Source organism: Streptomyces sp. NPDC048496, assembly GCF_043200055.1.
In the GTDB taxonomy this organism is placed as follows: domain Bacteria; phylum Actinomycetota; class Actinomycetes; order Streptomycetales; family Streptomycetaceae; genus Streptomyces.
This window is the reverse complement of record NZ_JBICXB010000020.1, coordinates 1-54,414: the sequence shown is the minus strand read 5'-3', so window position 1 is coordinate 54,414 and position 54,414 is coordinate 1. Positions and strand designations below refer to the sequence as shown.

The following is a 54,414-nucleotide window of genomic DNA, read 5'->3' as shown; positions in this document are numbered from 1 at the left end:
CAGTGGGGCCCTTCGACGTTGTCCGTCTCAGTTTCCGTCTCAGTTCGTTTTCGGGAGCTCCCAGAGCGCATCGCCAACTTGCTGCGCGACTTTGCGGAGCATGGTCCCCGTCACGTGCATGTACCGAGCGCGCATCCGGGCCGCTCCCCCGGGCTCCCAACCCATGATCGAGTCGATCACGACGTCCGGGACGCCGAGGATCAGGAGGACGGTGGCGGCGGTGTGGCGAGCGTCATGGAGACGGCCGTTGCGGACGCCCGCGTCCCGGAGAAGCCGCTTCCAGACATGGAAGTCGGTGTTGGGGCTCAGTGGTCCGCCGACCGGCGAGGCGAACACGTACCCCTTCCCCTCCCAGTCGGCACCGGCCGCGAGCCGCTCTCGCTCCTGGGGCTTCCTGGTGCTGCCGGAGAATCTTGATCAGCGGATCGGGCAGGCCGATGGTTCGCCGGCCCGCGCGGGACTTGGTGGACTTGTGCTCGCGGCGCGTCTGCTCCTTCTGAGAGGTCGTCGGTCAGGGCCCGGGCCGCGTCTTGTTGGACGTCCAGTGCTTCGAGCAGGGGCTGGATGTTCACGTAGTCACCGCCTGAGGGTCGCGCCGGGTGAGGGTGTTCGCGTCGGTGAGGCGGCGGACCATGACGTGGGTCATCGCCCAGTAGACGCGGGAGACGGACGAGGACGGGCGGTGCTCGTAGTCGCGGACCAGGCGCCGGTGCAATATCAAAATTCCGTAGGTCTGCTCGACCCTCCACCGCTTCGGCTGCGGGACGAACCCCTTGTCCTGCGGGTTGCGTTCGACGATCTCGACGTCGACGCCGAGGCGGCTGCCGTGAGCGGCGACCTGGTTCTTGAAGCCCTGGTCGACCAGGGCCTTGCGGACGGTGCCGCCGGCGTTCTCGGCGACCTGGTCCAGCAGGGCGATGCCCGCGGCGTTGTCGTGCGCGCTCGCGGCTGCGGGCGCCAGCAGCCTCCGCCCGCACAAGGAGTGAGTACGCGGGCACGGCAGCAGCTACAAGCACCGGCGGCCGGTGGTCGGGAGTGCTCCCCGCCACCGGCCGCACCCGCCGTCTGGTCGGCCAGCCACAACGCGGCCACCCTCCTCGACCAGGCCCTGTCGGCGACGGCTGATCGCTGGAGATCAGGCCACCTCCCTTGGTCGTAGGCGGCAAGTAGCTGATCACTCGCCCACGCCGGCCGGCGGTCAACCCCAATCCACCCGCGAGCCGACTCCGTCAGAACGAGCCTGGACTCGATCAGTAACCGTCCGCGCCCCGCCCGCCGGCATCAAGCCGCTACGGTGCGCCTCATGCGTAGCGTCGAGCGCAAGAGCCGTGGCGTGCCGCTTGAGGCATACGAGCTCACCCGGCGGGATCATCGCTGGCAGAAGGACCTGGAGAACATCCACCGAGTCGCCCACGAGCAAGCCGCCAGGCATCTGGATTAGGTGTACGCGGACCCCGAACTGACAGCCGCCCACCACGAGCAGCTCAGCAAGGTGTGGGAGTTGATCGAGTCGGCCAAGACTCCACCCCACAAGATCATGCGCTGGCGGGTGCGGCTCTATTGCGGGCACATTGTCACTACCTCGCGTCACGTGGAGAACGCCGAGCCGACCCTCCATGGGTCTTCGGAGCAATGCCCGGAGTGCGGCAAAGACCCTTCCGCGATCGTGGCCTTTGAGCCGATCGGCCTCGCTGGCGAGCCTCCTCAGGCCAGGCCCACGACACCACCGGCGCAGCGGAAGCCCAGCCGAGTGGAGCTGGAGCGACGGATTGCCCTATTGGAAGAGGAAAACCGACGCCTTCGAACCGAACAGTCGACTTGAGGCGCTCACGGACTGCCGGACTGCGTGACGCTCCGTGCGAGTTGGCCCACGATGTTCAAGACGCCCTGCCCGAAGCTGGTCGGAGCGATCAGCACGCCGAACACCAGCACCACGATCACGGTCAGCTTTTCGTCCAACCGGCTTCGGGCCTGTGTGCGTCGGCGTAGTCGCAGGACGATGACGACAGCCAGCAGGACCGCCACGTTGATGGTCAGAATCACCCTGCCAGCCCTCCTGTCAGGCAAGACAACGGACATCCCAGCCTTCCTGCATAGTCCGAACTGGGCGGTGAAATGGTTCGGTCACCAGTGGTTGGCAACAAAGCGCTGGTCTTGGGCTGGATTTGCCAGGCACCTGTCACGTCAGGACAGGGCAGTCGGCCGGCGTGGCGGTGGGATGCGGTCGAGCAGGTCCCACAAGGGGCGGGATCCTGCGGCCCACTCGCCGAGCACACGGCGGTCGACGAGATGGATACGGTTCTGCCTCCCCCAGGGAATGGCCTTGGAGGAGAAACGGCCGTTGGTGAGGACGACAGCGATGTCCGCCCCGTGGATCTGCCGTGCGGTGCCGTTGACCTGTTGCAGCACCCCGACACCGACCGCGGCACCACGGTCCCCATCCCGGCGGTGCTTGCACTGGATCGCCCAGACACGACCGGCGGGGTCGACGGCGCGCACGTCGCAAGCGTTGTCGCCAGCACCTCCGAGCTGCTCTGCCTTGCAGCCGTCGCGGCGCATCAGGTCCCGTACAGCGAACTCGAATGCACGGTGATCCAGTGCGTCGAGCTCGGCAATCCGCAGCCGCAAGGCTTGGGCGCGTACGCGAGCCCAAACTGCCCGCTGCTGCGCCTTCTGGTACCAGAGGCCACCCGCAGCCGAGGCCGCCACGGCGACGATAACGAGGACCCACCAGTGCGTGAGCAGCCACTGCACGACGGCGGCGAGCAGGCCGACCGCCACGACCACACCCACGACCAGGGCGACCTGCTCGTCCTGCTTCTTGGATCGGCGAACCGGTCGGCGTCGGGGAGAGCGCCGTATCGGGTGGCGGCTCATCGAGTCCCGCCCAGCTGCGCCAAGGTGGAGGAAGTGGACAGGTGCGCCGTGCACGTGGCACCGCCTACCGCGGCTGATCCCACATGCCACCGTGTCTGCGCCCACACCGGGACGTCACCCCGAATGTGGTCCGCAAGCTGAACCGCCATGAAGGAATTCCTCCTCTGTCCAAGACCGTTGATGCATCCCCGCGCCGGTCGTATGACAGCACGCACCACCGACAGAATGTAAGAAGTCGATCACCAGGAGTGATGGGTTTTCGGTCAGAAGAACCCCGCACCCCATCCGTCGCTCGCCGTTCGACCTGCGCGTTTAGCGGCTCGACCTACCAGCATCAGCCGTTTCGAGGCTTGGGCCGAGAACGAGCGCTGCACACAACTGCTATGCCGCCAGGGCCGAGCGCGTCGCTTCCCCCTCTCCCTCTCCTGGGCCAGAGCATGGAGGACTTGGGATTCACCCCACCCTGGGGAAATGAGAGCCGCCACGCGGGCTCGACGGTCCGCAACACCCCGCATGTGCCTCTGAAGGGAGCGCGGCTAGCTAACGTCCCCGCCCAGGCCGGCCCCGCAACGCAGCCAGTCACAGTGGACAAGGACTTCGAGGCCGTCACTCGTTCTCACCGGCACCTCTACTGGTCCGTAGCGCCCGCTGTACTGCACCCCGCAGTGCTGGAGCACGCCCGTCTGGGATGCGCTCTCCTGCCGGAGACGGCGAACCCTGTTCGCCAGACCCTGGCCGGCGCCGTTGCCGAGTCCTATCTACTGGCCGGGCGCATCGAGTTCTTCGACCTACGCCAGCCCGACCAAGCCTCGGAAACCCTCTTGCGTGCCCTGCAAGCGGCGGGCGAAGCCGACGACCCCCTCCTGGGATCGGCCATCCTCGCGCACATGGCGTTTATCCCCGGCTGGACCGATGACCGGGAAGCGGCGATCGAACGCATGATGGCTGCCCGCACCTACGCTCGACGCGGAGACGCCTCCGCGGAGCTCTGGGCATGGCTGGATGCAGTCGAGGCGGAATGCGAGACCCGATGCGGCGACCCTCGTGCGGCGCTCCGCCTGATCGGTCACGCCGAGGACACTCTCGCCTCGGGTTCGGAGCATCCCACCCCTGACTGGCTGGACTGGTTCAGCCCAGTACGCCTGTCCGCATTCAAGGGGAACACGCAGCTGAAGGCCGGCCACCTGCCGCAAGCCCGCCAGACTCTTCAGGAGGTTCTCGACGACCTGCCACCCGAGTCGGACAAGCAGCGCACGGTCGTCTTCGGCGATCTCGCCGCGGTCGAAGCTGCGGACAGCAGCCCGGAGGCAGCGTGCCGGTACGCCGTCCAAGCCCTCGACCAGCTCGCCATCACCTGGTACGCCACGGGCATGGAGCGCATCCGCGAGGTCCGACGCACGCTCGCCCCTTGGCAGAACGAGCAGTGCGTCCGAGACCTCGACGATCGTCTCTACGACTGGGGTACGACTGTCAGCGCTCTCCAGCGTTGAACTTGGCGATCTTCTCGGGCAGCTCCGCGAGCGAGTCGATGCGCATCGTGGTGATCGAGTCCGCATCCGGGTCACGCTGCTGAATCGTGCCCCACGGCCCACGCCGAATCAGAGCAGTCAGAAGCCCAGCCTGCACGGCCGGGCGAATGTCGTTGTCGAGCCGGTCGCCGACGTACAGGATCTCGCCCGGCTCGGCAGGCGTCGCCTCGATGACGTGGTCGAAGAACTTCACGTCCGGTTTCGAGGCCCCCCAGTCATCACTGGTGGCGATCAGGTCGGACGGAAGGTCCAGCCCGCGCAGCAGACCGCCGGCCCGCACGGTCTGGTTTCCCGCGATGCCCACCCACAGGCCGGCCCCCCGCAGCGCGGTCAGCGCGGGTCGCACGTCGGAGTAGAGGTCGTCCTCGCCAAACCATTCCGGCTTCCCGGCCGCCGCGCGCTTCTCGCGCTCCTCGGTCAGGTCGAACCCCGGACGGAACTCCTGGAACGTCTCGCGGTAGTCGCGCCCCTGCGCGATGACCGCCCCGAACATCGCCGCGAACGTATGCCTCGGCACCCCCAGCCAGTCCGCCCAGGTCCCGTACTCCCGGGTCTCGTCGACAAGACACTCACCCACGTCGAACACCACCGCACGAATCATGCTCCGCAGGTTAGACGGTGCGGCGCGGTGAGTAGGCCGGCCTGTCGGATTGCGGCTGAATACCTACGTCGCCCGAGCCCAAGTCGACACCAACGCGTGGGGGAGCCGGGGTGGATCACTGGGACGCCGCAAGTGTGACGGCGGGGCGGCACGGTCGACCGAAGCGGGCACATTTCTGCTCGAACCCTGGGGGAAGCCATCCACCGCTCAGCAGACGAGGATGCGCGGGAAACGCGGTGACGGCCCGTACCGGGTGCTGGTGCGTGTCGCGAAGTCGCCGCAGGGCTACCCCGCCGCGTACGCCCTCGGGGCGCGCAGGCTGTCGGACCCGGTCGGCTGCGCCACCGTGCCCGTCAACGTCTACGGTTCCGCTGCGACCGTCGTGGACCCGGCCGTCGACTGCAAGGTCTTCAGGGCCTCGACGGCCGGCCGCTACGACGTGTACCGCGTGGGGCCGAACGGCTACCGGTCCACCACCCTCCTGTACGACAGCGCCGGGCGCACGGTCTGCCGGGGGAACACCTGCACCGTTCCGGCCGACGGTGACTACACGATCCTGACCGACGAGGCGACGCTCGTCCTCGACCGGAGGTCCACCGCCGGCTGCCGGCCCGCGCGCCTCGGCGTCAACGACGGAGCGTGGGCCTCGGGCGCCGCGGTGGACTGCCTGACACTGCCTCTGCCCCAGGGCGCCCGCATGGCCGCTCTCACGGCGTACACCGGTTTCGCGGCGACCCCGGACGTCACCGTCGTCAACGCCGACGGCGACACCCTGTGCTCCGGCTCCAGCCTCGCGGGTGGTTCCTGCGCCCTCACCGGACCGGCGCCGTACCGCGCCCTCGTGTCCCACGACGGCGGCAACGCGGGAAACAAGACGTACCGCGTCGCGTTCCACCGTACGGACCCGGCCGGGAGCGGCTGCCAGGTCTTCCCCGCAGGTGACTTCACCGCCGCGACCGCGTCCGCGCGGCTGCGCACGGGCGCCGGTGCCGACGGGTTCTCGTACTGCCTGGCCATCCCCGCGGACGGGCACAGCGCTGTCGAGAACTTCCAGATGCGGACCGTCGCCGAAACGAACGGCGCCATGTTCTGGGTCCTCGACGCCGCGGGCAAGCAGGCCTGCTCCATGAACGCTTCGGCCGCTTCGGCCCCCGCGACCTGGACCACTTGCCGCCTCACCCCCGGGGCCGCGTACACCGCGCTCTTCCGGGGCCGTGACGCCACCGCCGAACACACCCTGGTCCGCCGTGACGTCACCGGGACCGCCAAGGGCTGCACGCCCACTCCGGCGACCACCGTCAACGGCCCCGCGACGCCGGGCGTCCCCGGGGAGCCGGGCACCCTGGTGTGCCACCAGGTCACCACGGCCGACCCGGCCGACGTCCTGCACCTCGATGTGCGCGACGCGCTCGGCACCACCAACATCCTGGCGCACGGCGCCGACGGCGCCGTCACCACGTGCGCCAACCGGAACAGGAGCTGCGCGGTCACCGGCTCAACCCGGTACCAGGTGCTGCTGACCGTCCCGTCGTCCCTGAAGGCCGCCGACTCGTACCGGCTCGACGCCCTGCGCATCGCCACGGCCGCCGGCCCGTCGCCGGAGTGCGTGAAGATCCCGAACATCACGTACGGATACGGGCCGTTCACCGGCACGCTGAACGAGCAGCACACGGCGTTCTGCGCCCAGCTGCCCACCTCGTACCACGACGCCTTCGCCGTCAAGGTGAGCGACACGAACGGCGCAACCACTACCGCCGTGCCCGCCCTGTACGAGACCGACCTGGACAACACCTGCGCCGCCGCGTCCGGCGGCGAGAGCCGCTGCAGTCTGAACGGGTCGTACAGCACCCAGGTCGTCCCGACCCTCTTCGTCCTCGGCCTGCCCGAGAAGGCGTCCCAGACGTCCTACAAGGCGGAGCTGGTCTGCTCGACGACCTGTGGCACCGAGAAGCACAGCGTCACCGGCGTCACCCCGACCACGGGCGTCACCGGCACCAAGGTGACCGTCAACGTGTCGGGCTCGGCCCTGCACGAGGGCGACAAGGTCCGGATCAGCTCCGGCGGCACGACGATCGAGTCGACCACCGTCTCGGTGGCGCCCGACCGCCGGACCCTCACGGCCACGCTCGACCTGACGAACGCGGCCACGGGCTCGTGGGCGCTCAGCGTCATCACGACCAACGGATGGCAGTACTCCAGCGGTCAGTTCACGGTCACCGCGCCCCAGCCGCCGGCCAACACCGCCGCCCCCACCATCGCGGGCACGGTCCGGGTCGGTACCGGTCTGGTCGCCCGGACCGGCACGTGGACGCCGACGCCGACGTCGTACACCTACCAGTGGAAGCTCGACGGCGTCGCCATCGCGGGCGCCACCGCCTCCTCGTACGTCCCGACGGCCGCCCAGCTCGGCAAGAAGCTGTCGGTCACAGTGAAGGCCAACCGCACCGGCCACGCGAGCGGCGCGGCCGGGACGACGGGGATCGCCGTGGCCCGTGGTGTCGCCCCGAAGGCGACCACACTGCCGTCGGTCTCCGGCACGGCGAAGGTGGGCCGCACGCTCACCGCGAACCGCGGCACGTGGACGCCCACGCCGACGTCGTACGGCTACCAGTGGTACGCCAACGGCAAGGCCGTCACGGGCGCGACGAAGTCCACGTTCGTCCTCACCCGGGCGCAGCGCAGTCTGCGGATCACCGTCAAGGTGACCGCCCTCCGCACGGGCCACTCCAGCGGCTACGCGTACAGCAAAGCGACGGCCGTGGTCGTCGCCTGACGCACGGGCGATGAGCGCGGCCAGGGCCCCGGGCACGGGCGATCGTGCCCGGGGCCTTTCCCGTTCCCGTGTTCACGTAAGTGACGACGGAGCCGTCCGCCGGCTGGAAGAGGTCTTCACGCCGTATAGGGGCTGCGGGGCGTGCGGGGCCGCCGCGAAGCCCGGCGGGGTGTGCGCACACGCCGACATGCGCGCGGTCCAGGGGCCCATACGGTGAGAGGGCAATCCGCCGACGCACTGGGTTCCCCCGTCGAGGGCGACGATGTCGAAGTTCGCCAGGACGGTGACCCTGCCCGTCGGGACGGCCGAGGCGGGAACCTGGGCACCGGCCAGGCGAAGGCGGCGATGGCCTCGTGCGGACAGAAGTCGCCGCCGTCCAGGACGTCGGCGACCGCCGAGACGGTGGCGGCGCTGGGACGGCGGGTCCTTTCGCTGCACCGCAGCTTCCCCGTCATACACAGGCGCAGTACCGTCAGCAGGTTGGCCTGCGCCTCGTGCTCGGTGCGCCGGACCCGTGGAGTGCCGGTCGGCTCCTGCTGCTGTTCGACCGGTATCACTGCTCGTGTTTCCCGCTTCCTGCCGCTCACGTCCCGTTCCTACAGATGGGCAACGTAGTCGTAGTTACCCGGACCGCAGGTGCGATCGAGGATCTGGACCACCTTGCGCGGGTCGTCGTAGGGGCCGGAGAAGTAGAACGGCTTGCCGTCCCTGCCGAAGCCGATGACGGGCCGGTCGCCGGGCGGGGCACCCAGGTGCACTGCTGCGTCGGCGAAGCCGCCCGCGGGCTCGAAGCCAAGACCGCGGGCGTAGGCGACCGCATCGTGCACGATCGTCTGCGCCTGCTCCACGCCGATCGGCAGCGGCCGATGATCGAAGGCCGAGTAGTACATCGGTACGTAGGTGGTCAGGGATCCGGACCCCATCACCTCGGGGTCGGTGACGTTCTTGACTCCCAGGCAGTAGACGTCCACCAGGAACCCGGTGACTGTCACCCTGCTGGCACGTTCCTGGCGGGCCAGGAGAATCTGGGCGAAGCCACCCGTGCCCGGGTCCGGCTCCTGGCCGAGGGGGTCGGCCGCCGCCCAGCCCGGGGCTTTGGCCGTGTCCAGTCCCGCGCTCCAGCCCGCGTTGACCCAGCAGCCCACCACCGGCCGCTCATCCGGCGCGATATTCGCCAGTGCCGCCTCGGCGACCCGTCTCACCAGCGCGGTGGCCTGGGCCGGGCGCAGCCCCAGCGCCTTCGCGATCTGCTTCGGCGCGCTGCCGCGCTCCCTCAACTCCCGGACCCGAGTCAGCATTTCCTCGTCGTGCGTTGTCACCGTCACAGTCTGCCACTTCCGGGCCGCCCCGTGCGAAGCACTGGGTGCGCCGGCGGTGCTGCGCAACCCGGCGGCTCGGTCCACGCGGCCCACCGACCGGCGAGGCGAAGACATACCCGCAAATGAATCCGGCCCAGACGATGGAACGGACCGTTGGCGGTATACCGGTGGGTTGTCCACGCGGACGACGACCGCGAGGACGGCTGAGCAACCACGTGACTCCAAGTGGCCGACGCCGGTGAACTCCACCAGCAGACCATGTGCGCGACGGCTGCGGTCACGGAAGTAGACCTCGCCCAGGCGCTCGGCAGCCATGTCCCACAACTACTGCCCGCTGACGCCGGCGTGTCCGCGCTGGACGCGCTGAAGCTGGTTGCCGGGGTGGGGGATGGGGGCCCGGTGGATGGCGAGGAGGGCGACGTCGTCGCCGAAGCGTCCGCCGGTATGGGCGAGCAGGTCGCGTTCGATGCAGTGGAGCAGCGCCTCTGGAGGGTGGTCGGTCCACTGGGCTGCACGTTCCGCGAGCGGGTAGAAGACGCCGTTGTGGTCACGGGCTTCGATGACACCGTCGGTGTACAGGAGCAGCGTGTCCCCAGGGCCGAAGGGCAGGACATCGACGGCGTGCTTGTCGGGATCCGTGACGCCGACGCCGAGTGGGGGCGCGGGGTGGAGGCGGGGCACGTGGACGGTGTTGTCCGGGCCGAGCAGCAGGGGTGCCGGGTGGCCGCAGCTGGTCATGCGGACCAAGGGCTCGGCGTCCGCGATCTCGACCAGAAGAGCGGTCACGAAGCGTTCTCCCGCCTCGTCCTCCGGTTCGAGGTCGGGGAGGTAGCGGGTCATGCTCCGTTCCAGGGAAGCGGCCAGGTCGGGCAGGGAGGCCTGCTGGTGGGCGGCCTCGCGGAAGGCGCCGAGCAGGAGGGCGGCCTCGCCCAGGGCGGGCAGGCCCTTGCCCCGCACGTCGCCGATCATCACGCGGGCCGCGCTGCCGGTGCGGGCGGCGGCATACAGGTCGCCGCCGACATCGGCCTCCTCCTCGGAAGCCAGATAGACACAGGCGAGCCGCAGCGGGCCGAGCCGGCTCGGCAGCGGCCACATCAGCACCTGCTGGGCGGCCTCGGCGACCGACCGGACCCGGGCCATCTGGCGTGCGTGCCGGTCGCGCACCGCACACAGGAACACGATCAACGAGGTGATCACCGCGATGGCGATCACCTCCACCAGCACGCTCCGTGAAGACAGCGTTCCGGTGCGCCAGCTGCTGACCGCCTCGCCCGCCATGGCCAGGGCCCCGATACCGGCCGTCGTCCAAGGGCCCGCGAACCACGCGGTGAGCGTGGGCGCGACCACCAGCAGGGGGCTGAGAACGATGTTCGGCCCAGTCGCGACGTCCGCGGCAGTGATCACAACGATGAGCGCAACAGGGATCAGTAGCAGCAGTTGGCCCGGCTGCCACGGCTGCCCAAGACTCTCACGTCCCTGCCTGGAGTCCACGCCTTCCACACTGCACCGCTATGGATCGCCCCGCGACCGCAGGAAACCGGTGACAGCAGCAACCACGCAGGGCGCGGCCTTGGGGCGGACCGTCCGCGGTGGCCGTCCCTCGTGCCTCAGAAGACGCACTCACACAGCGCACTTTGCCCGCACCCTCGCACCGCGACACGACCGCTGACCGGCTCCTCAGATCTGCACCGCGTGGACATCCTGGGCGTCCAATGCCTTCAGATAGGCATTGAGGTCGACCGGATCGCTGGTGAAGACCACAGCACTGCCATGTCGGGCCGCCGTCAGAGCCACCAGGGCATCCACCGCGCCCGGCCGCTTCTTCGGTGGCAGCTCTGCCGCACCGAGGGCGCTGCCGATGCGCTGCCATTCGGTGATGTCCGGGCCGGTGGCGCACATGATGCAGGCCGTCTGCCCCATGCTGGTGGGGCGCATGGCCGGGGCCGAACTACGAGCCTGCGGCACCGTGCAGTCCTTCATCACTCCGGCCAGGGCATGCACCGTGGCGGGGCTGGGCCGCCAGACTTGTGCCAGTACCGGTCCGAGCACGAGCGCCCGATGCGGCGTGTCCTGGAGGCCGGCGTGCAGGCGCACGGCCTTCGCCTTGCGATCCGCGAGCGCGATCAGCATGCCGGTGTCGTAGACCGGCACCCGGGCAGTCACGCGGCATTACCTGAGCGGGCAGCAGGACCGTCGGCGCCATAAATGAGCTCCATGGCCTCCCGCACCTCCTGCCGCTCTTGCTCCGTAGGCGTGTCGATCACGGTCAAGGGCAACTCCCGCTACAACTACGACCTCCGCCACGAGGTCGCGGCCAAGGCCGTGCGCGGCACGGCGGTCGGCGACGCCTTCGGGGGCGTGCTCGTCGAGAACGACGACCCCATGCCCACGGTCACCGTGACCCCGGTCGCCGACTCGGTCACCGAGGGCCAGAAGCTCACCTGGAAGGTGGAGCTCTCCCAGCCCGCCGACACCAACATCGAGACGCGGTTCGACCTCCTGCCGGTGCGCGAGGGAACGGAGCTGTCCACGAAGGACGTCGACGAGGAATGGCTCTCCGAACTCGGCGAGGCCGCCGACCCGGAGCGGCCCCTGTCCACGGACAGTCCCTCGCTCTGGGTGTCCGTCCCCAAGGGCGAGACCAGCACCGAAGTGTCCGTGCCCACGGTCACCGATGCGCTGACCGAGTCGGAGGAGTCCCTGCGGATGCAGGTGTACATCCTCAAGGAGGACGAGTGGTTGGAGGGCCCCCTCCTCACGGGGAAGGTCACGGACGCGCGCCAGGGCTGACGCCCGGGGTCCACGTCCCTCGCTGACGGTGCCTGAGCGCACCACCTGGACGATGGCACCGATACGGCCGGAGGTCCGCACCCCAGGGGGACACTTTCTGGATATCTGGATAAGGGTGCGGTCCTTCGGCTTTTGCGGTGGGCGCGACGCTCGTCGCCGGGTGGCACATGCGCGGGAGCCCTGTGGGGAACCTGTGGTGCCGGGCGTGTCCATGGCAGTCTTCTGCTAACTTCCTGACGGTCGTGACCTGGCCCAACTTCCCTGTCCGGAAGGCGTGTCGGGGCGCGGGAAACGGGGGAAGGGCCATGACCTCTGCGGAGGGCTACCAGGTCGGGCACAAGGGCATGTCGGGCCAGGCCGGCGAACTAGACGGTTCCGGCGACGACGTGGGCAAGATCCGCAAGGCCGTCGCCAGCACGATGTGCTACACGCAGGACACCCTCGGCGGCTCCGACACCGGGCCCGCGTTCAACGCGTTCGCGGCCGCCTGGGAGGCCGAGACCAAGGTCCTCGAAGCGGCCCTGCACGAACTCGCGGACAAGGTCCGCCTCTCCAGCCACGCGTACCGCGGTTCCGACATCGACGTCCGTACGGGAGTCCACGCCGTCTCCGTCGGCTCGGCAGCCGACGCGGGCGTCAGCACGATGCCGGCCCACGCCCAGCGCCCGTCCGCGCTGACCGCCTACTGACGGGGCACGCGTCCATGACGGAATCCACGAACGACCGCAGGCAGAAGCTCGACGGCCTGCGCGGGCGCATCTCCTCGGCCGGCAGCAAGAACGACCTGATCGACGCGATCGAGGACGCCCTCGGCGTCTCGGCACCGGTCGGCGACCCGAAGGTGATCGAGGCCCTGGGCAAGCGCTACACCGGCCAGACCGACGAGGCCGACGCGGTGAGCGACCGGATCGACAAGATCGCCCGCACGGGTCTTCCGCAGGTCTGGGTCGGCGACACGAGCGTCCTCGCCTCCGACGTGGTGGGCGCCGCCTCCCGCGACGCCCAGCAGATGATCGAGGCGTTCCAGGGCGGCGGCAAGGCACTGATCGCGTTGTCCGACGCGCTGGAGACCGCGCAGACCAAGGACGGCACCGGCCGCGGCAAGCTGCGCGACGCCCGCACCATGCTCGGCGGCAAGGACGGCTTCTTCGACGACTGGCACGAGGACGACGACGAGGAGGACCTCCGTCTGCGGGCCCGCTCGCTGGCTTCCCACGGCGTCGACGACCTGCACACGGCGGCCGCCGACGCCGACGACGCCGCCCGCGTCGCGGCCCGCGACCTCAACAAGTTCGCCGCCGAGGCCCGCGCAGGCCAGATGGAGACCGACGAACTGACCGCCGCCGACCGCCTCGCCCTCGCCGACACCAGCAACGTCGGCGGCGACGCTGAACTGAACGAGATCCTCACCGCCAACGACCTCGAACGCTCGGGCCGCGCCATGGAGAACCTCTCGCCCGCCGAACGGGCCCGTATGGAACGACTCCTGGCGAACGCGTCGAGCCCGCAGGAGAAGGCGTACCTCGTGAAGGCCCTCGCCTCGGGCTACGACGTCGGCGAGGTCGAGAAGTTCGGCGGGAAGATCCACGGCAAGGACTCGACGTGGCTCCAGGAGCACCTGGCGCCGGTCACCACCGGCTCGGGCACGGGGCAGGAGGAGCAGAAGTTCGGTGACGAGCACTGGTCCCAGGACGACGAGACCTGCGTCCCGTCCTCGACGGTCACCGCGCGCGCCCTGGTCGACCCGGTCTACGCCCTCGAACTCACCGGAGGCCCCGACGGCCAGGACAACGACCCCGACCACTTCCGCAAGCGCCTGCACGACGAGCAGTTCCGGATGAACGACGAGGGCGACGGCGAGTACGACGGCTGGTGGTGGGACCGCCACGCGGCCGGCATGGACTCCGACGGGCAGGAGGAGATCTCCGACAAGGAGCTCGGCCCGCACACCGGCGACAAGTACGACACGCAGGAGATGGACAGCGCCGACGACCGGCGCGGCGTCCTGCCCGACATCGAGAAGTCCGTCGCCGACGGCAAGCCGGTCCCCTTCAACATCTCCCGCAAGGACGAGGACGGCAACATGCACGGCCACAGCCTGATGATCATCGGGCAGGAGGACGGGAAGCTGCAGATCTACAACCCCTGGGGCACCACCACGTGGGTGAGCGAGGACGACTTCATCAACGGCGACCTCAGCGCGGCCACCGACGACCGCTACTCCAAGGCCCATGAGGGCGATGTCAGCCGCGTCTACATCGAGCAGAACTGATGGTGTCCATGCGATCCGCCCTGCGTACGGCGCCCGCCCTGGCCGCCCTGCTCCTCGTCCTCACCGGCTGCCGCGGCTCCGGGCCCACCGCGTACGGCACCGAAGACCGGACCATCACCGTCGACCACGGCGAGAAGTTCACGCTGAAGGTCCCGGCCAACCCCGAGCTCGGCCAGAACTGGTACCTGGCGAGCCCACGCGAAGACGCGGACGTCCTGAAGTACCGGGGCGACCGCGAGGACACCGGCGACAGTGACGGAACCCAGTTCTTCGACTTCACGGCGCTCTCGCCCGGGAAGGCGACGGTGAAGCTGCTGTTCTGCCCCTACGGCCGGTGCCACAGCGCCGACGAGGCCGCGTCGAAGCCGGTCCCGACGGCCACGCGCGCCCCGAAGGACTCGGACCAGGAAGCCGCCTACTACCTCTATGCGATCACCGTCCGCTGAGCCGGACCGGAACGGAACGACGATGGTCCACGACCGCTCCCCACGCACCGACGACGAGGTGCTCGCCGCCACCGACATCGAGGCGCTGCTGCGCCACGGCCTCAGCCGCGACGCCTTCCGCACCGCGCTCTTCGGCGACGGTGCGATCGCCGCCGCCGTCACCCTCGACCGGCTCGGTGTGCTGCCGCGCTCGGTGACGTACGTCGCGAAGATCGTCCGCGTCGGCGGCCTCGCGTACGCGGCCGGGCTGGCCGAGCCCCTGCCGTCGGGTGCCGCGTCCGCATGCCTGCGGGACTGGCTGGAGACCGCCGCGCAGGTCGCCGGCACACCGGATGACGAGGCGCGCGCCGCACGCTGGCTGGACACGGTCGCCGAGCTCATCGGCCTGCGCCGCGGCAGCCGGGCCGCGACGGCGGGCCCGGTCCGGCCTGATCCAAACGAGTAATCGGCACCTCTCGCTGCGCGAAGCACCAAGGTCCCTGGTCGGCCTACGGGGTCGCGCAACACAGGGAAAAGGAAGCCAAGGCAAAGAAGCGCAAGATCCGCAGGCGGTAGGCGCTGCGTCACGCAACCGATGCCAGGACGGGGGCGACAGGAACTGATGGGGCTGACTGCTCGGCCCAGACGATCTTCCCGGTGGGGGTGAAGCGGGTACCCCACCGCTCGGCGAACTGGGCGACGAGGAAGATTCCGCGACCGCCTTCATCCATGGCTGTTGCGTAGCGCAGGTGCGGGGAGGTGCTACTGCCGTCGCTGACCTCCACCACCAGGTTGGTATCAAGCAGAAGGCGCAGGTGGACAGGGGGCGCCGCGTAGCGGATGGCGTTGGTGACCAGTTCGCTGAGGATCAGTTCGGTAGTGAATGCCGTCTCCTCCAGGTTCCAGTCGGCCAGCTTCCCGAACACCTCGGCGCGCAGGGCGGACACCGCGGCGGGAAGGGCCGGGATGTCCCATTCGGCGATACGGTCACGCGGAAACGCGCGGGTGCGGGCGATCAGGAGAGCGACGTCATCGACTGGACGGGCGGGTAGCACCGCCTCCAGGACCGTCTCGCTCGTCTCCTCCGGGTCGGTCCCCGCGCCGGAGAGCGCGTTGCTCAGCAGCTTCAGGCCGGCCCCGATGTCGCGGTGCCGGTTCTCGATGAGCCCGTTGGTGTAGAGCACGAGCTGCGTATCCTCCGGCAGCTGCCGCTCGTCGGACTGAAAGCGCAGGCCGCCTATACCGAGCGGGGGACCTTCAGGCAGGTCGAGAATCTCCACGCGGCCGTCCGGATAGACGATGGCGGGCGGAAAGTGACCGGCTCTTGCCATCGCGCAGTTACAGGAGACCGGGTCGTAGATCGCATACAGGCACGTAGCCGCGGCGGTCCCGTCCTCGTCGGCGCCCGCCTCCGCATCCATCTGATGAACCACGTCGTCAAGGCGGGCCAGCAGCTCGTCGGGCGGCAGGTCAAGGGTGGAGAAATTGCGGACAGCGGTGCGCAGCCGCCCCATGGTGACTGCGGAGCGCAGGCCACGGCCGACCACGTCCCCGACCACCAGGGCGGTGCGGAACCCTGGGAGAGGGATCACGTCGAACCAGTCCCCGCCGACCTCGCCCTCGGCGGGCACGTACCGGCACGCCGCCCGGACGGCGCTGGTGTCCGGCAGCACACGGGGCAGCAGGCTGCGCTGCAGCGTGGTAGCGATGGCGTGCTCGCGGCTGTAGCGGCGAGCCAGCTGAGAGACCGCAAGGCCGACGACGAGCAGCAGCCCGGCGGTGACGACCTCGTCCGGGTTGCTCATTTGGGTGAAGCTCTCGTACGGCGTGGTGAAGAAGAAGACGAACCACACGGCGGCGGACAGGGCCGTGAGGGCCGCGGCCCAACGGTAGCCGAGGGCGGCCACCGCCGCGACGACCAACATCAGGATCAGGGTCACGTTGGTGGGGGACAGGGCGCCTCGGATGGGCAGCAGGAGCGCGCAGACGGCGAGTGGCACTGCCACTGCCGCAAGGAGCGCGGTCAGCCCCTTGGTCAGATCACGAGGCATGCCACACCTCCCTGTCTCTCTGGTGTAGCAGGGCTCACGTGGCGCTGCCAGTCGATACGAAGCCTGCGGCGGTCGCCCCGCACGCGTCCGCCCATCGCCGCCGCCCACCGCTCCTGGCACACCAGCCAGGTCTTCCACGGCAGCCCACGCCCCGCCACGACCGCCTGATCACCGATCTGGCGGTCACGTGAACACACTGGTAAGCAGTGCGATACCACGAGTATGGTCACTTGTATGGCGACGAAGAAGGTAACGGTGACGATTCCCGAGGATCTCCTGGACGAGATCCGTGCGGAGGCGGCGGAGCGGGGCCTGTCGGCGTACGTCGCCGAGGCGCTGCGCTTCAAGCGCGACCGGGACCGGCTGCGGGAACTGGCCGACTGGCTGCAAGAGGAACACGGCCCCCTCGCCGAAGAAGAGCTCACCGCAGCGTTCGAGGAATTGGAGGAGCTCGACGCCGAGCACGAGCGCCGCCGCGCCGCCGGAACGCACGACGCCGGAGAGGCTGCGTGAAGAAGCGGGCCGGTGAGCCCGGGCAGCGACCACTGCGCGTCTTCGTACTCGACTGCGAAGCCCTGTCCCTGGCCGTGCGCGGCGACCGGAAGATGATCGCCTGGCTCGACCTCGCGGCTCGGGGTGAAGCCGAGGTGGTGACGTCTCCGATGACGCTGGTCGAGGCGTACGACGGCAGAACCACCGAGCAGCGCTGGGACTGGGTGCTCTCCCGGCTCAAGGTCGCCGACATCGGGAAGGACGAGGCACGCCAGGCTCGCCGCCTGCTGGCAGACGCCAAGCTGCATGGCCACAAGTACGCGATTGACGCGGTGCTCGCCGTCATCGCGCGCCGGCAGAAGGGGCAGGTCACCGTCTTCACCTCGGACGTGGACGACCTGGAGAAGCTGGTTCCGGAGTCGATCGTCGTCAAGAAGGTATGACCCGGCGTTCCGGTCTCAGTTCCGGTCTCATTCACCCCGTCCAGCGCCGTTCATCAACTGTCCGACGCCCGGCTCCGTCCCAGGTCAGAACGCTATCCCGGCCTGAACTGGGCCGGCGCACGTGAGCCTCCACATCCCGGGCCTGGACTGGGCCGGCGGACGGTGGGCCACGACGCCGGGCGGTCCCGTCAGGACTTGGGCAAGGTATTGACGTAGTGGGTCCCGTCGGGAGCGGTGCTCGCGGGCATAGCCTACGCAGTGACCAAGGTGGCGACCCTCGACGAGATCGTGCTCGGTATCACCCTGACCGTCGTGGCCGTGTCCCTGGCCACGTACATGGCGTCCGTCAGGCGACGTCGCGCGGACCGTCGTGCGGCCAACGGAAGGGTGAGGTCCAGGGGCGTCACTTCCGGGTGACGGACCCCAGTGGGTGCCGTCCGCCATGCCCTTGGCAAGGCACTTCCGGCGGCTCCGCTCCCGGTCTGGCCCGCGTCATCTGCAAGACCGCCGTCGAACGTGTCCTGGACCGCCTGCCGCACATCACTCTCGCCTGCTCACGGGATCAACTGCACCGCTTTCCCGGGACCTTCCGCCCCTGATGGGCGACCACACCCGTCGCCTTCACGACGAACTGAAGCAGCTCCCGTCGAGCGTGATCGAACGTGCACCGGTATGCGGAGGAGGGTTGATCACTTCGCTCTCAAACCCGATAGGCTCCCCTGCGGCGCTACGAGTTGACACGAACACACTCGGTCGCCTCACTCTGCGTGCTCGACGCGTACGGCGCTTGCACACACCCCCTGTTCGATCGTGCGAAGGATGCAGATGGGACTCGCCACTACTCCGCCCCCGGCGGCGCGGGCACCGGTCGCCTGGTACAGCTGGTGGCTGATGCCGCTGGCCTTGGGAGCTGGAACCGTGGCCGCCTCGGCCGCGATAGCCGGCCAGGTCCAGATACCCGCGACGTTCGCCGGTGTCGCGGCCACTGCGGCCAGCGCCGTCTGTGTACGGCTCCTCGTCCGCTCCCAGTCCCAACTGCGCCGTAGCCGGGGCGACGTCAGCAACGCTCAGTCCGAGCACTCCCAGCAATTGCAGCAGTGGCAGCAGCATGTGGCGGACCTGGAGCGGCAGTTCGCGGCCGAGCGCTCAGCCCTGAACGCACGTCAGGACGAGCTGCACAAGACCTTCGAGGCGCGGCTCGCGGAGCAGTCACACGCCTACGAAGCCCGGACCACCGAGCAGAGCAAGGCCTGGGAGGAGCAGCTCACCCTCCAGCAGGCCGTCGTCGCCAGGCTTGGTGACTCGTACCTCCCCGACGCGCTCACCCGCCTGCGCGACGGCGAGGCCATCGACGACATCCTGTCGGAGGTCGGCCAGGAGCCGGATGCCGGCCCGGAGCTGCGCGCCGGGCTGCGCAAGGTGCTCAGGACCGCGCTGATCGGTGTGGAGAAGGAGCTCGACCGCTCCACCTCGGCCGAGCAGGCCGTGATCGCCCTCGGTAGCCGACTTCACGTGTACACCAACAAGCTGCGTGGGCGGCTGCACGAGATGCAGGGCGAACACGGGCGGCATCGTGCGGTGGCCCAGGGCCTCATGGAGCTGGACAAGGAGATCGGCCCTGCCGACTGTCTCGCCGCCAGCATCGGCGTGCTCGGCGGTTCGGACCGGCCCGGACGCCAGTGGCAGGAGCCGCAGCGACTGCTCAGCGTGGTCCGCGGCGGCATCGGCCGCATCAAGGACTTCGACCGCGTCCAGGTCCGTCACCTGCCCGAACTCGGCCTCGACGGCGGTCTGGTGGACCACCTCACGCTCATCTTCGCCCACCTCCTGGACAACGCGGCGCGATACTCGCCGCCCACCGAGCCCGTGGTCGTCTCCGGCAAGGAGGTCCCCAACGGTGTCGGTATCGAGATCCAGGACGCGGGCAAGGGCCTGAGCGAGGAGAGGAAGCGCGAGGCGGAGCAGTCCCTCGCGGGCACCTCGAAGGGCCCCGGCCTCGGCGGTATCTCGGAGGACGCGAACCTGGGCCTGCGCGTGGTGGGCACCCTGGCACGCCGCTACGGCATCCGCGTCACCTTCGCGGACTCACCCTGGCTCGGGACCTCGGTGGTCGTGGTCGTACCGCACAAGTACTTCAGCCCGTTGCCCGCCGCCGTCACCGCCGCGGCCCCGGCCGCCACGGCCGCGGAGACCCCCGAGCCGGTCCAGGCCGTGCCCGTGGAGAGCATCGAGGCGATGGACACCACTGCCGGTGGCCTGCCCCGGCGCCGCAGCAGGCGGAGCGACACCGCGGAACCGCGGCCCAGGGCCGCCGAGCGCACCGTAGCCGCCGTGCCGCCCGACTCGTCCTTCACCGGCCTCACCGCCTTTGCCACCGCCGGACGGGAGAGCGGCCCGCCGCACGAGACGACCGCGGACCGGGCCCCGGCCACGGGTGGCGAGACGACCGCCGAACGCGAATTCAAGCACCGCACTGAAGAGAGCGACGAGTAGGCCATGACGACTCAACAGGGATCCGACGTGAGCTGGGCGCTCCGCGACCTGAAGGAGAGTATTCCGGAGATCCGCTTCGCACTTGTGGCATCGAGCGACGGCAAGGCCATCACCTCCTTCGGGGCCGACGACCCCGACGACGTGGACCGCTTCGCCGCCGTGGTCGCGGGCCTGCAGGCACTGGCCCAGCCCGTGGCCGAGCAGTTCCCCAAGTACGCCGGGCAGCTGCGTCTCGCGATGATCGAGGTCGACGGCGGCCACCTGTTCGTGGTGCGGGCCGGCGTGCAGACGTACCTCGGAGTGCTCGCCAAGGAAGGCCTCGACCAGGGCCTTCTCGGTCATCAGATGAGGGATCTGGCGCGCAGGATGGGTGAGCTTCTCGGCACCACTCCGCGCCTGGAGGAGCACTCTGGATGAGTGGTCCCCGTCGGCCCACGGACCCGTCCGGTCTGGAGCGCTACTACGTCGTCACGGGTGGTCGCAGCGGACCGGGCGGTTCGGCATCGAGCCTTGACGTGGCGACCCTCATCGTCTCCCGTGCCGCAGCCGTCCCGGGCATGCAGCACGAGCACGAGGAGATCATCCGGCGCTGCCGCGATCCGCTGTCGGTAGCCGAACTGGGTGCCCACCTCGGATTGCCCTTCAACATTCTCGCGGTGCTCCTGGCCGATCTGCTGGACGCAGGCCGCGTCGAGGCCCGTGATCCCATCCCGGCGTCAGGCGCCGACCGCGGGCCCGACCTCGCGCTTCTTGAGGAGGTACTCAGTGGACTTCAAAGGCTTTGACCATCCCGACCGGCAGACGGCCGGGGGCACCCGCTCGGTGAAGGTGATGATCGCCGGAGGTTTCGGCACCGGAAAGACCACCATGGTGCGCTCGGTCAGCGACATCAAGCCGCTGACCACCGAGGAGACGCTGACTCAGGCCAGCGTGGGCGTCGACAACTTGATCGGGGTGGCGGACAAGACGCAGACCACCGTCAGCCTGGACTTCGGCAAGATCGGCATCAACGACGAACTAGTGCTCTACCTGTTCGGGACGCCGGGCCAGGAGCGGTTCTGGTTCCTGTGGAACGGTCTGTTCAAGGGCGCGCTCGGGGCGGTGGTCCTGGTGGACACCCGCCGCCTGGCATCCAGCTTCCGGGCCATCGAGGAGATGGAGCGGCAGGACGTCCCCTTCGTCATCGCCCTGAACGTCTTCCCGGACTCGCGGGACTACCCGATCGAGGAGATCCGCGACGCCCTGGACATATCCCCGCACACCCCGATCGTGGCCTGCGACGCCCGGGACCGGGCATCCAGCCGTGACGTCCTCGTCGCGCTGATACATCACCTCAAGGAACGTTCGGCCGTCGCTCTGGAGCTCCGATGAACGACCAGCCCTCGAGCGGCCCTGACGCACCCCGTGGATGCCCCGTCGCGCATGGCGGCGCCGACGGCCTCACCCGGCTGTACGGGCCGGACGCGGCGCTCGACCCGCGCGGCATCTACGCACGGCTGCGCAAGGAACACGGGGCCGTGGCGCCGGTACTCCTTGAGGGCGACATCCCGGCCTGGCTGGTCCTCGGCTACCGAGAGAGCCGGCGCGTGCTCGACAACCCCCGCCAGTTCGGCCGGGACTCGCGCATCTGGCGAGACTGGAACGATGGACGCGTCGAGGCCACCTCCCCGCTGATCCAGATGCTGGGCTGGCGCCCCGACTGCGTGTCCCAGGACGGCGAGCCGCACCGCAGGCTGCGCAGGGCGGTCACCGACAATCTGGAGACCGTCGCGGGGCGCGGCATCCGGCGTCATATCACCCACTTCGCGAACAAGCAGATCGACGCGTTCGCCGATGAGGGCAGCGCCGACCTGGTGGGCGACTACGCCGAATACCTGCCGATGCTCGTACTGACCCGATTGTTCGGGCTCCCGGCGGCCGAGGGGCGCAACCTCGCCGTCTCCTGCGCCCAGGTCATCAAGGGTGGTGCGGACGCTCTCGCCCACAACGACCGCATCATGCAGATCCTCGGGGAACTCGCCGAGCGCAAGCGCGTCGAGCCCGGGCCCGACTTCACCACCGGACTGCTCGGACACCACGCCGACCTCGACGAGGGCGAGATCCTCAGCCATCTGCGTCTGGTGCTGATCACCGCGCACACCACCACCAGCAATCTGCTGGCCCGGGTGCTGCAGCTGATCCTCACCGACACCTCCCGGCTCGCGGGGCTGGTGAGCGGCCAGCTGAGCGTCTCCGCGGTCGTCGAGGAGGTGATGTGGAACACCCCGCCGCTCGCCGTCCTTCCGGGGCGTTTCGCCACCGCCGACCTCGAACTCGGCGGTACCCACATCAAGGAGGGCGACCTGCTGGTGCTCGGGCTCACCGCAGGCAACCTCGACCCGGAGATCCGGCCCGACACCGGTGTCTCCGTCCAGGGCAACCAGTCGCACCTCGCGTTCAGCGGCGGTCCGCACGAGTGCCCCGGGCAGAACATCGGCCAGGCCATCATCGAGACGGCCGTCGACGTCCTGCTCCACCGGCTTCCCGGACTGCGCCTGTCCGTGCCGGCCGACGAGCTCACCTCGACCGCCTCCACCTGGGAGGCACGTCTGGACCGCCTCCCGGTCGAGTTCACCGCGCAGACCGCCGGGGTCTGACCACTCCCGTATCGTTCCCGCCTGATCGTGCCTGCCCGGCCGGACCATCCGGCCGGGCAGGCACGGTGTGTCAGACGGCGAGCAGATCGTCCAGCGAACCCTTGCCCGCCAACTCGGCAGTGGCGGCCGGACCCTCCTTCGCGGCCGCGTACCGGCCCGAGGTCAGCGCCCACTCGTAGTTGCCGTTGATCCAGTGCTGGATGGCCTCCACGCCCATCCGCACCTGGATCCGCTGCTCGGCGGTGAGCCCGAGCTCCTCGCACATCTCCGGGACCTGCGCCTCGAGGTCGAGGTACTCGTCGAGGCAGGCCGTGGTCATCCGGTACGCCTCCGCGGCGGCCTCCTCCCACGTGCCGCCGCGTACCCGGTGCAGTACGGCGATGAGGTTGTGGCCGTCTCCCCGGCGTTTTTCGCGCTCCCAGCTGTGGATGTCGTTCATGAACCCGATGGTGTCCGCGGCCAGGTCCCGCATTCTGACCATCAGCGGATGCGCCTGCACCTGCGGCGGCACCTCGAAGCCGCTGCTGCGCTCGCCCGCGTCGATGCTGTGGTGGATGCCCACCGTACGGCGGCGGAACTCGGCGTACTCCTCCAGGCCGAGCGTTCCCGCCAGGCCCCGGGCCGCCAGGTCGACCTCCTCGGTGTGCGCCACGAGGAACCTCCCCCAGGAGGCAGCGAATCGCGTCCGCCAGGTCAGGGACATGCCGTCCGAGAGGTGGGCCCAGACCTCGGCCCAAGCCATGGTGATCGGGCAGACCACCCGGGGAGGCGTGCCGGCGGGACGCAGGGGCGTGGCTATCAACTCCCGCGCGACTTCCGCTATACGGTCCGCGCGGTCAGGACTCCCGGTGTCGAACTGGTCGTCGAAAAGGAAGGCCAGGGAGAACCAGTTCATCAGGACGACCATGTCGTCGGCCGAGGCGTGAGGGTAGGTTCGCGCCGCCGCCTGGGGGAGGTCCCAGGATTGATACTCCTCGAACCCGGCCTGGCTGAGCACCAGCCCCATCTCCCAAACCCAGCGCAGGTGGCGCTCTCGGGCGTACTCCAGATGCTTACTGACTGGGGTCTTGAAGGGGAGGTCGAACCTGACGTCCTGCATTGGCGTCCTCTCTGGAGACGGTTCGCAGGCCCCCGCCCCTGCGAAAGGGCGACCGGAATGACGCCCACTGACTTGAACTGCACCTTTTGAGTCGGTAGTTGACGACTCAAGTACGCCCGGAGACTGCCCAGAGCCTAAACGATCTATGCCGTGAGGTCCGTAGCGCGTGATGTACCAGTGAGTTCGCGTGGAACGCGGCTCAATTCACTGCACCGCAGGTGAAGCCGGGGGCGGCCGGCCCTGCGGGGTCGACTGTTTGAGCAAGTAGTCGGCACTGCCATGGCGGCCCTGACTAGTGCCGTGACCGGCAATGTTTGCCCCGTGAGGAGCGTCGTCCAGTGCGTGCGATCGCAAGGCGGCCGGACGTCCTTGGATGGGGTCTCCCCTGCTCGAACGAAGCTGAGAGCTTGGGGAAGGAGCCGCCAGGGCTTGTGGCCAACGCGGCGAGCGGGCGTGCTGGACGGCGCGACGGGGCAAAACTTGCCGGGAGGGACTAGCTCCAGAAGTGCCGCCCGCGGGCCCGGAGGGGGCCGGTGGCCTCGTTGAAGACGGCGAGGATGCGGGGGTGCATGGAGGGGCGCCGTTCGCGAGTGCCGGCGGAGTAGTGGCACGCGCGGGCTGGAAAGTGCGGTGGGTTGAGCGAGGAAGGTGAAGCAACCGGCAAGGCGGCGCACGGAACGTGTGGCGAACGGGGTGGCCTGCACCCCGGGCGCGCCCGTCTCATGCTGACGGCCTATCAGGCTGCTTCCCGGCCTGGGTGGAGGCACCAGCTCCGGTCTGAGGGCCGGCTGTCGAAGGCCGCCGGACCCGCCCCGGCAGCGGGGCCGGACATCACGGTTCCGCGGCGTCCGGCCCCGCTCGTATACCTGCTGATGCGGGCGCGACAGTCGACAACCCTTAGTGATGGCCCTCCCCGTGACCTTGCTTCTGCTTCCCGTGCCCCTCCTCCTGCTCGTCCCCCTTCTCCTGCTCGTCGCCCAGGGTGTCGGCCGGGGACGCGGACGGGGTGAACTCGCGGGACGCCGGGACAGGGTCGGTGGTGGAAGTGTCCGCTGACGGGGAAGGCGTGGCGCCTGGGAGTTGGGGCTCTCCCCCGTCCGGGGAGAACAGCCCCATGCCGAGGAGTGTGGAGGCAACGAAGACACCAAGCCCGGCGATCGCGACAGTCAGCCTCCGGTGCTGCCGCATAAGCGCCCGAGCGCGTGCGGGCGTCGATCGGGCCTGAAGCGCCGCGGGCCGCTGCCCCTGCGGGGCTCGGTGTCGTCGATCCGCGGTGATCGGCTGATGCGTGGTGCGGGGCAGCGCGTACTCCGTGGCCGTACCCGCCTCACGGGAAGTTGGCATCCGGTACGCGCCCTCGCGCCAGGCCGGACTGGTGAACCAGTCGGCGACATCCTGTGCGCTGGGGCGGTCCTCAGGCTGCTTGGCCAGCATCCGGAGCAGTTGCTCCTCGAACGCGCCGGGCAGCTCCGGGCGTCGCAGCGACGGAGGCGTCGGCGGAGCGGTGACGTGCAGGTGGAGCAGGGCCGCCGCGTTGCCCGCCTGGAAAGGGGGTTCACCCACCAGCAGTTGATAGAGGACGCAGCCGAGAGCATAGACGTCGGAGGCGGGCCCGGCAGGCCGGCCGAGCGCTCGCTCGGGGGCGAGGTAGAGGCTGGTGCCCACGATCTGACCGGCGCCGGTGAGGGCGGTCGATGCCTCGTCGACGAACCGGGCGATCCCGAAATCACCGATCTTGACCGTCCCATCGGCATCCTGCATCAGGTTGCCGGGTTTGATGTCGCGGTGGATCACACCCTGCCGGTGGGCCGCGGCCAGGCCGGCCGCTATCTGACCGGCGACGTCGGCGACCCGTTGCGGACTCAACGTTCCGGTTGCCGCCAGAACCTGGGCCAGGCTCTCCCCGTCGACCAGTTCCATGACGAGGTACAAACGGTTGTTCCAGAATCCGAAGTCGAACACCGTAACGACGTTCGGATGGTTGAGCTTTGCGGCTGTCTGCGCCTCCAGGCGAAAGCGTGCGGTCGCCTGCTCGTCGGCACCGCCGTCAAGCATCAGCTTCACCGCCACCGGGCGGCCCAGCACGTCGTCCGCAGCCCGCCAGACCTCACCCATCCCGCCACGGCCGATCTCTGCTTCCAACCGGTATCGATCCGCCACCAGCACTCGCAGACCACCCTCAGTTTCGTTCAGTCATCTCGCAGCCGCCCGGACAGGCTCTCCCTGGCTCGGGCCCGAGCCATGCACCAGCGTAATGATCATCGCAGGCCGGACCGCAACGGACCGGCGGCCCGGACGGCCCCCTCGACGGGGAACCGGCGCGCGGGCCAAAGCCCTTGGGAAGACCGGCCGAGGGCGCGGCCGCCGACACCCCGGAGCGGCCGCCCCGGTCACCCCGCCCGGCTCCGTCGGGTGATCGCGCCGTCTCCGCACGGGAAACTCCCCTTGGAGCTTCACCATGCCATCGACACCCGAGGTGAGCATGACGACCGGCGACGCTGCCGCATCCCGCCACGATGCAGCCCACGGGAAGAGTTCTTGATGGCTTCTTCATAGGTCCTTCATAGGAGCGGTCCTACATTCCTTCCCGTCCGGCCACAACGGGGGCCGGACGGCGACCCAAGTGTGAGGAACCCATGAGGACTAGTTCGTGTCGGCGGTTCGGGGGCCGGCTGGTGCTGGCCGGGGTGGCGTCGGTGGTGGCGTTGGTGGTCACCGGCTGCGGAGGCGGCGGGAACGAGGGGGACGGGGTCGCGTCCGCGGGAGGGGACAAGACCGGCGACAAGGCGTCCACCAGCGCTTCGAGCGAGTTGGCCGACTACGTCGAGGCGCAGCGCAAGTGGGTCGGGTGCCTGCGTGGCGAGGGGTTCGACGCTCCTGACCCTGATACCAAGGGCAACGTCGACCTCGGCGACGCGTCCAAGTGGAAGCGCGACCCGAAGGCCCTCAAGGCACAGGAGAAGTGCTCGAACCTCTTGGTGCCCGTCCCGGAGAGCGTCGAGAAGGCGCAGCAGCCCGAGCTCACCAAGGAAGAGATCCGGAAGAACCAGCAGTACGCAAAGTGCATGCAGGAGCATGGCGCCCCCGACTTTCCCGACACCGGTGCGGACGGCCGCATGCTTGACATCACCTGGGATTCGACATCGGCGGGTGCCAAACGGGCCACCCGCACCTGCGGCCCGATCATCGGCATCCCGTCCGACGCGCCCACGCCCCAGGGCTGACGGGACGAGCAACCGTGGACGTCATGAGGGATGCGGGCCAGGGGCGCGCAGAAGGTGAAGACGGGGCGGACGGCCGTGCCGACGGCAGGAGAACGGGGAGGCCCAGGCGTGGCCCGCTCCTCCTCACGGCCGGTTTCATTCTGGTCGCCGCGGTCAGCACGGCCGGGGCCCTGGGGCTCGGCGGAGGCGGTACGGACGACAAGGGCTCCGTGCCGGGCAGAAGCAGCGAAGCGGTGCAGGTGACCCGGGACACGCTGACCGATCAGAGCGAGGTCGATGGCCGGCTCGGCCATGGCCCGGAGGTTCCGTTCCAGATCAAGGCGGAGGGAACGGTGACCTGGCTCCCGGCGACCGGCAGGACGGTGCGGCGCGGGGAGAAAGTACTGCGGGTCAACGACCGCCCGGTGGTCCTGCTCTACGGAAGTCTGCCCATGTACCGCGACTTGGGAGTGACTGAGGCAGAGCCCGAAGGCGGCGCGAACGGTGGCAAGGACGGTCAGGACGACGGCGCCGGGTCCGGCCAGGGCAGCGGGAGCGACAGCGGTGCCACGGGCGACGGCGCCGCGAACGCCGACAGCGCCGGGACGGCTCGAGCAGCCGGGACACCGCGGCAGCCGACACCACTGCACGGCATGGACGTCAAGCAGTTCGAGAGCAACCTCAGCGCCCTCGGCTACTCGGGCTTCACCGTGGACGAGTCGTACACCACGCTGACGGCCAACGCGGTCAAACGCTGGCAGAAGGACCTCGGCCTGCCCCAGACGGGCAAGGTCGATGTCGGCGACATCGTCTATGCGCCCGGCGCTGTCCGGATCGCGGGCACCAGTGCGCTGGTCGGAGCTGAAGCTTCCGGCAACCCGCTCACGTACACCACCACGTCGCGCATGGTCACTGTGAACGTGCCTGCCACGGACACGAATTGGGCTCAGCGGGGCAGCGAGGTCGCGGTGGACCTTCCGGACGGGCGTTCGGTCGAGGGCGAGATCGCGAGCGTGGGCAAGGACGCGTCGTCGTCCGGCGCCTCGGGCGGCGGGGACGCCGCGGGAGGGGGCGGCGCGGACGGTGGTGGCGACGGCGCGGCGGGCAAGGCGGCCACCGTGTCCGTGGTGATCACCTTCGATGACCAGAACGCGCTGGGCAACCTGGAGAGCGGCCCGGTCACGGTCCGCCACGTGGTCAAGGAGCGCAAGGGGGTGCTGACCGTTCCGGTCGCTGCCCTGGTGGCTCTGGCCGAGGGCGGCTATGGCCTGGAACGTGCCGGAGGAAGCGAGGACGGCGGTGGCGGAGACAGCGGATCCAGCCGCTTTGTGCCCGTGAAGACCGGTCTGTACGCGGGAGGCAAGGTCGAGGTGAGCGGCCCCCGGGTCCACGAAGGCATGAAGGTGAGGATCCCCAAGTGACCTCGTCTCCCGGCATGCTCGGCACCCCCGTCGTCGAGTTCACCGCCGGGTACGCATACGTACGTCAATGGCCGACCGAGGTACCGGTGTGGGCGGCGGCAGCCGGCATCGCCGTCACGCTGCTGATCGGGGCGATCGCCGGGCTGTACCCGGCGGTGCGGGCCGGGCGCCTGGCGCCCACCCAGGCGCTCGCGGGTTCCTGACCCCGACCGCAGCGCCCCGGGCCAGCCAGGTCAGTGCGCGTCTGCCGGAGCCGTGGAGAGCACGACGGTGAAGGTCGTCCCGACACCCACCGTGCTCTCCACGTCGATCGTCCCCCGGTGATCGGTCACGATCTGCCGGGCGATGGAGAGCCCCAGGCCACTGCCGCCGGTGGCGCGGCCCCGGGCCGCATCCGCCCGCCAGAATCGGTCGAAGAGATGGGGCAGATGCTCGGCCGGTATCCCCTTGCCGGTGTCCCGCACCTGAAGGACCGCCGAGTCGCCGTGCCGGACCAGAGCCAGCGTCACGGTGCCGCCCGGTGCCGTGGCCCGTAGCGCGTTGCCGACGAGATTGCCGACGACCTGACGCAGCCGGTCCGTGTCGGCGTCCACGAACACCTGCTGCGGCGCCTCCACCTCCAGGACCACGCCGGCTGTTTCGGCCTGGGCCCGATGGGCCGTACGACAGGTTTCCAGGACGTCGCGCAGATCGACAACAGCGTGGTGGTAGGTGAGCGCACCGGCCTCGGCGAGCGCCAGGTCCTGCAGATCGTCCACGATCCGCTGCTGCAGCATCGCCTCTTCGTGGAGGGAGTCGAGCAGTTCGGGGGTCGGCTCGACAAACCCGTCCTGCAGCGCTTCCAGATAGCCGCGCAGGTTGGCCAGTGGGGTACGCAGTTCGTGGGCGATGTCGCCGGTGAGGCGGCGCTGACGCTCCTCGCCGGCCTGGACGGAGTCGGCCATCCTGTTGAAGGCACGCCCGAGTTCGGCGATCTCATCCCGGCCGGAGACCGGAACCCGTCGCTCCAGGTCTCCTTCCCCCAGCCCCCGGGCGGCCAGGGTCAGGGCACGTATCGGGCGCAGCACGGCCCTGCTCAGGAGCAGCCCGCCGAGGATGACGGCAAGGCTGACGCCCACCGCGACGATTACCGTCGGCGCGGCGGCCAAGGTGGGCGGCGACTCGCCCCGTACGCCGAGGCGGACCTGAAGGCGCGACGGCGCGACGGAGAGGGTCCGCTCGTCGAAGACGCGCTGCAGACACGCGGCGAGAAGCTCCTCGGACAGGCATCCGGAGGCGGCGTCGTGATCCTGGGCGGCGTGCGGATCCACATCGGCTGTCGGCTCCTTGCACGGGGGTGACCGACGGTCCGTACTGGTGATCCGGGGGATGCCGATGCTGTTCGGCCGGGCCGTCACCTTGACGCCCGCCCGGGTCAGACAGGCCTGGTAGGTCGCCACGGCACGGTACTCACCGATCGCGGCCACGGTGAGTTTGACCGAGGCCAGCGGCACCTTTCCCTTGGGCAAGCGCAGTTCGGGGCGCGGGTCGACCAGGACCGGGGGCCGACTGCTCACCGCGCGGGGCTCGCGGCCCGCGAGGGCGTCGGAATCGGCCAGCAGTACGTCGGACTCCGTGGTGACCCGGATGCGTTGCCCGGTCTCCCTCTCCAGCTCACCCACCGTCGGCGCGACACCTTCCCAGGTGCCGTGCCCGAACCCGTACGCATGGAGCTCTCCGGTGATCCGGGACACCTCCTGCCGCCCCGCACGGTCGGACTCACGTACCTGACTGGTTATCTGCCGCAAGGTCAGCCATGCCGTGGCCGCCGTGGCGACCACGGCGACCAGGGCTCTTGGCCAACGCGGCGAGCGGGCGTGCCGCACGGTGCGACGGGGCAGAGCCAGCCGGGAGGGGCACTGGCGTCCGGGAGGGAGCGGGGAGCCGACTGCGGTCCCCGCTCTCCTCTCGGCGTGCCGGTGGCGCCCGCGACGAGTCCGTGACGGTTGAGCATCCCCAGCGGGATCCGGATCTGCGCACCGGGCAGGCATGCACCGCCCCAGAGCAGCGCACCCGGATCGAGCGCGGCCGCGCCGACGGCGTACCCGTCGGCGATCTCCCGGGCCTGCTACGGCAGTACGCCGACGCCCTCGCCGGCGCCTGCTCCCGTGCCCGCCTCGGCACCCCCGCCCGCGCTGTCGCTGTCACTCATCGCGACCCCTGTTCCGAAATGCCTGCATTCATGACGTTTTGGCCAGCATCGCAGTACCGCTGCATGGCTGCGCCCGGAGGCTCTTGACCGGTAGGCTTTCCGTGTGATCTTCAAGCGCATCGGAAATGGGCGGCCATATCCCGACCACGGCCGGGAAAGCACCCGACAGTGGGCGGATGTCGCGCCGCGCCCGGTCCGCCTCGACCAGCTGGTGACGACCAAGGGTCAGCTGGACCTCGAAACCCTCCTCGCCGAGGACTCGACGTTCTACGGCGACCTGTTCGCCCACGTCGTGAAGTGGCAGGGTGACCTCTATCTGGAGGACGGGCTGCACCGCGCGGTCCGCGCGGCGCTCCAGCAGCGCCAGGTGCTGCACGCCCGTGTCCTCGAACTCGGCTGACAGTCCAGCAGCTCGGTGAGCCGACGGTCCGCGCACTTCGCCGCGCCGGGTGCTTTCGGGTGCATTCATACCCGGACGGGTGCCATCCGTTGATCATTTAGTACGCATCTTCACCGGGTCGCACTACGCTGCCCCCATGAGCATGCTCACTCCCCCCGGCATGGGTGGAAAGTACCGCATCACGGGCGACAAGTACCCGCGTATGCGCCGCCCCCAGCACCGCCGCACACTGGTCCTCGCGTCCATTGCCTCCGTGGTGGCCCTAGGGCTGGCCGGTTGGGGCACGCTGCAGCTCATCGACGTCTTCACGGGCGGCGACAAGCAGGCCAGCGCCGCGGGCCACGGGGCCGACTGCCCCACACCCAAGCCGTCCACGTCCGCCGGGGCACTGCCGGCACCGGCGAAGATCACCGTCAATGTCTACAACGCGACGCCGCGCGGCGGGCTGGCGAAGGCCGCCGCCGACGAGCTGAAGAAGCGCGGCTTCCGCATCGGCAAGGTGGGCAATGCCTCGGCCGCGTACGACAAGAAGGTCCCCGGGCTCGGGGTACTGCTGGGGGCGCCGACGGCCACGAACGGCACGTTCCCGGTCCTCGGTACGCAGCTGACGGGCGCCACGCCGAAGACCGACGCACGCAGGACGGCGGACGTCGATCTGATCCTCGGTACGGCGTTCAAGAAGCTGAACACACCGCAGGAAGCCGCCGCGGCCCTCGCCGCCCTCAACAAGCCGGCCCCGGCGCCCTCCTCCTGCCGCTGAGGGCTGTCCCGTCGTCACGTCGCGCAACAGACACCGGCTCGACGACAGGACCTCAGGGCGCACGGGCCGAAAGCCCTGGCCGGAACCGGGACTCAGCCGGCGGTTCCGTACATCCGGTCGCCCGCGTCGCCGAGCCCCGGCACGATGTAACCGTTCTCGTTCAGCCGCTCGTCGACCGAGGCGGTGACCACGGTCACCGGCGTACCCGCCAGCTCGCGCTCCATCACCTCGACACCCTCGGGCGCCGCGAGCAGCACGACAGCGGTGACATCGTCCGCACCCCGCTTGATCAGCTCCTGAATCGCGGCGACCAGCGTGCCGCCGGTGGCCAGCATCGGGTCCAGGACGTAGACCTGTCGGCCCGAGAGGTCCTCCGGCATGCGCGTCGCGTACGTGGACGCCTGGAGCGTCTCCTCGTCGCGGATCATGCCCAGGAAGCCCACCTCGGCGGTCGGCAGCAGCCGCACCATGCCGTCGAGCATGCCGAGACCGGCTCGCAGGATCGGCACGACCAGGGGCCGTGGGTGCGACAGCTTGACCCCGGTCGTCGGTGTGACCGGGGTCTCGATGTCGACCTGCTCGGTGCGCACGTCCCGGGTGGCCTCGTACGCGAGCAGGGTGACCAGCTCGTCGGCGAGCCGCCGGAAGGTCGGGGAGTCGGTGCGCTTGTCGCGCAGGGTGGTGAGTTTGTGCGCGACCAGCGGGTGGTCGACGACGTGGATCCGCATGGGTTCAACAGTAACCGGGCTCCCCCGCACGCGTGCGCTGGCATCAACCACACGTTCGGAGGGAAGGTGGGGGCATACGGACCCAGGCTTGGGGTGATGCGCGGATGGCGGACGGGAAGCAGCAGAAGCGGGACCAGCCGGCCCCGCGTGACGCGCAGGACGCGCCGGAGACCGAGACCGAAGCGGAGCGCCGCAGACGGCGCGCCCACTTCCTCCGCGAGCTTCATGAGGCGAAGGCGCTGCGCGACCGGGTCCAGCCGCGCCGCGCCCGGGCCGCCCGAATGCGCCAAGCCATGCGGATGCGGACCTTCCGCTGGTAGCGCTCCGAGCAGCCGGACCGCCCCTTCGGAGCAGTGCCCGCGACAACTGATCCACGACGCAACGGTCGAACTACTCTCGCGAACGCTAGGTTTCTGCCACGATTCCGATGGGCGGGACGCAGGACAGCCGGATCACCGGATGCCCTCCCGCCGGACCGACGCCCCTATGACCAGTGGGAGAGTCACGGTGTACTTCGCCGCACTGCTCGCGCGCACCGAAGACGGGTGGGAAGCGAGCGACACGGAGCTCGACGATGTGGAGACCCTGTCCGATCTGACAGATCTGGCCCGTGAGGCCTCGGTGGACGAGGACACGGTGCTCGTCTTCATCGAACAGGAGGACGCCTGGTTCGGCGTCATCCGGGTGGACGGTGAGGAGGACCCCCGTATCTACATCTCGGACGCGTCCGCCGCCGCCCGCTCCTCCTACGGGGAGATCCTGCTCACCGATGAACTGCTCGGCCGCGAACCCGAGGCCGAGGACTCGATTGCCGCCCTCGAAGAGCTCGTCGGCCTCGACGGTACGGAGGACGGCGAGCCGGATCACGCCACCGACAATCAGACCGACCACGACGACAACGACGACGACGGACTCGACGCCGACGCCGTACCGACGGGTCCGCTCGGAGACACCGGGATCCTGTCCGATCTCGGACTTCCCGAGAAGGATCTGCTGATGCTGCGCACGGACGCCCTGGTGGAGATCGCGGACGCGCTGGGCGCGGCCGAGGTCCTGGAGACCGTCCGTTAGGGTCCGCGGGTGACCGCACCACTGGGCCCGCACGGACCGCAAGAACCCCACGACACGACGGACGATCCCGTACGGGACCCATGGCGGGCGGCCATGCGCCGCGCCCTGGACGAGGCCGCACACGCGGCGCAGGCCGGTGATGTGCCGGTCGGCGCCGTCGTCCTCGGCCCGGACGGCACCCTGCTCGCCACGGGACACAACGAACGCGAGGCGACCGGCGACCCGACCGCGCACGCCGAGATCCTTGCCGTCCGCCGGGCCGCCGAGGCGCTCGGCGCATGGCGGCTGACCGGCTGCACGCTGGTGGTCACCCTGGAGCCGTGCACCATGTGCGCGGGCGCACTCGTGCAGTCCCGGGTGGCCCGGGTCGTCTACGGGGCACGGGACGAGAAGGCGGGCGCGGCCGGTTCGCTCTGGGACCTCGTACGGGACCGGCGGCTCAACCATCGCCCCGAAGTGATCCACGGAGTTCTGGAGGATGCCTGTTCCGCCCAGTTGACGGCCTTCTTCCGCGACCGCTGACCCGGCGGCGCGCCCAGCCTCCGCCCCGGCTTCCGCGCACGCGGGAGAATCGGATTTCAACCCACGGCCTGAATGGTCTAAGCTCTCTCTCGGTAGCGTGTCCGAGCGGCCGAAGGAGCTCGCCTCGAAAGCGAGTGTGGGGAAACTCACCGAGGGTTCAAATCCCTCCGCTACCGCCATAAGAAACCGCCTCTGACCTGCACAAACAGGTCAGAGGCGGTTTTTTGTTCCTCTCGCGTCCACACGGATGTCCGCCCAAAGCCCGCAAGCGGGTGGATGGAGGCGTGACCTTCACCGCCGTTCGGAGCGAGGGGGCATGCGCGGCGCGTGGAGCCACGAGAACTCCGAGGACGAAACGCCGGCGAAACCTCTCCTGCCGGCATGAGGGCAGATGAACGTGGAGCGGACCCCGGCCGGTTGGAGGAGTCCTGCCGGGCGCCGCCCGTTCTCGCCCGTCCTGTACTCCCTCGCACGGTCGAAATGACCGGTGCGCGAATGGGCTTCGGCGCCGACGGGGACAGTCAGGGCGCGTCGGTTCGGCCCACGGCTCCGTCCAGCAGCGGGGCGAGCTCTTGTGCCACCGTCGCCAGGGCGTGCGCGTTGCGCTCGGCCCGGGCGATCAGGATGGCTCCCTCCAGAGCACTGATCATCAAGGTAGCCAGTGCCTCGGCACGTGGCTTCGGCACGCTCATTCCGGTCAGCGCTTGTGCCACCGGCCGCCTCCAGCAAGCGAACGCATCGGCCGCAGCGGCCCTGGTGGACTCGACGGTGTCGGCACAGTCCACCGTGGCGGCGGCGACCGGGCAGCCCGCCAGGGATCCGGTGGCCTCCAGTTCGTCGGCCCACTGGCGGACCATCGCGCTGAACAGTCCACTCGGTGACGGTTCGTCCATCGCGGCGACGAAGCGGGCGACGCGTTTCGCGGCATAGTGGAGGTGCTCGAGGCGGGGCCGATGGCCAGCAGTATTTCCCGAACGAAGGCCTCCAAGCTGCTGGCCCGCGATTTCACTGCCCAGGCCGCGATCCTGGACGTACTCAAGAACAACCGCCTGATCGCCGAGGAGGCCAGAGCAGCCGGCCTGGCCTCACCCCCTGCTCGACGTGTGCCACACCCTGTACGGCGAGACGGCGGTACTCGGGCACAGCGAGTCGGACATGGTAGCCGTACTGCGCGCGATAGAAGCCCGAACCGACAACCCCCAGTGACGGAACGTCATCCATGGCCGCAGCCGCGGCACGGTCCCCATGATGCCGACTCGCCCGCGGCCGGCTCAGAGCCTGTCGGGTGACCTTCGATCGGAGAGCGGACGCGGCGTGGTGCGTGCGATTCCAAGGCGCCGGGATGCCCTCGGATGGGGTCTCCCCTGCTCGAACGAAGCTGAGAGCTTGGGGAAGGAGCTACTAGGGCATTTCGGCAACACCGGAAGCGTGCGTGCCACGCCGTGGCCGCCCGATCAGAGGTCACCCGACAGGCTCTCAGACTGCCTGGCCGAAGCCGGCCCCGGCCAGGTCCTGGTGACGAAGCGGGGGTGAAGGCGACGCCGAGCTTGGATCGGCGATGCTCAGTGGCCGCCGCCGTGGCCGCGTGGCGGGGCTTCCCGTCACTGGCGGTGGGTCCGCCATTCGGGGGCGAGGATCGCCCAGATCTGCTTGTCGTAACGGGCGCCGCCGTAGGGCCAGTGCTCGCGCCGCACGCCCTCAAGTGCCATGCCGAGCCGCTTGGCCACCGCGGAGCTGCGCTCGTTGTCGGCTCGGCAGTGCCACTCGGCGCGATGCATCCCCCGGGAGGTGAACGCCCACTCCAGCAAAGCGCGACACGCCTCCGTGACCAGGCCGCGGCCCTCGGCGGCCGGCTCCACCCAGCAACCGATCTCGCATGAACCCAAGGCGGTGTCGAAGTCCACGAACATCACGCCGCCGACCAGCGCTCCGTCAAGCCAGATGCCATAGAGGCGGCCGCCGTCTGCGGCCTGGCGCTCTGCGTACCGGCGCAGTGTGGCCCGCGCCCCGTCGACGTCGTCAGTGACGAACCCCGCCCCGACCCACGGCCGGATGTGCTCGCGCGCCCGGTCCAGGTGGGCGGCGAACTCCTCGGCATGCCATATCTCGAGCGGACGAAGGCGGGCAGAGTCCCGCAGAGAGAGGCAGAACATGATGACCCCATTCACACAACAATCGTTATGGCTATGTACCGTAGCAGCATGCCACGTATCAAGGGAGACCACGAGGCCCGTCGGCGCGACGTCTCCGAGGCGGTCTGGCGGGTATTGGCCGCGCACGGCTTCGGCGGACTGACCATGCGCGCCGTCGCCGCCGAACTCGGCGCGACCACCGGCCTGCTCACCCACTACTTCCCCACCAAACGCGACCTGGTTGCGCACGCTCTCGACCTGCTCGAACTGCGAACCGCCTCTCGTCCCCGGCTCGCCGCCGGGCAAGGGCTGTCCGGCCTGAGGACCGCGCTGCTGAACATCCTGCCGCTGACCGACGAGGCCACCGACAGCAACCGGATCTGGGTGTCCTCCTGGGACACCGCGCTCGCTGACCCCGAGTTGAGCGGCGACTACGGCCGCAAGTACGCGCGAAGCCGCGACAAGCTGCGCGACCTGGTCGCTGCGGCCCAACAGCTCGGCGAACTGCCTGCCGGAGACCCGGCGCGCATCGCGGCCGGCGCCCAGTCCTTCGTGCTCGGCCTGGTAGTACAGGCCCTGTTCGACCCCCTGGCATTCCCGCCCCACCGCCAAACCGAGCTCCTTGACGACTACCTGGCCACGCTGGCCTCCCCGCCCTCGTCCAAGAGCGATGACGCGGCCCCATCCTGACAACCAAGCGTCCTCGGAAGAGTCGCCCGGGACCCATCACTCCAGTCACGGTTCCGCGCGCCGGCCACATGGGTGCGCGACCGCTCCCCCGATGAGAACAGGCCCCACCGGTCCTCGCCGCAGCCGGGGGATCGACACACGCCGGATCGGCTTCGACGACGCCTACCGGTACGAGGACTTCAAAATGCCACTCGACCAGCGAAGGATCAGGATCGAGCAGGTCCGTCCCGAATCAGCGCTCACCGGCAGCGGCCGCCCGCTGGAGGTGATGGTCCGACAGCCCGGTGGGTTCGGCGCCGCGGCATCGATCACCTGATTGCGGGCAGTCGGCGCCCTGACGCTCGGGGTGGTCCGTGCGCGCGTGGGCGCGGCCGCCGGTAGCGCCATCCTTCGGTCGGGTCACACACACCGAGGCATCAGGTCGGAGTGTGATCTGAACCCCCATCGAAACCCCCCTCGGATACGGCCATTCGTGCGGATAGAATCGCGCGACTGCACTGGTGATCGAGGGGGAGGCAGGGGCTGATGATGCAAGCGAAGAAGATCGCGCTCTACATGATTGTCGTCTTCGTGCTGTACACGATCATCCACTCCCCCAAACGGGCCGCGGATCTTGTCGGGGTAGGGTTCGAGGGCATTGCGAGTGCCGCACAGGGCGTCGGCGATTTCATGACCGAGCTCGTGAAGTAGGAGTACCCCATGATCCGTCATCTGGTCCTGTTCAAGCTGAACGACGGCGTGAAGCGTGACGATCCGCGTGTTGTCGCCGGGGCGAAGGCGTTCCAGGAGCTCGGAGGGCAGATCCCGGAGCTGGAGTTCTGGGAGTGCGCCTGGAACATCACCGACCGGCCGATCGCGTACGACTTCGCCATCAACTCCGCGGTCGCCGACGAGGACGCCCTGGGGCGCTACGTCGCACACCCGGCCCATCAGGCCGCCGCTGGACAGTGGAAGGCTTTCGCCACCTGGGTGATTGCCGACTACCCCTTCTGACCTCTGCGGTCCCGGAACCCACGAGCCCCTCGCCATTTCGGTGAGGGGCTTTTCCATGTGTTTAAACCGATACGCCCTCAACACGACAGTGCGCGGTGCTTGCACACAGTGGACATGTCTTGTGATGCTATGACCGCTTTTGACGGATGAGTTGACCGAAGTTGACCGCAAAGGGGTGGCCTCATCGTGCCGGCCAGTACAGCGCCTCAAGTGCCTCCCCAGATCGTCCAGAAGGACGATGCCCAAACCGCCCAAACAGCCCAGTCCGATCAGTCCGATCAGTCCGCCCCGGCAACCCGGGCCGCCCCGGCGGCCGAGACCGTCCAGACCGAGACGCCCGACGGCACGACGCCCGCCAGGACCCGGGGCGCGGACACCAGGGCGCTCACCCAGGTCCTCTTCGGCCAGCTCAAGGAGCTGGAACCGGGAAGTGCGGAGCACGCCAGAGTGCGGGCCGCACTGATCGAGGCCAACCTCCCCCTCGTGCGGTACGCCGCGGCGCGCTTCCGGAGCCGTAACGAACCCATGGAGGACGTCGTCCAGGTCGGCACCATCGGGCTGATCAACGCCATCGACCGGTTCGACCCCGAACGCGGCGTCCAGTTTCCGACCTTTGCGATGCCCACCGTCGTCGGCGAGATCAAGCGGTACTTCCGGGACAACGTGCGGACCGTCCACGTGCCGCGGCGACTGCACGAGCTCTGGGTGCAGGTCACCGGCGCCACCGAGGACCTGACGACCGCGCACGGCCGCTCGCCCACCACCGCGGAGATCGCCGAGCGCCTGAAGATCTCCGAGGAGGAGGTGCTGGCCTGCATCGAGGCGGGACGCTCCTACCACGCGACCTCGCTGGAAGCCGCCCAGGAGGGCGACGGGCTGCCCGGACTGCTCGACCGGCTCGGCTACGAGGACCCCGCTCTCGCCGGGGTCGAGCACCGTGACCTGGTCCGCCATCTGCTCGTCCAGCTGCCCGAGCGCGAGCAGCGGATCCTGCTGCTGCGCTATTACAGCAACCTGACGCAATCACAGATCAGCGCCGAGTTGGGCGTTTCCCAGATGCATGTGTCAAGACTGCTGGCCAGAAGCTTCGCGCGACTGCGATCCGCAAACAGGATCGAGGCGTAACCGGATCGGGTAAACCGATCAAAACCCCTCTCGGGCAGCCCGAATGCCGCACATCCCCTGTTAACTGCACATACGCCACCTTGACTTGTCGACATGTCACTACAGCGCGTTGCCGACATGTGACATTCTGCGTGAACCGCGTTTGCCGCAGCCCCACCTCCGGTATTCAGGTGGAGGCTGCGTTCCTCCGATGGTCGTGGCTACCACGACCGTCCGCGACCTCAAGGGGGTGGCATGTCCGCAGAACAGGGCAGCTCGAAGGTGCTCACGCTCACGAAGAGCGCACCCGCACCCGTTGTGCTCACCAGCTCGTCGGAAGCCATCGACACCCGCACTCTGTCCCGCTCCCTGTTCCTGCGGCTCGCCGCCCTGGGTCCCGCACCGGGGCCCGACGGACAGGACAGCCCGGAGCGTGCCTACGTGCGGGACACACTCATCGAGCTCAACCTCCCGCTGGTGCGGTACGCCGCGGCGCGGTTCCGGAGCCGTAACGAACCCATGGAGGACATCGTCCAGGTCGGCACGATCGGCCTGATCAAGGCGATCGACCGGTTCGACTGCGAACGGGGCGTGGAATTCCCGACGTTCGCCATGCCCACCGTCGTCGGCGAGATCAAGCGCTTCTTCCGCGACACCTCCTGGTCGGTGCGGGTGCCGCGCCGGCTCCAGGAGTTGCGGCTCGCGCTGACGAAGACGAGCGACGAGCTGGCCCAGAAGCTCGACCGTTCACCGACCGTGCCGGAGCTGGCGGCGGCGCTCGGGGTCTCCGAGGAGGACGTGGTCGACGGCCTGGCCGTCGGCAACGCGTACACCGCCTCCTCACTGGACTCGCCCTCCCCGGAGGACGACGGCGGCGAGGGCTCGCTCGCGGACCGGCTCGGCTACGAGGACTCCGCACTGGAAGGCGTCGAGTACCGCGAATCGCTGAAGCCGCTGCTGGCCAAACTCCCGTCCCGGGAGCGGCAGATCATCATGCTGCGGTTCTTCGCCAACATGACCCAGTCGCAGATCGGCGAGGAGGTCGGCATCTCGCAGATGCACGTCTCACGTCTGCTGACCCGGACGCTCGCCCAGCTCAGGGAGGGGCTCATCGCCGACTGACCCACGCGCAGTCGTGCGAGGGTTCCGAATTGACGGACCGTCAGCCACACTGGCGCGATGCGACGTCAGACTTTCGGCTCGACCGGCCGCCGGGGCACCGTGATCGCCGCCTCGGCGGCCGCGCTGTGCCTGGGCGGAGCACTCGCCGCCTGCGGCGCCGGGGCGGGCGACGGAGACGGCTATGCGGCAGTCGGCGCGGCGGGCACCGGCCCGGAGAAGGCACCCAAGGGCGCGGTCGCGCCTACGGGCAGGGTGACGCTGATTCCGCTGGACGGGGAGGGCGACGGCAGCGGGGATACGGAGCCGAAGCCGGGCTCCTCCGCGGCGAGCGGTGACTCCGGTGGCACGGGCGGCACCGGCAGTGGTGCGGGCGACCGCACGAGCGGCGGTGCTCAGCCCTCCAGCGGATCCGCCGGCACCACCGGGGGCGCTGCGGGTTCCGCGGGCGGCACGGGCTCCGTCGGCAGTACAGATGGCAGCGGTACCGGTGGCACGGCCTCGGGCGGCGCGGGGGGCGGCCCCGCGACTCCCTCCACCCCGTCCGCACCGGGGTCCACCGCGCCCGCGGGACCTGCCGTGCTCACCCTGGGCGCACCCGAGCGGGCGGCGGCCGATCACCGCTGGTGCGAGAAGGTGACTGTCGAGTTCCGCAATACCGGCGGTTCACCGGCCCGGTCGGGCACGGTCACCTTCGCCACGCACATCATCGGCGGGCTCGGGATCGACTGGGCGGCCGTGGAAACAACCGCGCCGCTCCCGCGCCGATCGACGCGGGAGCGGCGCGGGAGAAGACGTACACCGTCTGCGTGGACGCCTGGCGGGTGCCCCTGGGCATGCATGTCGAGACCCGGGACATCACCGCCGTCTGGAAGTGACGGATGGGAAGGGCGGGGTCGGGTCAGCGGAGCGCGAGCCAGGCGACCGCGCCGAGGATGACGATCACCGCGACGACGGCGACGATCACTCCGGTCTTCGGTCCGGACGACGCGGCCGGCTGCTGCCGGCGCTGCGGCTCGCCCTCGTCGACGAAGGCGCGGAACATCTGGGTGCTGCCCGCGGGGTCGTGGTTGCCCTCGGGGCCCTGGGGGTTGCCATTTACCGGCGGCTGATTACGCATGAATGCATTCCCACTCGATCGGGTGAAGTGCTCGTCGGATACTGCGATATGAAGCCTGTGGAACTGTAGCGTCGTCACGTGGGAGAGGGTCCTGCGGCCAACACTCGACCCCTCTCGCACCAGGGACTCTGCCCGCCACGGACTGGATCACGCGCGTGACGCGTGCCGCCACTGGGGTGCGAAAGCGGAGAACCAGGTCATCCAAGACCGTTCGGGTTGGCCTGCCAGACGCACAGCACCTCGCGCCGGGCGTCAAGGAACGGTTGTGTGCCATGGGTCAGGACCCTAGCGGTCCGGCGGCACCTTATGCCTCTACGGGGCGACGGCCGGGCCCCGAGTAACGCTCGGGGCCTACTGCCGTTTCGGGGCCGCCGTCCACACCTCCGGTGTGGCACGAGACACACCCGACCCGTCCCGCACACGCTGGGCGTTTGACCCAAGCACTACGCAGCCTTTTGCTTTCCTTTACTTATGCAAGCCTCATTTCGTTTGCCTGCAGCAACCAACAGTTATATGGTTGCCCTAAGCAACAAGATGAACCGGTGAGATGTCTGGGGGGCCCGTGGCCGTACGAGGTCAGTACGAAGAACTGGCCCGACAGCTCAGCGCCATCGGGGCCGTCAAGCGGGGTCTCGCCCGCATTCTGCCCCCCGAATGCCCTGGCGGCTCGGCGGCCGTACTGGCACTTCTCTGTGAACACGGCGAAATGCGGATCAGCAGACTGGCCGAGCTGATGGCCGTCGACATGTCGGTGACCAGCCGTCATGTCGCCCATGTGGCAGAGCATGGCTGGATCGAACGGTCCTCGGACCCGGCGGACAAGCGGTCCCGCATCCTGCGGCTGACCCCCGCCGGACACGACGTGCTCAGCGATCTGAACCGCCGGACCACCGAAATGTTCATCCACAACCTCTCCGACTGGTCCGACGACGACGTCGGACAGCTCAACATGCTGTTGGCCAGGCTGCGCGACAGTTTTGCCTGTCGCGGCCCCGGAGGGTGCGCCCCCGGGAAGCACATCGGCGACTGCTCCCGGCATGCCGACAGCGACAACGACTTGCACACCCGTACACCTGTGTAACAGAAGCAAAGCAAAGGAACTCAATGGCTACGACCACACCAACCGGTGTGCGGGGCGGCCACGCCAAGCACGGAGGACATCCTTCCTCCGACGGCGCGCCGATGACACACCGGCAGATCATGGAAGCACTGACCGGGCTGATGCTCGGCATGTTTGTCGCGATCCTGTCGTCGACCGTCGTCTCCAACGCTCTCCCCCAGATCATCTCGGACCTCGGCGGCGGCCAGTCCGCGTACACCTGGGTCGTCACGGCCTCGCTGCTCGCGATGACGGCCACCACTCCCCTGTGGGGCAAGCTCTCCGACCTGTTCAGCAAGAAGCTGCTGGTCCAGATAGCGCTCGTCATCTACGTCCTGGGCTCGGTCGTCGCGGGTATGTCGACCAGCAGCGGCATGCTCATCGCCTGCCGTGTCGTCCAGGGCATCGGCGTCGGCGGTCTCTCCGCCCTCGCCCAGATCGTGATGGCCGCGATGATCGCCCCGCGTGAGCGCGGTCGCTACAGCGGCTACCTCGGCGCGGTCTTCGCCGTCGCCACTGTCGGCGGCCCGCTGCTCGGCGGTGTCATCACCGACACCAGCTGGATGGGCTGGCGCTGGTGCTTCTATGTCGGTGTGCCGTTCGCGGTCATCGCACTGATCGTGCTCCAGAAGACCCTGAAGCTCCCGGTCGTCAAGCGTGAGGTCAAGGTCGACTGGACGGGCGCGTTCTTCATCAGCGCCGCCGTCTCGCTGCTGCTGCTCTGGGTGACCTTCGCGGGCGACAAGTACGACTGGCTGTCCTGGCAGACCGGCGTGATGCTGGCCGGCTCCCTGGTGCTCGCCCTGCTCTTCGTCTACACGGAATCCCGGGCCAGCGAGCCGATCATCCCGCTGCGCCTCTTCCGCAACCGCACCATCACGCTGGCCTCGGCCGCCTCGCTGTTCGTCGGTGTCGCGATGTTCGCGGGCACCGTCTTCTTCAGCCAGTACTTCCAGCTGGCGCGGGGCAAGTCACCGACGATGTCCGGCGTCATGACGATCCCGATGATCACCGGCCTGTTCCTCTCGTCGACCATCTCCGGTCAGATCATCACCAAGACCGGCCGCTGGAAGGCCTGGCTGGTCAGCGGTGGCTTCCTGGTCACCGCCGGGCTCGGGATGCTCGGCACGATCCGGTACGACACGGAGTACTGGCACATCGCGATCTTCATGTTCGTGATGGGTCTCGGCACCGGCATGATGATGCAGAACCTGGTGCTCGCCGCGCAGAACCAGGTCGCTCCGTCCGACCTCGGTTCGGCCAGCTCCGTCGTCACCTTCTTCCGTTCCCTCGGTGGTGCGATCGGCGTCTCGGCGCTGGGCGCCGTCATGGCGAACCGCGTCACCCACTACGTCAAGGACGGCCTCGCGGACCTCGGCCCGAAGGGCGCGGCCCTGGGCCACGGCGGCACCGGCGGCGGAGGCATCCCCGACCTGGACAAGCTGCCCGCACCGTTCCGCACGGTCATGGAGAGCGCCTACGGGCACGGTGTCGGCGACGTTTTCCTGTACGCCGCTCCGGCCGCGCTGATCGCCTTCGTCATCACGATCTTCATCAAGGAGGTCGCGCTGAAGACGAACGCGGCGAACGACGCCTCGGCGGAGGCCGAGGCTCCCGCCGAGGTACCCGCCGCGGTGCTCGCCGAGGTCCCGTCCGGTGCAGCCGCGCTGGTCTCCGAGGGCGCGGCCGGGGTCACCTCGGTCGACACGCTCGAAGCTCCGGTGGCAACCGTGCAGGGCACCCCGGTGAGCGGTGTGGTGCGGGGCGCCGAGGGAGCACCCGTCGCCCGGGCCGCGGTCACGCTGATCTCGCTGGGCGGCCGGCAGCTGGGGCGCTCCGTCGCCCAGGCCGACGGCAGCTACCGTCTGGACGCGCCGGGCGCCGGCAGCTACGTCCTGATCGCGTCCGCCGACGGCTTCCAGCCGCAGGCGTCCACCGTGGTCATCGGCGACCAGCAGCTGTCGTACGACATCCTGCTCGCCGGTACGAGCGGCCTGGCCGGGACCGTGCGGGCCGCCGAGAGCGGTGGTCCGGTCGACGGCGCCATGGTCATCGTGACCGATGTGCGCGGTGATGTGCTGGCCACCGGCATGTCCGCCGAGACCGGCGAGTTCACCTTCACCGAGCTGGTGCCCGGTGCGGTGACCGTCGCGGTGAACGCCGCCGGCTTCCGTCCGCTGGCGCTGCCGGTGGAGATCGGCGGCCAGGGTGTCACCCGGGTCGACGCCGTACTGCAGTCCGGTGCGCTGGTCCAGGGTGTCGTGCGGGCCGGTTCGGCCCGGCGGCCGCTGCCGGACGCCCGCGTCACGCTGGTCGACGCGGCGGGCAATGTGGTCGCCACCTCGACGACCGGGGAGGACGGGGCGTACGCCTTCGCCGACCTGGACGCGGGCGAGTACTCGGTCGTCGCGACCGGCTACCCGCCGGTGGCCGGCGCGCTGACCGTGGCCGGTCGCGGGGTCGACGGCCACGACATCGAGCTCGCCCACCCCGGCGAGTGATCGAGTAACACCGCCCCCTGGCGGGCAGCGCTTCGAGCGGAGAAGCTGCCGCCGGTGGAAATGGGCCCCGGGGCGGGTACGGCAGGCAGGGGACGGCCTGCCGTCCCCTGCCCCGGGGCCCGACTCATTGAGTCATGGAGCAAGGAGAGAAACGGGATGGGACTTCGCGCACAGGTACGGACGCGGGACGGCTGGGCCGTCCAGCACGCGGTCGTAACGGTGACCGACATGACCGGCACCCAGGTGCTGCGAGCCGCCGCCGACGAGGACGGGGCGCTACGGACCGACGCCCTGCTCCCGGCCGGCGCGTACACGGTGATCGTGACCGCGGTCGGGTACGCCCCTGCCGCGTCGACCGCCCTCGTCACGGCGAGCGGGCGGGTCGAGGCCGGCACAGTGGTGCTGGCCCGCCAGGGCGGCGTGGAACTGCCGCCGCCGGGCGCCTGGTCGCTGGACCCGGCGCACTGCTCGGTGGGCGCGGTCGCGCAGCACCTGGGGATCTCCAGCGTGCGCGGCCGGTTCACCGAGTTCGGCGGCCGGATCGAGATCGCGGAGGAGGTCCACCGCTCCCGCGTCGTCGCCGTGATCAGCGCGGCCAGCATCGACACGGGCAACGGCATGCGGGACAAGCACCTGCGCTCGCCGGACTTCCTCGACGCGGACCGGTTCCCGGAGATCACGTACCACTCGGACGGGCTCACCCCGGCCGGCCCCGACCGCTGGACCGTGCACGGCCTGCTGACGATGCGCGGCGTCGAGCGCCCGGTCGACCTGGACCTGAGCTACCTCGGCACCGGCCCCGACCCGTGGGGCGGGGTGCGCGCGGCATTCAGCGCAACGGCGGAGCTGCGTCGTGACGATTTCGCCATGAACTACAACCAGGTGGTACAGGCGGGGATCTCGGCGATCGGCACGACGCTGCGGGTGGAGCTGGACATCCAGGCCGTGCAGGGCGAGTCCCTGCCGTCGTAGTCTGCGGACATGGCACCCCACATCGCGACCAACACCGCCGTGGAGCTCGATGAGTTGCTGGCGTTCGTACGGCCCCGGCACCGGGCGATCCTGCTGACCACCCGGGCCGACGGCCGCCCTCAGGGATCCCCGCTGACGTGTGGCGTCGACGACGCCGGCCGGGTCGTCGTCTCGACCTACCCCGAACGGGCGAAGACCCGGAACGCGAAGCGGGACGAGCGCGTGAGCGTGATCGTCCTGTCGGACGACTGGAACGGGCCGTGGGTGCAGATCGACGGGTCGGCCGAGGTGATCGACGCGCCCGACTCGGTCGAACCGCTCGTCGAGTACTTCCGGAACATCTCGGGAGAGCACCCGGACTGGGACGAGTACCGGGCGGCGATGGTGAAGCAGGGCAAGTCGATCATCCGGATCACCCCGGAGCGGTGGGGGCCCATTGCCACGGGCGGTTTCCCCGCCCGCCTGGCGCCCGGCAGCTGACGGCTGTTCCGGGATGACGCCGGGAGCCCACTCCCTATCGCGGGGGAGGCCGTGAGTGGGAACGTCCTTACGGCGCCGGGCCTGCTCTCGCGGGCCCGGCTGCCGGCCGCACCGACCGTCGGCGCCGCCGTCGTCCGCGGCCTGGAGCGGATCACTGGACGACGCTCCTCATGGGGCAAGCACTGCCGGTCACGGCACTAGCGGTCCCGCATCGCCTCGATCCCCGCGATCAGCAGGTCCAGGGCGAAGGTGAAGTCCCGCTCGCGCATCTCCTCGACCGTGTCGCCGCCGCGGGCGTCCATCAGATCCTGCGACGACTCGACGATCCGGCTGAGCTGCGGCTGGGACCGGATCGCGCCCATCGCCTGCTGGAAGAACTCGTCCTGGCTGAGCCCCGCCTCCGCGGAACGCTGCACGATATGGCCCTCGATGGTGCCGAATCCGTACACGAACTGGAAGACCGCGGAGAGAGCGCCCGTCTGCTGGTGCAGCGGCAGCCCGGTCGCCCGGATCACGTCCTGGACGGCGTACGAGAACAGCATCGAGTGCGGGCCGATGTTGAGGAAATGTCCGGCGAGCGGCGACACCCAGACGTGCTGGACCAGGAGCTCCCGGTAGGTGGTGGCCAGTTCGCGGAGCCGGTCGTGCCAGTGCGCCTCCCCCCGGGGAGGCGCGATCTCGCTGTAGACCGAGTCGAGGGCCAGCTCCAGCAGGTCGTCCTTGGTGTCGACGTACCAGTAGAGGGACATCGCGGTGACGTCCAGTTCGGCGGCGAGCCGGCGCATGGAGAACTTGGCGAGCCCCTCGGCGTCCAGCAGCCGGACCGACGCCGCGGTGATCCTGTCTCGGTCGAGGCCGGCCGGCTGGTCCGATTTACGGGTGCGCGACGGTGCCCGCTGATCCAGCCACACACTGGTCCTGGCAGGGTTCTTCACACGGTCGGCCGCGGACACCATGGCGCACTCTCCTCGTCTTGCCGGCGGGACGGACGGGATGACTGACCCGGATCCGTACCCCATGCGCACGAACCGGATTCGTACAGTCCGGTACGCCTCGCCTGATGCTATGCCGCTGCCGCGGCCGAGTCTGCCTGAGCAGATTCTGCCCGCTCCGCCCGGCGCAGGAGCACGGCAGCCAGCAGCCCGCCCGCCAGCACCGCCACCGCCCCGACCAGCTGGCTGGTCTCCAGTCCCGAGGCGAAGGCGTCGGTGATCCGCTGTCGCTCGCCGTCATCGGTCGCCGCGGCGAGCGCCGCGGGAAGCGAAGCGGCCCCGACGGCCGCCGGCACGAGCGCCCCGAACCGCGAATTCTGCACCGCGCCGAGGACCGCGACCCCCAGACCGTTGCCGAACTCGGCGAGCGTGCCGTTGACCCCCGCGCCCACCCCCGCCTTCGCCGGCGGGATGGCGCTCATGATCGCGTTGGCCATGGCCGGCATGGCGAGTGCGATGCCCGCGCCCATGACGACCAGGCCGAGCAGCATGCCGCCGTAGCCGTTGCCGCCCAGCAGGGCGATCGCGGCGAGACCCGCGGCCAGCAGGCTCATCCCGGCGGCGATCGTGGCGGGCGCGCCCAGTTTGGGCACCAGCCTGGCGCCCAGGCCCGTGAGGTTGAGCGCGACGACGCTCAGCGCCAGCGGAGCCGTACGCAGACCCGCCTCCAGCGGCTCGTATCCGAGGACGAACTGGAGCTGCTGGGTGAGGAGGAAGAGCGAGCCGCCCATCCCGAAGGCGACCAGGATCGCTCCCGCGACCGCCCCGATGAACTTCTGGTTCCGGAAGAAGTGCATGTCCAGCATCGGATACGGAATGTGCAGCTCCCACAGCACGAATCCGGTGAGGACCGAGACCCCGATGAACGCGGTCAGCAGCACCTGGCCCGAGGTCCAGCCGTGCTCCGGGCCCGAGATGATCGCGTACACGACGGAGGCCATGCCGATGGTGGACAGCAGCGCGCCGAGCAGGTCGGGGCGCTCGCCGCGCGGGTTCTTGGACTCCGGGACGAGACGGATCACAGCGGCCAGGCCGATGACGGCGACCGGGATGTTGATCAGGAAGATCGCACCCCACCAGAAGTGGTCGAGCATCACTCCGCCGATCAGCGGTCCCACGGCGAAGCCGAGCGAGCTGACGGTCGACCAGACGCCGATCGCCTTGACCCGTTCGGTGTCGTCGAAGATCTGGACGACGACAGCAAGGGTCGTGGTCATCAGCAGCGCACCGCCGATGCCCATGCCGGCGCGGGCGGCGATCAACTGCACGGACGTCTGGGCCAGTCCGGCCACCAGCGAGCCGATGCCGAACAGGGCGAGGCCGGCGACCAGCATCTTCTTGCGGCCGTAGCGGTCGGCGGAACTGCCGGCCGTGAGCAGCAGACCCGACTGGACCAGTGAATAGGCGTTGATCATCCACTGCACGTCGGCGGTGGACGCGTCCAGCTCCCGGGTGAGGGAGGGGATCGCGACGTTGAGGACGGTGTTGTCGAGCAGCACGGTGAGCTGGGCGAGGCAGATGACGCCGAGGATCAGCCAGCGTTGCGGGTGGCTCGGTGACGAGAGGTGGTTCTGCTCGGCGGCGATCGCCGTCATGCGGGCTCCTTGAGCTCCTGAGGTTCCTTTACGGTGTACAAGGAAAGCGTTGTACACCGTAAATCATCTCCTATACGGTGTACAAGCGACTTTCGCACGGTACCGTGCTCGACGCTGATCAACAGGGAGCCGACTAGGGCTGGAGTGGCATGTCACTGCGTCGTCGTACGGTGGAAGTCCTGATTGCGGCGGGTCTGTTGGGGGCGGTCGCCGCCCCGCCCGCCGGAGCTGCCGGGCAGGGGCATCCGGTGCCTCTGCGCGTCGCCACGTACAACATCCATGCCGGCTCGGGCATGGACAACGTCTTCGATCTGGACCGGCAGGCGGCGGAACTCCGCTCGCTGGACGCCGATGTGATCGGGCTTCAGGAGGTCGACGTCCACTGGGGCACGCGCAGCGAGTGGCGCGATGTCGCGGGCGAGCTGGCAAAGCGGCTGGACATGCAGGTGTCGTTCGCCCCGATCTACAGCCTCGATCCGGAGACTCCCGGCGCGTCCCGGCGCGAGTTCGGGGTCGCGGTGCTGTCGAAGTACCGGATCACGAGCGCCGAGAACCACGAGATCACCCGGCTCTCCACCCAGGTCCCCAACCCCGTGCCGGAGCCCGCGCCCGGCTTCGGTGAGGTGGTCGTACGGGTGAAGGGGATGCCCGTGCATGTGTATGTGACGCACCTCGACTACCGCGGCAACCCGTCCGTACGGATCGCACAGGTCGCCGACACCCGGCGGATCCTGGCGGAGGACGAGGGGCGGAAGGTGCTCCTCGGCGACTTCAACGCGGAGCCGGGCGCCCCGGAGCTCACCCCGCTGTGGGAGGACCTGACCGATGCCGACCCGAATGCGCCGACCTTCCCCGCACTGGACCCGGTGAAACGGATCGACTTCGTGGCGGTGTCGAAGGACGGCGTACGGGTACGCGACGCGGCGGTGGCCGAGACACTTGCCTCGGACCACCGCCCGGTCGTCGCGGATCTGCTGCTGCTCCGGCGTTGAGGGACCGCGAAGTCAACCGGTCGGCCGGGTCAAGGTCATAGAAGGTCGAACTGCCCACGGTGACCTTCGTGAAGGTGCCCTCCACCCGGCCGCCGTGCGCGGGGTCATTCTCCGGGCTTGATGAGATATCCGGCCCCGCGCCGGGTGTGGATCATCGGCGTCCGCCCGGCGTCGATCTTCTTGCGCAGATACGAGATGTACAGCTCGACGACGTTCGCCTGCCCGCCGAAGTCGTAGTTCCACACGCGGTCGAGGATCTGCGCCTTGCTCAGCACCCTTCGCGGATTGCGCATCAGAAAGCGCAGCAGCTCGAACTCGGTCGCGGTGAGGTGGATGGACGTCGTACCCCGGCTCACCTCGTGGCTGTCCTCGTCGAGCACCAGGTCACCGACGACGAGCGTCGATTCGCTCCGTACCGCTGCCGTCCCGGACCGCCGGATCAGCCCGCGCAGCCGCGCCACGACCTCCTCCAGGCTGAACGGCTTCGTCACGTAGTCGTCGCCGCCCGCCGTGAGCCCCGCGATCCGGTCCTCCACCGAGTCGCGCGCGGTCAGGAACAGCACAGGGACCTCGGAAAGCTCCCGGCGCAGCTTGCCGAGGACCGAGAGCCCGTCCGTGTCGGGCAGCATCACATCGAGGATCACGGCGTCGGGCCGGAAATCGCGTGCCGTCCGGACGGCATTCGCACCGTCCCCGGCACTGCGCACCTCCCAGCCCTCGTAGCGCAGAGCCATGGAGAGCAGCTCGGCAAGCGGAGCCTCGTCGTCCACGACCAGCACACGGACGGGGCTGCGGTCCGGCCTCAGCAGTTCGGTACGCCCCTGGGGCGAGGTCGTCGTCATGCCTCGACGGTGCGGGACGCCTCTGAGAGGGGCCTTTCCCCATTCTGTGAATTCCCTGAGAAAGCGCGAAGTACCCGGGAGCGCTCAGCCCCGGCCGAACAGCCCGTGCGCGTTCCCGTAACAGACCGCGCGCAACCAGTCGTCCCCCAACTCCAGCCGCTCCAGCGCGTGCAGCTGATGCACGTACGGGTACGGGATGTTCGGGAAGTCCGTCCCCAGCAGGATCCGGTCCCCGAGACCCGCGAGCCGCCCCCGCTCCGCCACCGGGAACGGCGTGGACTTCTCCGTGAAGTCCGTGAACGCCATCGTCGTATCGAGCCGCACCTCGGGGTAGGTCTCCGCCAGCGCCAGGAACTCCGCGTACTCGGGCATCCCCATGTGCGCCACCACCAGCCGCAGCCGCGGATGCCGGGCAAGCAGCCGGCCGACCGGCTCCGGCCCGGTGTACGCGCCGGGCGCGGGCCCGGACCCGCAGTGCATCACCACCGGGACCCCGGCGTCGGCGAGCAGCCCCCACACGGGCTCCAGCAGCGGATCGTTGGCGTCGTACGCCCCGACCTGGAGGTGCGACTTGAAGACGCGCGCCCCCGCCTCGACCGCCTCGCGGACATAACGCTCCACGCCCTCTTCGGGAAAGAGGGTCGCCGTGTGCAGGCAGTCGGGCACCCGGCGCGCGAAGTCGGCCGCCCAGCCGTTCAGCCAGGCCGCCATCCCCGCCTTGTGCGGGTAGAGCATCGAGGTGAACCGCCGCACCCCGAAGGACCGGAGCAGCGCGAGCCGTTCGTCCTCGTCGTGCCGGTAGGCGATCGGCCATTCCATGCCGGTCAGCGCTCCGGCGGAGTCGAAGTACGCCCACACCTTGCGGAGCACCTGCTCCGGCATGAAGTGCGTATGGACGTCGATCAGCCCCGGCAGCCCGAGGCGCTCCCAGAACCGCACCACGTCATTGTTCTCGCCACTCATCGCGCACTCCTCACCCGGCCCGCCCGGAGCACCGACGATCTCAGAACAGCCCGTCCTGCACGCCGCCGCCCCCGATGCCAACCACCGGCACGGTCACCCCCGACCGCGCATCGGCCGCCACCAGCGCCCAGCCGGTCATCAGCCGGGTGTCCAGCACGACCACCCCGTCCACGGTCGCCAGATGCAGATCGGGCCCGGCGGCCGCGACCAGCCGCCCGCCGACCACCCCGCCGTCCACCAGCTCGGTCACCGCCCGCCCCACCTCGACCGGCCCGTCCAGTCCGAACACCCCTGTGTGGTCGACGGGATCGAACGGCAGCCGCTCCAGCGACTGCGGCCATCCCGCCCCCGTCTCCAGCGCCGCCGCCCGCCCGTACAGCTCCTCGACCTCCGCGACCCGCTCGGCGGCACCCGGCAGCACGGCCCGCACGGCGCGCTTGCGTGCGTACGGGATCCGGTCCGGTACCCCCAGCGCCGCACGGAGCAGCTCCTCGGTCCGCCGCGCCGCCATCAACGGGCCGCGTCCCAGCCAGCTGAAGACCACGGCTCCCTGCTCCCGCAGCCGCGCCGCACCCCGCTCCTCCGCGGTGATGCCGACCTTCACCATCCCGGGCCCGAACCAGGCGAGATAGACGCGGTACGTCCGGGGGTCGTCGGCGATCGTGTCGGCGGCCACCGAATGCGCCCGGTCCAGCCGCGCGCACTCCGGGCACCGCGCCCCCGTACTCCGCCCGGACACCAGGGCGCCCAGCGGACACACGTTCCCCCGCGCGCCCACACAGTGCCGCTCGCCCGCTGCCCGGAACCCGAGCTCCTTCCCGTACCCGAGGACACTCACCCGCGCCGCGTCCCCCAGCCACCCGAGCACCGGCGCGTCGGCCCCCTCGGGCCACCGCAGCCCACTGCACCGCCAGCCCCCCGTGGAAACCACAGACCGGGACAGGCCCGCCACGCCCCCTGGCCGCATCCGCGCCGTATCCGGGTGCCGCCTGCCCCGCTGGTCCTGCGACCCCATGCGCAAACAACTCCCACCGAAAACTGACGCAGCTCACTGCCGTACGGACTGCCGAACGCACTCCTGTATGGACAACGCGAGAGGCCCCCGGGATTCCTCCCGGGGGCCTCTGGCCTGCTGTGCACCCGGCAGGATTCGAACGAGCAATGCTCAGTACCTGTGGATCGCTCCTGACGGAGGGAGGCGTACCTTCCCGATGGATCGATCGAGGCGGCGATCAAGACGTTCACCCAGCTCTACGGCGCGCAATTCCCCAAGGCCGTCAAGAAGATCACCGGGAGCGACCCGAGCAGCACGAATCGGGGGGAGACGCTCAAGTCTCTCGACACGCGGATCCGCGTTTTGACTACTCCTTCCGATTACTGCGACGTAGGGTCCAGGGGTGGACACAACGGCCTCGACACCCCGCGTCCTCGTGATTGGGCTCGATCCGTACCGGGTTCCCGGGCCTTGGGACCCCAAGCCGGTAGCCGACGCAATCGAGGTGGGGATCGCTCGATTCGCTGAGTACGGCGTCGGCGTTGAGACTTGTCTGTTCGGCCTCGACGGCAGCGACAACGTGGAGGCGGTCGTCGCCGCTGCCTTGGCTGCCCGACCTTGGGAGTGCGTAGTTGTCGGCGGCGGTGTGCGGAAGGCCGAAGACCAGCTCGAGCTGTTCGAGCAGGTGCTCAATCTGATTCGACGACACGCTCCCGACGCGGCGATCGCGTTCAACAGCACCCCGGCGGAGACCTTCGACGCAGCCGCCCGCTGGATTGACATTCCCGGAAGACCGACCAGCGCCGGTTAGGGCATTCGGCGGACCAAGCCGTACCCGCAGTGCAGGGGCAGGAGGGTAGTTGACATCTCCCCTGACCTAGCCTCCCGTCAGGACAGCGCAGTGACGAGTTCTTTGGCGAGAGGGCCCGAGGAAGCGGGGTTCTGCCCTGTGAAGAGTTTGCGGTCCACGACCGTGTAGGGCTCCCAGGCAGGTCCTCGCGAATACTGGGTGGGCAGCTTCTTCAGCTCGTCCTCCAGCAGCCACTTGGCTTTGTCGGCGAAGCCGACGGCGGCCTCCTCTTCGTTGCAGAAACCCGTCACACGGTAGTTCGCGAAGGGCGTGATGCCTTTTGCGTCACGGGTCGCGAGGAGAGCAGCCGGGGCGTGGCAGACGATGCCGAGTGGATTGCCGGAAGCGAGTGCCTTTCGCAGCAGTGTCCCGGAGTCGGTGTCGACCGAAAGGTCTTCCATCGGGCCGTGACCTCCGGGGTAGTAGACCGCGTCGTAGTCCTCAAGGCGCACCTCCTTGAGGGAGATGGGATGCCGCAGCTCATCCGCCGACTCGATGACGGCCTCCTCCCGGAGGGCGTTCTCCTCGCCGCCCGCCATGCGGGGCTCCAGGCTCATCGTGTCCACAACGGGGACGACCCCGCGCGGAGTTGCCACGGTGACCTCGTGTCCGGCGTCGGTGAACACGCTGTAAGGCGCCACGAACTCCTCGGCCCAGTACCCGGTGGGGTGTCGGTGCCCGTCCTTCAGGGTCCAGTAGCTCGCGCCGGTCAGCACGCACAGGATCTTGGCCATAGGACGCTCCTGTGGAAGCCGTTGCCCCCGAAAGGACGTTGGGACCGTTTAACCTCATGTATTCAGCCGGGAATGCGTTCTGATGCCCCGACAGCGGAAGGGTGCCTCTCACCTGCGATGATCTGGACTGTCTAGATCAAGAACAG

Annotated in this window: 55 protein-coding genes, 1 tRNA gene and 5 pseudogenes; 39 read left to right on the top strand and 22 right to left on the bottom strand. The window is 69.4% G+C overall.

The genetic code is table 11. From position 1 onward, the window contains the following. Positions 1-39 precede the first annotated feature (39 nt). Together ACGFSA_RS19510 and ACGFSA_RS19505 are read right to left on the bottom strand one after the other, a co-directional pair. A pseudogene (locus tag ACGFSA_RS19510) lies at positions 40-499 on the bottom strand (tyrosine-type recombinase/integrase); the annotation flags it as partial. A 69-nt stretch (positions 500-568) separates the two neighbouring features. Beyond that, positions 569-949, bottom strand: a pseudogene (locus ACGFSA_RS19505) (IS5/IS1182 family transposase); the annotation flags it as partial. Positions 950-1,303: 354 nt separating this feature from the next. Here ACGFSA_RS19505 and ACGFSA_RS19500 point away from each other — a divergent pair. Next, the gene (locus tag ACGFSA_RS19500; RefSeq protein WP_393305763.1) at positions 1,304-1,441 is read left to right on the top strand and encodes a hypothetical protein; all 138 of its coding nucleotides are present in this window, start codon (positions 1,304-1,306) and stop codon (positions 1,439-1,441) included. Positions 1,442-1,827: 386 nt separating this feature from the next. On the opposite strand, the gene ACGFSA_RS19495 is transcribed toward ACGFSA_RS19500, so the two are convergent. Both ACGFSA_RS19495 and ACGFSA_RS19490 read right to left on the bottom strand, forming a co-directional pair. After that, positions 1,828-2,040: a hypothetical protein gene (locus ACGFSA_RS19495; RefSeq protein ID WP_362360592.1), complete on the bottom strand. Its 213-nt coding sequence runs from the start codon at positions 2,038-2,040 to the stop codon at positions 1,828-1,830. A 144-nt stretch (positions 2,041-2,184) separates the two neighbouring features. Continuing rightward, complete coding sequence (locus ACGFSA_RS19490; RefSeq protein ID WP_393305761.1) at positions 2,185-2,877, bottom strand: restriction endonuclease; 693 nt, start codon at positions 2,875-2,877, stop codon at positions 2,185-2,187. A 251-nt stretch (positions 2,878-3,128) separates the two neighbouring features. Between ACGFSA_RS19490 and ACGFSA_RS19485 the strand changes: the two genes are divergently transcribed. Further along, complete coding sequence (locus ACGFSA_RS19485; RefSeq protein WP_393305759.1) at positions 3,129-4,367, top strand: transcriptional regulator; 1,239 nt, start codon at positions 3,129-3,131, stop codon at positions 4,365-4,367. Here the strand turns inward: ACGFSA_RS19485 and ACGFSA_RS19480 are convergent. Beyond that, entirely contained in the window at positions 4,348-5,007 is a 660-nt protein-coding gene (locus tag ACGFSA_RS19480; protein WP_393305757.1) for an HAD family hydrolase, read from the bottom strand. The genes ACGFSA_RS19485 and ACGFSA_RS19480 overlap by 20 nt on opposite strands. Before the next feature lie 220 nt (positions 5,008-5,227). Between ACGFSA_RS19480 and ACGFSA_RS19475 the strand changes: the two genes are divergently transcribed. Next, the gene (locus ACGFSA_RS19475; protein ID WP_393305755.1) at positions 5,228-7,780 is read left to right on the top strand and encodes a hypothetical protein; all 2,553 of its coding nucleotides are present in this window, start codon (positions 5,228-5,230) and stop codon (positions 7,778-7,780) included. Between the two features lie 596 nt (positions 7,781-8,376). On the opposite strand, the gene ACGFSA_RS19470 is transcribed toward ACGFSA_RS19475, so the two are convergent. The 3 genes from ACGFSA_RS19470 to ACGFSA_RS19460 all read right to left on the bottom strand — a co-directional run bounded on the left by ACGFSA_RS19470 (position 8,377) and on the right by ACGFSA_RS19460 (position 11,229). After that, entirely contained in the window at positions 8,377-9,099 is a 723-nt protein-coding gene (locus ACGFSA_RS19470; protein ID WP_393305753.1) for a hypothetical protein, read from the bottom strand. A gap of 324 nt (positions 9,100-9,423) precedes the next feature. Then, positions 9,424-10,590, bottom strand: coding sequence for a PP2C family protein-serine/threonine phosphatase (locus ACGFSA_RS19465; protein ID WP_393305751.1), 1,167 nt, complete (start codon positions 10,588-10,590; stop codon positions 9,424-9,426). Positions 10,591-10,776: 186 nt separating this feature from the next. Further along, positions 10,777-11,229, bottom strand: a complete 453-nt coding sequence (locus ACGFSA_RS19460) for a hypothetical protein (protein ID WP_393305749.1) — start codon at positions 11,227-11,229, stop codon at positions 10,777-10,779. Between the two features lie 84 nt (positions 11,230-11,313). Between ACGFSA_RS19460 and ACGFSA_RS19455 the strand changes: the two genes are divergently transcribed. The 5 genes from ACGFSA_RS19455 to ACGFSA_RS19435 all read left to right on the top strand — a co-directional run bounded on the left by ACGFSA_RS19455 (position 11,314) and on the right by ACGFSA_RS19435 (position 15,052). After that, a complete protein-coding gene (locus ACGFSA_RS19455; protein WP_393305747.1) occupies positions 11,314-11,889 on the top strand; it encodes a hypothetical protein in 576 nt (191 codons plus the stop codon). Positions 11,890-12,194: 305 nt separating this feature from the next. Beyond that, on the top strand, positions 12,195-12,578 hold the full coding sequence (locus ACGFSA_RS19450) for a hypothetical protein (RefSeq protein WP_393305745.1): 384 nt from the start codon (positions 12,195-12,197) through the stop codon (positions 12,576-12,578). Between the two features lie 14 nt (positions 12,579-12,592). Further along, complete coding sequence (locus ACGFSA_RS19445; RefSeq protein ID WP_393305743.1) at positions 12,593-14,161, top strand: peptidoglycan-binding protein; 1,569 nt, start codon at positions 12,593-12,595, stop codon at positions 14,159-14,161. Beyond that, a complete protein-coding gene (locus tag ACGFSA_RS19440) occupies positions 14,161-14,607 on the top strand; it encodes a protease inhibitor I42 family protein (RefSeq protein ID WP_393305741.1) in 447 nt (148 codons plus the stop codon). Before ACGFSA_RS19445 ends, ACGFSA_RS19440 begins: the two co-directional genes overlap by 1 nt. Positions 14,608-14,629: 22 nt before the next feature. Next, the gene (locus ACGFSA_RS19435) at positions 14,630-15,052 is read left to right on the top strand and encodes a hypothetical protein (protein ID WP_393305740.1); all 423 of its coding nucleotides are present in this window, start codon (positions 14,630-14,632) and stop codon (positions 15,050-15,052) included. Positions 15,053-15,170: 118 nt separating this feature from the next. Here ACGFSA_RS19435 and ACGFSA_RS19430 read toward each other — a convergent pair whose 3' ends face one another. Further along, on the bottom strand, positions 15,171-16,637 hold the full coding sequence (locus ACGFSA_RS19430; RefSeq protein WP_393305738.1) for a SpoIIE family protein phosphatase: 1,467 nt from the start codon (positions 16,635-16,637) through the stop codon (positions 15,171-15,173). Between the two features lie 234 nt (positions 16,638-16,871). On the opposite strand from ACGFSA_RS19430, the gene ACGFSA_RS19425 reads away from it, so the two are divergent. The 8 genes from ACGFSA_RS19425 to ACGFSA_RS19390 all read left to right on the top strand — a co-directional run bounded on the left by ACGFSA_RS19425 (position 16,872) and on the right by ACGFSA_RS19390 (position 22,701). Then, positions 16,872-17,150, top strand: a complete 279-nt coding sequence (locus tag ACGFSA_RS19425) for a CopG family transcriptional regulator (protein WP_393305736.1) — start codon at positions 16,872-16,874, stop codon at positions 17,148-17,150. Further along, positions 17,147-17,572: a PIN domain-containing protein gene (locus tag ACGFSA_RS19420; protein ID WP_393305734.1), complete on the top strand. Its 426-nt coding sequence runs from the start codon at positions 17,147-17,149 to the stop codon at positions 17,570-17,572. The genes ACGFSA_RS19425 and ACGFSA_RS19420 overlap by 4 nt, the downstream gene beginning before the upstream one ends. 234 nt (positions 17,573-17,806) lie before the next feature. Beyond that, positions 17,807-17,989 (top strand): hypothetical protein, encoded by a 183-nt coding sequence (locus tag ACGFSA_RS19415; RefSeq protein WP_393305732.1) that lies wholly within the window; start codon positions 17,807-17,809, stop codon positions 17,987-17,989. Positions 17,990-18,397: 408 nt separating this feature from the next. Further along, on the top strand, positions 18,398-20,065 hold the full coding sequence (locus ACGFSA_RS19410) for a sensor histidine kinase (protein WP_393305730.1): 1,668 nt from the start codon (positions 18,398-18,400) through the stop codon (positions 20,063-20,065). 3 nt (positions 20,066-20,068) lie between these two features. Further along, entirely contained in the window at positions 20,069-20,482 is a 414-nt protein-coding gene (locus tag ACGFSA_RS19405) for a roadblock/LC7 domain-containing protein (RefSeq protein WP_393305728.1), read from the top strand. Next, positions 20,479-20,850, top strand: a complete 372-nt coding sequence (locus ACGFSA_RS19400) for a DUF742 domain-containing protein (protein ID WP_393305726.1) — start codon at positions 20,479-20,481, stop codon at positions 20,848-20,850. Before ACGFSA_RS19405 ends, ACGFSA_RS19400 begins: the two co-directional genes overlap by 4 nt. Next, positions 20,831-21,436, top strand: coding sequence for an ATP/GTP-binding protein (locus ACGFSA_RS19395; RefSeq protein ID WP_393305724.1), 606 nt, complete (start codon positions 20,831-20,833; stop codon positions 21,434-21,436). Before ACGFSA_RS19400 ends, ACGFSA_RS19395 begins: the two co-directional genes overlap by 20 nt. Further along, positions 21,433-22,701 carry a cytochrome P450 gene (locus tag ACGFSA_RS19390; RefSeq protein WP_393305722.1) on the top strand — a complete coding sequence of 423 codons (1,269 nt, stop codon included), beginning with the start codon at positions 21,433-21,435 and terminating at the stop codon, positions 22,699-22,701. The genes ACGFSA_RS19395 and ACGFSA_RS19390 overlap by 4 nt, the downstream gene beginning before the upstream one ends. Before the next feature lie 70 nt (positions 22,702-22,771). Here the strand turns inward: ACGFSA_RS19390 and ACGFSA_RS19385 are convergent, their stop codons facing one another. Continuing rightward, positions 22,772-23,800 (bottom strand): 7-epi-alpha-eudesmol synthase, encoded by a 1,029-nt coding sequence (locus tag ACGFSA_RS19385; RefSeq protein ID WP_393305720.1) that lies wholly within the window; start codon positions 23,798-23,800, stop codon positions 22,772-22,774. Positions 23,801-24,697: 897 nt separating this feature from the next. Next, positions 24,698-25,942: a serine/threonine-protein kinase gene (locus tag ACGFSA_RS19380; protein ID WP_393305718.1), complete on the bottom strand. Its 1,245-nt coding sequence runs from the start codon at positions 25,940-25,942 to the stop codon at positions 24,698-24,700. Between the two features lie 494 nt (positions 25,943-26,436). On the opposite strand from ACGFSA_RS19380, the gene ACGFSA_RS19375 reads away from it, so the two are divergent. From ACGFSA_RS19375 to ACGFSA_RS19365, 3 genes and pseudogenes are all read left to right on the top strand, one after another. Further along, a complete protein-coding gene (locus tag ACGFSA_RS19375; protein ID WP_393305716.1) occupies positions 26,437-27,024 on the top strand; it encodes a hypothetical protein in 588 nt (195 codons plus the stop codon). A gap of 23 nt (positions 27,025-27,047) precedes the next feature. Next, the gene (locus ACGFSA_RS19370) at positions 27,048-28,424 is read left to right on the top strand and encodes a peptidoglycan-binding protein (RefSeq protein WP_393305714.1); all 1,377 of its coding nucleotides are present in this window, start codon (positions 27,048-27,050) and stop codon (positions 28,422-28,424) included. A gap of 41 nt (positions 28,425-28,465) precedes the next feature. Then, a pseudogene (locus tag ACGFSA_RS19365) lies at positions 28,466-28,627 on the top strand (ABC transporter permease); the annotation flags it as partial. Positions 28,628-28,657: 30 nt separating this feature from the next. Here the strand turns inward: ACGFSA_RS19365 and ACGFSA_RS19360 are convergent. Then, complete coding sequence (locus ACGFSA_RS19360) at positions 28,658-30,289, bottom strand: sensor histidine kinase (protein WP_393305712.1); 1,632 nt, start codon at positions 30,287-30,289, stop codon at positions 28,658-28,660. Positions 30,290-30,718: 429 nt separating this feature from the next. Here ACGFSA_RS19360 and ACGFSA_RS19355 point away from each other — a divergent pair, with 429 nt between their 5' ends. Together ACGFSA_RS19355 and ACGFSA_RS19350 are read left to right on the top strand one after the other, a co-directional pair. Continuing rightward, positions 30,719-31,015 (top strand): type II toxin-antitoxin system VapB family antitoxin, encoded by a 297-nt coding sequence (locus ACGFSA_RS19355; RefSeq protein ID WP_003955420.1) that lies wholly within the window; start codon positions 30,719-30,721, stop codon positions 31,013-31,015. A 160-nt stretch (positions 31,016-31,175) separates the two neighbouring features. Continuing rightward, positions 31,176-31,775 carry a LytR C-terminal domain-containing protein gene (locus tag ACGFSA_RS19350; RefSeq protein WP_393305834.1) on the top strand — a complete coding sequence of 200 codons (600 nt, stop codon included), beginning with the start codon at positions 31,176-31,178 and terminating at the stop codon, positions 31,773-31,775. 92 nt (positions 31,776-31,867) lie between these two features. On the opposite strand, the gene upp is transcribed toward ACGFSA_RS19350, so the two are convergent. Continuing rightward, on the bottom strand, positions 31,868-32,503 hold the full coding sequence (gene upp / locus ACGFSA_RS19345; protein ID WP_393305710.1) for a uracil phosphoribosyltransferase: 636 nt from the start codon (positions 32,501-32,503) through the stop codon (positions 31,868-31,870). 104 nt (positions 32,504-32,607) lie between these two features. Between upp and ACGFSA_RS19340 the strand changes: the two genes are divergently transcribed. The 4 genes from ACGFSA_RS19340 to ACGFSA_RS19325 all read left to right on the top strand — a co-directional run bounded on the left by ACGFSA_RS19340 (position 32,608) and on the right by ACGFSA_RS19325 (position 34,275). Next, the gene (locus ACGFSA_RS19340; RefSeq protein ID WP_393305708.1) at positions 32,608-32,823 is read left to right on the top strand and encodes a hypothetical protein; all 216 of its coding nucleotides are present in this window, start codon (positions 32,608-32,610) and stop codon (positions 32,821-32,823) included. A gap of 187 nt (positions 32,824-33,010) precedes the next feature. Further along, positions 33,011-33,574: a hypothetical protein gene (locus tag ACGFSA_RS19335; protein ID WP_393305832.1), complete on the top strand. Its 564-nt coding sequence runs from the start codon at positions 33,011-33,013 to the stop codon at positions 33,572-33,574. Positions 33,575-33,667: 93 nt separating this feature from the next. Then, on the top strand, positions 33,668-34,096 hold the full coding sequence (gene tadA / locus ACGFSA_RS19330) for a tRNA adenosine(34) deaminase TadA (RefSeq protein ID WP_327249476.1): 429 nt from the start codon (positions 33,668-33,670) through the stop codon (positions 34,094-34,096). 91 nt (positions 34,097-34,187) lie between these two features. Next, a tRNA-Ser gene (locus tag ACGFSA_RS19325) sits at positions 34,188-34,275 on the top strand. A gap of 342 nt (positions 34,276-34,617) precedes the next feature. Here ACGFSA_RS19325 and ACGFSA_RS19320 read toward each other — a convergent pair. Further along, positions 34,618-35,025: pseudogene (locus ACGFSA_RS19320) on the bottom strand (TetR family transcriptional regulator C-terminal domain-containing protein); the annotation flags it as partial. A 3-nt stretch (positions 35,026-35,028) separates the two neighbouring features. On the opposite strand from ACGFSA_RS19320, the pseudogene ACGFSA_RS19315 reads away from it, so the two are divergent. Next, positions 35,029-35,302, top strand: a pseudogene (locus ACGFSA_RS19315) (NAD-binding protein); the annotation flags it as partial. A gap of 395 nt (positions 35,303-35,697) precedes the next feature. On the opposite strand, the gene ACGFSA_RS19310 reads toward ACGFSA_RS19315, so the two are convergent. After that, a complete protein-coding gene (locus tag ACGFSA_RS19310; RefSeq protein WP_393305830.1) occupies positions 35,698-36,249 on the bottom strand; it encodes a GNAT family N-acetyltransferase in 552 nt (183 codons plus the stop codon). 48 nt (positions 36,250-36,297) lie between these two features. On the opposite strand from ACGFSA_RS19310, the gene ACGFSA_RS19305 reads away from it, so the two are divergent. The 6 genes from ACGFSA_RS19305 (at position 36,298) to ACGFSA_RS19280 (ending at position 40,137) form a co-directional block, all read left to right on the top strand. Further along, on the top strand, positions 36,298-36,918 hold the full coding sequence (locus ACGFSA_RS19305; RefSeq protein WP_393305706.1) for a TetR/AcrR family transcriptional regulator: 621 nt from the start codon (positions 36,298-36,300) through the stop codon (positions 36,916-36,918). 91 nt (positions 36,919-37,009) lie between these two features. Then, positions 37,010-37,234, top strand: coding sequence for a hypothetical protein (locus ACGFSA_RS19300; protein ID WP_393305704.1), 225 nt, complete (start codon positions 37,010-37,012; stop codon positions 37,232-37,234). Positions 37,235-37,443: 209 nt separating this feature from the next. Then, on the top strand, positions 37,444-37,608 hold the full coding sequence (locus ACGFSA_RS19295) for a hypothetical protein (RefSeq protein WP_393305702.1): 165 nt from the start codon (positions 37,444-37,446) through the stop codon (positions 37,606-37,608). Positions 37,609-37,617: 9 nt separating this feature from the next. Next, positions 37,618-37,911 carry a Dabb family protein gene (locus ACGFSA_RS19290; RefSeq protein ID WP_359109554.1) on the top strand — a complete coding sequence of 98 codons (294 nt, stop codon included), beginning with the start codon at positions 37,618-37,620 and terminating at the stop codon, positions 37,909-37,911. A 186-nt stretch (positions 37,912-38,097) separates the two neighbouring features. Next, on the top strand, positions 38,098-39,036 hold the full coding sequence (locus ACGFSA_RS19285) for an RNA polymerase sigma factor SigF (protein WP_393305699.1): 939 nt from the start codon (positions 38,098-38,100) through the stop codon (positions 39,034-39,036). 234 nt (positions 39,037-39,270) lie between these two features. Further along, positions 39,271-40,137 (top strand): RNA polymerase sigma factor SigF, encoded by an 867-nt coding sequence (locus ACGFSA_RS19280; protein WP_393305697.1) that lies wholly within the window; start codon positions 39,271-39,273, stop codon positions 40,135-40,137. A gap of 898 nt (positions 40,138-41,035) precedes the next feature. Here ACGFSA_RS19280 and ACGFSA_RS19275 read toward each other — a convergent pair. After that, on the bottom strand, positions 41,036-41,254 hold the full coding sequence (locus ACGFSA_RS19275; RefSeq protein ID WP_393305695.1) for a hypothetical protein: 219 nt from the start codon (positions 41,252-41,254) through the stop codon (positions 41,036-41,038). Positions 41,255-41,816: 562 nt separating this feature from the next. Between ACGFSA_RS19275 and ACGFSA_RS19270 the strand changes: the two genes are divergently transcribed. From ACGFSA_RS19270 to ACGFSA_RS19250, 5 genes are all read left to right on the top strand, one after another. Then, on the top strand, positions 41,817-42,335 hold the full coding sequence (locus ACGFSA_RS19270) for a MarR family winged helix-turn-helix transcriptional regulator (RefSeq protein ID WP_393305827.1): 519 nt from the start codon (positions 41,817-41,819) through the stop codon (positions 42,333-42,335). 23 nt (positions 42,336-42,358) lie between these two features. Next, positions 42,359-44,854 (top strand): MFS transporter, encoded by a 2,496-nt coding sequence (locus tag ACGFSA_RS19265; protein WP_393305693.1) that lies wholly within the window; start codon positions 42,359-42,361, stop codon positions 44,852-44,854. Positions 44,855-45,010: 156 nt separating this feature from the next. Then, complete coding sequence (locus ACGFSA_RS19260) at positions 45,011-45,826, top strand: YceI family protein (RefSeq protein ID WP_393305691.1); 816 nt, start codon at positions 45,011-45,013, stop codon at positions 45,824-45,826. 9 nt (positions 45,827-45,835) lie between these two features. Beyond that, positions 45,836-46,306, top strand: coding sequence for a PPOX class F420-dependent oxidoreductase (locus ACGFSA_RS19255; protein ID WP_393305689.1), 471 nt, complete (start codon positions 45,836-45,838; stop codon positions 46,304-46,306). A 51-nt stretch (positions 46,307-46,357) separates the two neighbouring features. Then, on the top strand, positions 46,358-46,507 hold the full coding sequence (locus ACGFSA_RS19250; protein ID WP_393305687.1) for a hypothetical protein: 150 nt from the start codon (positions 46,358-46,360) through the stop codon (positions 46,505-46,507). Here the strand turns inward: ACGFSA_RS19250 and ACGFSA_RS19245 are convergent. Together ACGFSA_RS19245 and ACGFSA_RS19240 are read right to left on the bottom strand one after the other, a co-directional pair. After that, positions 46,504-47,262: a TetR/AcrR family transcriptional regulator gene (locus ACGFSA_RS19245; protein WP_393305685.1), complete on the bottom strand. Its 759-nt coding sequence runs from the start codon at positions 47,260-47,262 to the stop codon at positions 46,504-46,506. The two genes, ACGFSA_RS19250 and ACGFSA_RS19245, sit on opposite strands and share 4 nt — an antisense overlap. A 107-nt stretch (positions 47,263-47,369) precedes the next feature. Beyond that, positions 47,370-48,893, bottom strand: a complete 1,524-nt coding sequence (locus ACGFSA_RS19240) for an MFS transporter (protein ID WP_393305683.1) — start codon at positions 48,891-48,893, stop codon at positions 47,370-47,372. Between the two features lie 149 nt (positions 48,894-49,042). Between ACGFSA_RS19240 and ACGFSA_RS19235 the strand changes: the two genes are divergently transcribed. Then, positions 49,043-49,885: an endonuclease/exonuclease/phosphatase family protein gene (locus tag ACGFSA_RS19235; RefSeq protein ID WP_393305681.1), complete on the top strand. Its 843-nt coding sequence runs from the start codon at positions 49,043-49,045 to the stop codon at positions 49,883-49,885. Positions 49,886-49,989: 104 nt separating this feature from the next. On the opposite strand, the gene ACGFSA_RS19230 is transcribed toward ACGFSA_RS19235, so the two are convergent. From ACGFSA_RS19230 to ACGFSA_RS19220, 3 genes are all read right to left on the bottom strand, one after another. Beyond that, positions 49,990-50,727 carry a response regulator transcription factor gene (locus tag ACGFSA_RS19230; protein ID WP_359109568.1) on the bottom strand — a complete coding sequence of 246 codons (738 nt, stop codon included), beginning with the start codon at positions 50,725-50,727 and terminating at the stop codon, positions 49,990-49,992. An 84-nt stretch (positions 50,728-50,811) separates the two neighbouring features. Beyond that, positions 50,812-51,690, bottom strand: coding sequence for an amidohydrolase family protein (locus ACGFSA_RS19225; protein ID WP_393305678.1), 879 nt, complete (start codon positions 51,688-51,690; stop codon positions 50,812-50,814). A gap of 40 nt (positions 51,691-51,730) precedes the next feature. Continuing rightward, complete coding sequence (locus tag ACGFSA_RS19220; protein WP_393305825.1) at positions 51,731-52,657, bottom strand: DUF2797 domain-containing protein; 927 nt, start codon at positions 52,655-52,657, stop codon at positions 51,731-51,733. Between the two features lie 430 nt (positions 52,658-53,087). Between ACGFSA_RS19220 and ACGFSA_RS19215 the strand changes: the two genes are divergently transcribed. After that, positions 53,088-53,495 carry a hypothetical protein gene (locus ACGFSA_RS19215; RefSeq protein WP_393305676.1) on the top strand — a complete coding sequence of 136 codons (408 nt, stop codon included), beginning with the start codon at positions 53,088-53,090 and terminating at the stop codon, positions 53,493-53,495. A gap of 77 nt (positions 53,496-53,572) precedes the next feature. On the opposite strand, the gene ACGFSA_RS19210 is transcribed toward ACGFSA_RS19215, so the two are convergent. Further along, the gene (locus tag ACGFSA_RS19210; protein ID WP_393305674.1) at positions 53,573-54,268 is read right to left on the bottom strand and encodes a type 1 glutamine amidotransferase domain-containing protein; all 696 of its coding nucleotides are present in this window, start codon (positions 54,266-54,268) and stop codon (positions 53,573-53,575) included. Positions 54,269-54,414: the final 146 nt, after the last annotated feature.

What these genes read in the sequence shown, in the direction of transcription:
- ACGFSA_RS19305 (WP_393305706.1), top strand. Translation starts at nt 36,298, where the DNA reads ATGCCACGTATCAAGGGAGACCACGAGGCCCGTCGGCGCGACGTCTCC.
- ACGFSA_RS19410 (WP_393305730.1), top strand. Translation starts at nt 18,398, where the DNA reads ATGGGACTCGCCACTACTCCGCCCCCGGCGGCGCGGGCACCGGTCGCC.
- ACGFSA_RS19255 (WP_393305689.1), top strand. Translation starts at nt 45,836, where the DNA reads ATGGCACCCCACATCGCGACCAACACCGCCGTGGAGCTCGATGAGTTG.
- ACGFSA_RS19350 (WP_393305834.1), top strand. Translation starts at nt 31,176, where the DNA reads ATGGGTGGAAAGTACCGCATCACGGGCGACAAGTACCCGCGTATGCGC.
- ACGFSA_RS19295 (WP_393305702.1), top strand. Translation starts at nt 37,444, where the DNA reads ATGATGCAAGCGAAGAAGATCGCGCTCTACATGATTGTCGTCTTCGTG.
- ACGFSA_RS19310 (WP_393305830.1), bottom strand. Translation starts at nt 36,249, where the DNA reads ATGTTCTGCCTCTCTCTGCGGGACTCTGCCCGCCTTCGTCCGCTCGAG.
- ACGFSA_RS19440 (WP_393305741.1), top strand. Translation starts at nt 14,161, where the DNA reads ATGGTGTCCATGCGATCCGCCCTGCGTACGGCGCCCGCCCTGGCCGCC.
- ACGFSA_RS19375 (WP_393305716.1), top strand. Translation starts at nt 26,437, where the DNA reads ATGAGGACTAGTTCGTGTCGGCGGTTCGGGGGCCGGCTGGTGCTGGCC.
- ACGFSA_RS19385 (WP_393305720.1), bottom strand. Translation starts at nt 23,800, where the DNA reads ATGCAGGACGTCAGGTTCGACCTCCCCTTCAAGACCCCAGTCAGTAAG.
- ACGFSA_RS19455 (WP_393305747.1), top strand. Translation starts at nt 11,314, where the DNA reads ATGGCCTCCCGCACCTCCTGCCGCTCTTGCTCCGTAGGCGTGTCGATC.
- ACGFSA_RS19280 (WP_393305697.1), top strand. Translation starts at nt 39,271, where the DNA reads ATGTCCGCAGAACAGGGCAGCTCGAAGGTGCTCACGCTCACGAAGAGC.
- ACGFSA_RS19275 (WP_393305695.1), bottom strand. Translation starts at nt 41,254, where the DNA reads ATGCGTAATCAGCCGCCGGTAAATGGCAACCCCCAGGGCCCCGAGGGC.
- upp (WP_393305710.1), bottom strand. Translation starts at nt 32,503, where the DNA reads ATGCGGATCCACGTCGTCGACCACCCGCTGGTCGCGCACAAACTCACC.
- ACGFSA_RS19490 (WP_393305761.1), bottom strand. Translation starts at nt 2,877, where the DNA reads ATGAGCCGCCACCCGATACGGCGCTCTCCCCGACGCCGACCGGTTCGC.
- ACGFSA_RS19235 (WP_393305681.1), top strand. Translation starts at nt 49,043, where the DNA reads ATGTCACTGCGTCGTCGTACGGTGGAAGTCCTGATTGCGGCGGGTCTG.
- ACGFSA_RS19245 (WP_393305685.1), bottom strand. Translation starts at nt 47,262, where the DNA reads ATGGTGTCCGCGGCCGACCGTGTGAAGAACCCTGCCAGGACCAGTGTG.
- ACGFSA_RS19460 (WP_393305749.1), bottom strand. Translation starts at nt 11,229, where the DNA reads ATGCTGATCGCGCTCGCGGATCGCAAGGCGAAGGCCGTGCGCCTGCAC.
- ACGFSA_RS19485 (WP_393305759.1), top strand. Translation starts at nt 3,129, where the DNA reads ATGGGTTTTCGGTCAGAAGAACCCCGCACCCCATCCGTCGCTCGCCGT.
- ACGFSA_RS19220 (WP_393305825.1), bottom strand. Translation starts at nt 52,657, where the DNA reads ATGCGGCCAGGGGGCGTGGCGGGCCTGTCCCGGTCTGTGGTTTCCACG.
- ACGFSA_RS19400 (WP_393305726.1), top strand. Translation starts at nt 20,479, where the DNA reads ATGAGTGGTCCCCGTCGGCCCACGGACCCGTCCGGTCTGGAGCGCTAC.
- ACGFSA_RS19225 (WP_393305678.1), bottom strand. Translation starts at nt 51,690, where the DNA reads ATGAGTGGCGAGAACAATGACGTGGTGCGGTTCTGGGAGCGCCTCGGG.
- ACGFSA_RS19500 (WP_393305763.1), top strand. Translation starts at nt 1,304, where the DNA reads ATGCGTAGCGTCGAGCGCAAGAGCCGTGGCGTGCCGCTTGAGGCATAC.
- ACGFSA_RS19390 (WP_393305722.1), top strand. Translation starts at nt 21,433, where the DNA reads ATGAACGACCAGCCCTCGAGCGGCCCTGACGCACCCCGTGGATGCCCC.
- ACGFSA_RS19300 (WP_393305704.1), top strand. Translation starts at nt 37,010, where the DNA reads ATGAGAACAGGCCCCACCGGTCCTCGCCGCAGCCGGGGGATCGACACA.
- ACGFSA_RS19425 (WP_393305736.1), top strand. Translation starts at nt 16,872, where the DNA reads ATGGCGACGAAGAAGGTAACGGTGACGATTCCCGAGGATCTCCTGGAC.
- ACGFSA_RS19290 (WP_359109554.1), top strand. Translation starts at nt 37,618, where the DNA reads ATGATCCGTCATCTGGTCCTGTTCAAGCTGAACGACGGCGTGAAGCGT.
- ACGFSA_RS19260 (WP_393305691.1), top strand. Translation starts at nt 45,011, where the DNA reads ATGGGACTTCGCGCACAGGTACGGACGCGGGACGGCTGGGCCGTCCAG.
- ACGFSA_RS19430 (WP_393305738.1), bottom strand. Translation starts at nt 16,637, where the DNA reads ATGCCTCGTGATCTGACCAAGGGGCTGACCGCGCTCCTTGCGGCAGTG.
- ACGFSA_RS19230 (WP_359109568.1), bottom strand. Translation starts at nt 50,727, where the DNA reads ATGACGACGACCTCGCCCCAGGGGCGTACCGAACTGCTGAGGCCGGAC.
- ACGFSA_RS19340 (WP_393305708.1), top strand. Translation starts at nt 32,608, where the DNA reads ATGGCGGACGGGAAGCAGCAGAAGCGGGACCAGCCGGCCCCGCGTGAC.
- ACGFSA_RS19480 (WP_393305757.1), bottom strand. Translation starts at nt 5,007, where the DNA reads ATGATTCGTGCGGTGGTGTTCGACGTGGGTGAGTGTCTTGTCGACGAG.
- ACGFSA_RS19405 (WP_393305728.1), top strand. Translation starts at nt 20,069, where the DNA reads ATGACGACTCAACAGGGATCCGACGTGAGCTGGGCGCTCCGCGACCTG.
- ACGFSA_RS19435 (WP_393305740.1), top strand. Translation starts at nt 14,630, where the DNA reads ATGGTCCACGACCGCTCCCCACGCACCGACGACGAGGTGCTCGCCGCC.
- ACGFSA_RS19240 (WP_393305683.1), bottom strand. Translation starts at nt 48,893, where the DNA reads ATGACGGCGATCGCCGCCGAGCAGAACCACCTCTCGTCACCGAGCCAC.
- ACGFSA_RS19265 (WP_393305693.1), top strand. Translation starts at nt 42,359, where the DNA reads ATGGCTACGACCACACCAACCGGTGTGCGGGGCGGCCACGCCAAGCAC.
- ACGFSA_RS19450 (WP_393305745.1), top strand. Translation starts at nt 12,195, where the DNA reads ATGACCTCTGCGGAGGGCTACCAGGTCGGGCACAAGGGCATGTCGGGC.
- ACGFSA_RS19210 (WP_393305674.1), bottom strand. Translation starts at nt 54,268, where the DNA reads ATGGCCAAGATCCTGTGCGTGCTGACCGGCGCGAGCTACTGGACCCTG.
- tadA (WP_327249476.1), top strand. Translation starts at nt 33,668, where the DNA reads ATGCGCCGCGCCCTGGACGAGGCCGCACACGCGGCGCAGGCCGGTGAT.
- ACGFSA_RS19475 (WP_393305755.1), top strand. Translation starts at nt 5,228, where the DNA reads ATGCGCGGGAAACGCGGTGACGGCCCGTACCGGGTGCTGGTGCGTGTC.
- ACGFSA_RS19445 (WP_393305743.1), top strand. Translation starts at nt 12,593, where the DNA reads ATGACGGAATCCACGAACGACCGCAGGCAGAAGCTCGACGGCCTGCGC.
- ACGFSA_RS19370 (WP_393305714.1), top strand. Translation starts at nt 27,048, where the DNA reads ATGAGGGATGCGGGCCAGGGGCGCGCAGAAGGTGAAGACGGGGCGGAC.